Below are 57671 nucleotides of genomic sequence, written 5' to 3' on the forward strand. Positions count from 1 at the left end.
TATTATGTTCATTATGATTCTATTTTTAATTATAATTTTAAATAATAAATCAAGTATAAAAGTAAAAAGTGATAATGGAATCAATAAAATATTATAAACTAAAATAATATCTTGTTGAGTTCCTTTCTTTTCATAGAAAAAGTAAATCTTAAAAAAAATGAAAACTAATATAATTCCTAAAACACTAAAAACTGAAATATTCCTTTTTATAAATTCGATTACTTTCATATTATTATGAGATCTAGTTTCACTGAACTAACGTTTCTCCTTACGTCGAAATGACAACTTTGTGATTAACTAATCACTTAATTACTTTTCACTAATCACTAAAAATTACTCTCTCTTTCTCAAATAATGAAAATCCAATTGTTTCTTCACTAAATCGGCATTTTTTACTTTAACGTAAATTTCGTCTCCTAATTGTAAAATATTTTTAGAAACTTCACCCACTAAAGCATATTGTTTGTCATCAAAAGTGTAATAATCATCTCTAATTTCACGAATTCTAACCATTCCTTCACATTTATTTTCGATGATTTCTACATAAATTCCCCATTCGGTTACACCAGAAATGACACCTAAAAACTCTTCGTCTTTATGATCTTGCATGTATTTTACTTGCATGTATTTCACAGAATCGCGTTCGGCTTGAGCCGCTAAACCTTCCATTTGTGAAGAGTGCACACATTTTTCTTCGTATTCTTCTTCACTTACACTTTTTCCGCCGTCTATGTAAAATTGTAACAAACGGTGTGCCATAACATCTGGATAACGACGAATTGGTGATGTAAAATGACTATAATAATCAAATGCTAATCCGTAATGACCAATATTTTCAGTTGAATAAGCTGCCTTACTCATACTTCTAATTGTAAGTGTATCAACCAAATTTTGTTCTTTTTTACCCACAACTTCTGAAAGTAAATTATTCAATGAACTTGAAATATCTTTTTTAGAACGGAAATTTATCGAATATCCAAACTTAGCAATCACGGTTTGAAGATTGATTAATTTATCTTCATTAGGTTCATCGTGAATTCTATAAATGAAAGTTTTCTTTTGTTTCCCAATGAATTCGGCTACTTTTCTGTTCGCTAACAACATGAATTCTTCAATCAAATGATTCGCATCTTTACTTTGTTTGAAATAAACTCCAATTGGTTCTGCTTCTTCATTCAAATTGAATTTTACTTCTACTTTATCAAACGAAATTGCGCCAGCTGCCATTCTTTTTCTTCTAAGAATTTTAGCCAAATCATCCATTTTAAGAGTAGCATCTACAATTGGTTTTGGAACAATATATTCGTTTCCAGTTAATGAAATTTCGGCTGGAATAACGTCTGATTTTGTTTCTATGATACTTTGTGCTTCTTCATACGCAAAACGTTGATCAGAATACGTTACTGTTCTTCCAAACCATGCATCTAATACTTCTGCTTTATTATTCAATTGAAAAACAGCTGAAAATGTATATTTTTCTTCATGAGGACGAAGTGAACAAGCAAAGTTGGATAACACTTCAGGTAACATTGGAACCACTCTATCTACTAAATAAACCGAAGTAGCTCTTTTATAAGCTTCATCATCTAAAATAGTTCCTTCTTGAAGATAATGTGAAACATCGGCAATATGAACTCCGATTTCGTAATTTCCATTTTCTAAAACTTGAAACGATAACGCATCATCAAAATCTTTAGCATCTTTTGGATCAATCGTAAAGGTTAAAACATCACGCATATCGCGACGTTTTTTAATTTCTTCTTCAGTGATTGAAGTATCTATTTTATTTGCATACGCTTCCACTTCAATTGGAAAATCATAAGGTAAACCATATTCAGCTAAAATTGCATGAATTTCTGTATTGTGTTCGCCTGGTTTTCCTAATACTTTTATTACCGAACCAAAAGGAGAATCGGCTTTTTTAGGCCAATCTTCTAAGGTTACTAAAACAACATCACCGTGTTCTGCATCACCAATTTTATTTTTTGGAATAAAAATATCGGTATACATTTTAGCATTAGCAGTGGTTACGAAAGCAAAGTTTTTTTGCACATCGATAACACCAACAAATTCTGATTTTTTACGTTCTAAAATTTCTAAAACTTCTGCTTCTGGTTTACGAGAACTTCTTCTATTGTAAATATAAGCTTTCACTTTATCACCATCTAAAGCATGATTTAAGTTAATAAACGGAACAAAAACATCGTCTTCTAATTCGTCACAGACAAAATATCCTGTTTTACGAGAAGTCATATCAATAACTCCTTCGTAATATTCGGCTTTGGAAATAATTTGATATTTTCCAATTTCAGTTTCGTGAATTTTATCTTGTGCTTTAAGTATTTTTAAATCTCTAATTATTTCGTTTCGGCTTTTGGTATCGTTTAACTCTAAAACAGCAGCTATTTGCTTGTAATTAAAAGATTTAGAAGGTTCTCTTGAAAGTATTTTAAATATTTGTGCAGTAAAATCTTTTGGTTTATTTCCTAATTTTTTTGGTTTCTTACTCATTGTATCATTTTCAATTATTGCTGAAAGTTACGAAATTGTTATAAGTAATTGGTAAGAGAGGCTCAGTTTTAATGAAAAAATAACTTTTCGTATATTTGTTACTTAACGAAAAATGTAAAAGATATGAATGATTTTGTAGTAGTTGCTATTTTTAACAACCAGAAAGAAACCATGAAATTAAGAAGTGTATTGGAACGAAAAAAAATTCCATACATTATTCAAGATGAAACTGTAGTATCGGTTGATCCATTGCAAAGTATTGGTTTTGGAAACATTACTTTGAAAGTTGAAGAACAAAATGTTGATAAAGTAAAAAAGATACTTATCGATAATAAAAAAGAAAAATTAATTATTTAATAAAAAACTAGGATTTACTTATTGTGAATCCTTTTTTATTTCATCACATGGAAAACTTTATAACCGTTGCTATTTTTAACTACCAACATGAAACTTTAATTATTAAAAATTTATTAGAGCAAGAAGGAATTGCTTACTTTTTTGAAAACGAAACTATCGTTGGAATAGATCCATTAGCTACAATTGCTTACGGTGGAATCAAATTAAAAGTACATCCAAACGATGAAGCAACGGTAAAAGAAATTCTAAAAAAACTAAATGAAGACGATCATTTAAAAATTGTTTAATTTTTTAAAAGCTGAAAGTTTTCAACATTTATTAAATACAACAAAAAATATTTTTAATTAAATTTAAATTTATGATGGTTATTATAGCGTGTTAATATGTGGAATAAGTTTTTTTACAGAAGTAGTTTTTAAAAGTTATCGTTACTTATACAACGTAATTAACAATTCTTAAATTTAGTAAAGAACTGAAAATAAGACCTTCTAAATTCTTTCTTTTGTAGTTATCAACAGTTGTTGAAATTTGATTTTATATTAGTTTTGTAAATAACTTCAATTATTGATTTCTGTTGAAAACTGATTTTTTTCTATTGATAACTTTTCTAAAAAATCGTGAAACTAAATTAGGAATTTTGATAATGGTTTTGGATTACAATTTTTTAATCAACATCAAAAAAAAACTTCTTATTTTCTATTCAAAGTTGTTAACATAAGTTGTTAATTTAAAGTTAACTGATTATCAAGGATTTGTAAAAAAGAATTAACAAAGTTTAATTTTTAGTTTACTTTCTTATATAATTCATTGATTTTAAAGGATTTGTTTAAAAAAATATCAAAATCAAAACCATATTATTATTAGTCCTTTATCTTTAGTATTTTTGCATATACAAAACACACAACAACTTATGAAAATTTCAATTGGAAACGACCACGCTGGTCCAGATTATAAAAAAGCTATTGTTCAATATTTAGAAGAAAAAGGACACACCATTTTTAATCACGGAACCGATACTTTTGATAGTGTAGATTATCCTGATTTTGGTCATCCAGTAGCCTACGATGTAGAAAGTAAAAAAGCAGATTTAGGAATTGTAATCTGCGGTTCAGGAAACGGAATTGCCATGACTGCTAACAAACACCAAGATATTCGTGCGGCTTTATGTTGGACAAAAGAAATTGCCGCTTTAGCGCGTCAGCATAATGATGCGAACATTATTAGTATTCCAGCTCGTTATACTTCAATCCAGCAAGCTATAGAAATGGTAGATACTTTTTTAAATACTCCTTTTGAAGGCGGAAGACATGGTAATCGCGTAAATAAAATCGCTTGTAAATAATTTTAAATGAACCACAACCATGTTCACATAGAAAAGCATGAAGTAAAAGGTAAAAATTTAGTGTATTCTATTTTACTTAATTTACTTATTACGATTGCTCAAATTGTGGGCGGAATAGTTTCTGGAAGTTTAGCATTAATTTCTGATGCTTTACATAATTTTTCTGATGTACTTTCATTGATTTTTAGTTTAGTGGCTCATAAGTTATCCAGAAGAAAAGCGTCAATTGATCAAACTTTTGGTTTAAAAAGAGCTGAACTTATTGCTGCTTTTGTAAATGCTGCTACTCTAATTATCGTTGCTTTTATTCTTATCTATGGAGCAGTTGAACGATTTTTTCATCCTCATGAAATTCAATCAAATCTTGTAATTTGGTTAGCTGCTCTTGGTATTGCTGTAAATGGGTTATCGGTACTTTTATTAAAAAAAGATGCCGACCATAATTTGAATATGAAATCTGCTTATTTACATTTGTTAACTGATATGATGGCTTCTGTTGCTGTTTTGGTAGGTGGTTTATTAATGAAATTTTACGGCTGGTTTTGGGTAGATAGTGTAATGACTATTTTAATTGCTATTTATTTAATTGCGGTAGGTTATGATTTACTAAAAAAAGCAACAAAAATGTTAATGCTTTTTACTCCAGAACATATTGATATTAAAGAAATTGTTAGAGAAGTTCATAAAGTTTCAGGAGCTGGAAAATTACATCATATACATGTATGGCATTTGAACGAAGAAGAAATTCATTTAGAAGCGCATTTAGATTGCCCAAAAGATTTTACTCTAACACAATTTGATGATATTTTACAACGAATTGAATTGGTTTTATTTGAAAAATTTGGCATCAATCATATCACTATTCAACCCGAATTTAAAAAAGAAGACCCAAAAGATTTTATCGTTCAAGATTAATCAACTGACGGAATTTGTATTAATTCAGTCAGTTGATTGACGGAATTTATATTAATTCAGTCAGTTGATTGACGGAATTTACATTTTTTTATTATATTTGTACTTCAATTCAAATACAAAAGTATCATGAATTATTACAAAAGAGCTGTTTTAGATGATTTTCATTCCAAACTCAAACCTAATAAAGTATTAATTTTATTAGGCGCAAGACGTGTGGGAAAAACACAATTAATTAAAAAATATTTGCAAGCCACTAACGAAAAGGTATTGCAGTTAAATGGAGAAGATAGTAACGATGCGCGATTGCTAGAAGAAAGAAGCATTGCTAATTATTCTAAATTACTTCAAGATATTTCAATTTTAGTGATTGATGAAGCGCAAAATATTCCCGAAATTGGTCAAATATTAAAATTAATTGTCGATTCTATCGAAGGAATAAAAGTGATAGCAACTGGTTCGTCTATGTTTGATTTAGCTAATAAATTAGGTGAACCTTTAGTGGGAAGAAAAAACACGTTATTTTTGTTTCCACTTGCTCAAATAGAATTTTCACAGTTTGAAAATTATAAACAAACTACAGAAAATTTAGAGGAACGCTTGATTTATGGCGGTTATCCAGAGTTAACACATCACGAATCCTGGTACGAAAAAAAGGATTATTTAAAAGAAATCGTTAATTCGTATTTATTAAAAGATATTTTAATTTTCGATGGAATTAAAAACTCGGACAAAATTTATGATTTACTTCGTTTGATTGCGTTTCAAGTTGGTAAAGAGGTTTCGTTACAGGAGTTAGGAAATCAATTAAACATGTCGAAAAATACAGTAGAACGCTATTTAGATTTACTTTCTAAAGTATTTATTGTGTTTAAAATTGAAGGATTTTCGAGAAATCTACGTAAAGAAATTACAAAATCTTCGCGATGGTATTTTTACGATAACGGAATTAGAAATGCGATTATCAATAATTTCAATAACTTACAAAATCGAACCGATGTTGGTGATTTATGGGAAAATTATATTGCTTCGGAACGAATGAAAAAACAAGAATATCATAAAATGTTCAAACAGAATTATTTTTGGAGAACCTATGACCAACAAGAATTAGATTGGTTAGAAACCGAAGCTGATGAAATTGCAGGATACGAATTCAAATGGAACGAAAATAAAAAATCAAAAATTCCTACTGCCTTTGCAAAAGCTTATCCAGAAGCTACTTTTGAAGTAATTAACAAACAAAACTATTTAGATTTTATTACATAATGACCCACATTCAATTCATACAAAACCAAACCAATATTGCTCCAAAAAGCATTGAAGCTACTTTACAATTACTTTCAGAAGATTGTACGATTCCATTTATTTCGCGATACCGAAAAGATCAAACCGGCAATTTAGATGAGGTACAAATTGAAGCCATTTCGAAATTAAACAAGCAATTTGACGAAATCATCAAGCGAAAAGAAAGCATTCTAAAATCGATTGAAGAACAAAATGCACTTACACCTGAATTGAAATCAAAAATTGAAAACAGTTTTTATTTACAAGAATTGGAGGATTTCTATTTGCCTTACAAAAAGAAGAAAAAAACCAAAGCTGATGTAGCTCGTGAAAACGGATTAGAGCCTTTAGCAAAAATAATAATGTCTCAAAAAAATGATGATATTGAGTTTTTAGCTTCGAAATATTTGAATGCAAACGTTAAAAACGAAGACGAAGCCTTACAAGGCGCACGCGATATTATTGCCGAATGGATTAACGAAAACATCTTTATTCGTAAAAATTTACGTCGCCTATTTCAACGAAAAGCCGAAATCACAACCAAAGTCGTTAAAACTAAAAAGGATGACGAAGCGGCTCAAAAATTTTCCCAATATTTTGATTGGAACGAACCGATTTCAAAAGCACCATCACATCGTTTATTAGCTATGTTGCGTGCTGAAGCGGAAGGTTTTGTCAAACTAAATGTAGCGATTGAAAAAGAAGAAGCCTTAGATTTTATCGAAGAAAATATCATTAAAAATAAAAATTCTGATGCAACTTCTCATTTAGAATTGGCCATTAAAGACAGTTATAAACGTTTGTTAGAACCAGCTATTTCAAACGAAACCTTGCAAGAAGCCAAAGCAAAAGCGGATATTAAAGCGATTGATGTATTTTCCGAAAATTTACGTCAGTTGTTGTTAGCTCCACCATTAGGTGAAAAACGAATTTTAGCTATCGATCCAGGTTATAGAACGGGTTGTAAAGTCGTGTGTTTGGATGAAAAAGGAGATTTACTAAATAACGAAACCATTTATCCACACGCACCTCAAAACGATACCGCGATGGCGATGAAGAAAATTCGTTCGATGGTGAATGCGTATAATATTGAAGCCATTTCTATTGGAAACGGAACCGCTTCTCGTGAAACGGAATTTTTCATTAAAAAAATTGCTTTTGACAAACCTGTTCAGGTTTTTGTGGTTTCAGAAGCGGGCGCATCGGTGTATTCTGCAAGTAAAATTGCACGTGAAGAATTTTCAAATTATGATGTAACGGTTCGTGGTTCGGTTTCGATAGGAAGACGACTTTCCGATCCATTGGCAGAATTGGTAAAAATCGATCCAAAATCGATCGGTGTTGGACAATATCAACACGATGTAGATCAAACGAAATTGCAATCTGCATTGGATAGCACTGTAATGAGTTGTGTGAATTCAGTGGGGATTAACATCAATACCGCAAGTAAATCGTTATTGAGTTATGTTTCTGGAATTGGTGAAAAAATGGCAGAAAACATCGTTACTTATCGTTCAGAAAACGGACCTTTTGAAGATAGAAAACAATTGAAAAAAGTACCGCGTTTAGGCGAAAAAGCGTACCAACAAGCCGCAGCTTTCATTAGAATTCGCGATGGGAAAAATCCATTAGATAATTCGGCAGTACATCCAGAAGCGTATCCTATTGTGGAAAAAATGGCAAAAGATTTAGGCATTCAAACCAATGAATTAATCGCCAATAAAGAAAAAATCGCTCAAATAAAGCCAGAGAATTATATCACAGCTGAAATCGGAATTTTAACGTTGAAAGACATTTTAAAAGAGTTAGAAAAACCAGGTTTAGACCCAAGAAAAGGGGCTAAAATTTTTGAATTCGATCCAAATGTAAAAACGATAAAAGATTTACGTGTTGGTATGATTTTACCTGGAATCGTAAATAACATTACCGCTTTTGGTTGTTTTGTTGATGTGGGAATCAAAGAAAGTGGTTTAGTGCACATTTCCCAACTTAAAGAAGGTTATGTTTCCGATGTAAACGAAGTCGTAAAAATGCATCAACATGTGCAAGTAAAAGTTGTTGAGGTAGACGAAGCTAGAAAGAGGATTCAACTGACGATGATATTATAAAAGCAAAAATTCCAAATTCTAAATTAGAATTTGGAATTTATTTTTAATTCTTTAATAAACTCTTTAAGGAAAGATTTTTGAAAAAGTTTAATCTTTATAATTAATTCTATTTAAGTCTAAAATATTTATAAGCAAAAAATGCAATTATTAATGATTGTAATAAAGTTAATATGGTTACCATTTCAATAGAAGGCATATCTAAAATAAAAGGGGCAACCGTTTCAATTTTGTCTCCATTTACACCAATAAATAGCATACCAAATAAATTGTTATTCCAATGTAACCCAATCGACATCCATAATGAACCTGTTTTATATGCAACCCATCCGTATAATAATCCAGATATAAAATAAGGTAAAAGAGTGGTTATTTTCCCTCCAAATTGCTCAATATTGGTTAAATGTGGTATCGAAAACATAACAGCTGTAATAGTTATATAAACGATAGGATGTTTAGTAATTCTTCTAAGAAATTGTGTTAAATATCCTCTAAAAAGTAATTCTTCTGCAGAAGTTTGAACAAATAATCCAATGCTACCAACAATTAAAAGAGGTAAAAATGATTCCACATTAATCCCAACATAATTCACATTTAATACACCAAATAGTTGAAAAATATAAGTAACAACAATACCTACAATAGTTGAAATAAAAAATCCCCAAAATAAATTTTTAAAGTCAAAATGCAGTTTTGGCATTGCCACAGACCAAGAAGGTCTTTTGTGAATCCATTGTGTGATTAATGGAATAAATAAAAAAGATAAAATAAAACAAGATAACAAAACCAAATTTCTTGAAACAATTGAATCATTGTAATTTGGATACATAATTGCAATAGGAATTATTAAAAAACCCGAAACAACAAAAAACAAAAAAAACATAAGTATTAACCCAAGTATATATCTAGGAATACCATTTTTTGCTTTATCAGACCACTCTAAATAACTTTTAATCGAAGCATCATTTGTTTGAATGTTTTCGTTTTGATTTGTGTTTTCCATATTGAATTTAAATTACTAAAGTTTTAATATCATAACAGTTATAAACCAATAAATAAACATAAAAATACTAGAAAATAACATTCCTAAAACAACAGATAAAATAGTTCTTGTGATAATACCTGCTTTAGAATACAAATTTTCATCATAAAAAAATTGATATAAAAACCAGAAAGAATAAGCAATTATTCCATAATCTACAATTTGGTTAATTACTTTTAAAAAACTAATATTTGAAGTTATAATAGAAAATAAAACAATTAATTTACTAATTATTAATAAAGCAGATGCTTTGTAAATATTTAAGATTAGGTGTTCCGAATAATTAAATTTGCTTTTTTTATAAAATTGAAAGGTAAAAAATGCAATAATTGGTATTGTGATAAAAATAAATGTTTTAGGATTATCTCTAACAAAATTAAAATAATTACTTATTAAACTTTGCTCTTCTTTATTAGTTGAAATAATAGTTGCGAGAGAAACCTTAGAATAACCATCTAATAAAATACCTAATCCTGATAATAAAACAAAAAGACTCATATAATTCATATGGCTTGCTCTTTTACCAAGAAGGTATTCTTTTATTGAATGTCCAGGTCTTGTTGCTAATTCTTTTAAAGTAAAAAAGATACCATTATTCATAAAAGAATAATATTTACTAGCGATATCATTTTTAAAAATTTGTTTAAAAGAAAACCGAGTTGTACTTGTTTTTTGACCACAATTTTGACAAAAACTACCAGAGGTTTCAAAATCACAATTAAGACATTTCATAAGATATTAATTAGAATATAAAGGGTTAAACATAATTATCAAAATAGTTATAAAACACTAATTTTATTTAAAAGTAATTAAATATTTCACAAAAATCTACATTTATAGGTGTAAAATTAAAAAAAGCCTCAAGAAAGTATTAATTCTTGAGGCTTTTTAAATATTTATTCGGTAATAAAACAGCAATTATTCTTTGGTCTCTTCTTCTTTTTTAGAATTTGCTGGTTGATCATCTTTGGCTGCGTTTTTAAATTCTTTAATTCCGCTTCCAATTCCTTTCATTAATTCTGGAATTTTTTTTCCTCCAAAAAGTAATAAAACGATTACCGCAATTAAGATTATTTGTGGAACTCCAACAATCCCCAAAGATATAGCTAATGTATTCATGATTTTAATATTTTAAAGTACAAAGATATAAAGAAATTACCAATTCATTATTTTTTAACGATTTATTATCAGCTTTCAATTTACAAACACGTTGTATTTAGTATATTTGTGATATAAATTAATGCAATAAATGGCTAACAAAAAGCTAAAACGACAATTACTTCTTAAAAAGTTATACAACAAAAGAAGATTAGTTATTCTTAACGAAGATACTTTTGAAGAAACTTTTTCATTAAAATTAAACTTAATGAATGTCTTTGTTGTGGGAACAATTGGCGCTATTTTAATCATTTTTGTAACTACTTATATTATTGCATTTACACCTTTACGCGAATATATTCCGGGTTATGCTTCTTCAAAATTAAAACAAGATGCTTTGGAAATGGCTATAAAATCAGACTCTCTTGAAAAATCAGTAAAAATCAACAATGTTTATATCGCTTCCATAAAAAAAGTACTAACTGGTGATTTAGAATATGCAAAGTTGAACAAAGATTCTATTAAAGCTTTAAATATTTCTGATATAGATGTTTCTGGACTTTCACCAACAGAAAAAGAGCAAGAATTAAGAGATCAAGTTATTAAAGAAGATAAATACAATGTATTTGAAACTTCAAAACCTAAAGTTAGTTTTGTATTATTTCCTCCTGCTCAAGGTGCTATTTTACAAAAATATAATGTAGCCAATAAACATTTAGCAGTTAAAATTGCTTTAACTAACAATACACCAATAAAAGCCGTTGGAGCAGGAACCATCATTTTTTCCGATTGGACGCCAAGTTCAGGATATGTAGTAATTATTCGCCATAAAGATGATATTTTATCGGTCTATAAAAATGCGGCTTCGCTAACAAAATCGCAAGGAAATATAGTACGATCGGGTGAAGTTATTGCTCTTGCTGGAAATGCAAATAATGTACAAAATTCGGGTGCAACACTTCATTTTGAATTATGGAAAGATGGTTTCCCAATAGACCCAACGCAGTTTATCAATTTCAATTAACATGTCAGTAAAAGCTTTTGCAGCAAAATTATTTGCAAAAAGAATTCACGCTAAAACTCAAAAATGGGCCAATAATCCTATTGAAACCCAACAACAAGTTTTTGAAGCCTTAATTAAAGAAGCGGCACAAACGCAATTTGGAAAAGACCACGATTTTGGTTCGATAAAAAGTTATTCCGATTTTGCTCAAAAAGTCCCAGTTCGCGATTACGAAGGATTAAAACACTATGTTGATAAAGTAGTAAAAGGCGAAGAAAATGTACTTTGGAAAGGAAAACCGCTTTATTTTGCTAAAACTTCTGGAACTACTTCGGGTGCGAAGTATATCCCATTGACAAAAGAATCAATGCCGTTTCATATTCAAGCAGCTCGGAATGCAATTTTAAGTTACATTCACGAAACTGGAAAAGCAGAATTTGTAAAAGGTAAAATGATTTTCTTGCAAGGAAGTCCACTTTTGGAAGAAAAAAACGGCATAAAATTGGGAAGATTATCAGGAATTGTGGCGCATTTTGTTCCGAAATATTTACAAAAAAATCGCATGCCAAGTTGGGAAACCAATTGCATCGAAGATTGGGAAACCAAAGTCAATGCTATTGTTGAAGAAACCATCAATGAAGACATGTCGGTGATTTCAGGCATTCCGTCTTGGGTGCAAATGTATTTTGAGAAATTGGCAGCAAAAGCAGGAAAACCTGTTGGCGAAATCTTCAAAAACTTCAATTTGTTCATTTATGGCGGTGTAAATTACGAACCTTATCGTGCGAAATTCGAAAATTTAATTGGAAGAAAAGTCGATTCAATTGAATTATTTCCAGCTTCTGAAGGATTTTTTGCCTACCAAGATTCGCAGAAAGACAAAGGAATGCTATTGCTATTAAATTCTGGAATTTTCTACGAATTCATAAAAGCAGAGGAATTTTTTACCGAAAATCCAAAGCGTTATACCATTGGCGAAGTAGAATTAGGCGTTAATTACGTTTTAATCATTTCAACGAACGCTGGACTTTGGGCTTACAATATTGGCGATACGATTCAGTTTACAAGTTTAAAACCGTATCGTGTAATCGTTTCGGGAAGAATCAAACATTACATCTCTGCTTTTGGCGAACACGTTATTGGAAAAGAAGTAGAATCGGCGCTAAAAGAAGCAATGGAAGAAACTGATGTTCGTGTAAACGAATTCACAGTCGCCCCACAAATAAATCCAACCGAAGGATTGCCTTATCACGAATGGTTTATCGAATTCGAAAATGAACCCGATAATTTAGAAGAATTTGCGCTAAAAATTGATGCCGCCATGCGCAAGCAAAACGTGTATTACGATGATTTGATTGTAGGACATGTGTTGCGGACGTTAGTCATTAAAAGTGTTCCAAAAAAGGGTTTCCAAGAGTACATGAAATCGATAGGCAAATTAGGTGGACAAAATAAATTACCAAGATTAAGCAACGATAGAAAAATTGCTCAGTTTTTTGAGAACAATTAAATAACTGTTTTGTCATTCTGAACTCGTTTCAGAATCTAAGATAAGAAGCTGAAACAAGTTCAGCTTGACAAAGTTTCAAATATTATATTTTAATGTACAAGTTTGTAGTTTTATTTTTTATTTCTTTTTCCCTTTCAGCACAAATTCGCGGTGTAGTCAATGACAGTATTTCGGGCGAACCGATTCCGTTTGTGAATATTTGGGTGGAGAATGAAACGATTGGAACTACTTCGGAAGCGGATGGAACGTTTTTTTTAGAGGCTTCAAAAGGAAAAAACATTGTGGTTTCGGTTTTGGGTTATGAAAGAAAAATACTAAAAGGCTCTGAAATTTCCGTTGTTCATTTGAAACCTATGGCTTATGACTTAAAAGAAGTGGTCATATTGAATAAAAAGCAAACAAAAAAAGTTGAAATTGGGGACGTTGAAAACGCGATTTTTCAATCATTTGATAATGGACCAAAAATCGAAGCGAAGTTTTTTCCTTATCAATCTTCGTACAGTAAAACAAAGTTTATAAAAGAGGTCACTATTTTTACCGATAGTAGAATAGACAACACCACTATAAAACTTCACTTTTACAGCGTTGATGAAAACGGATTTCCTGGAGAAGAATTATTGAACAAAGATTACATCGTAACGCTAAAAAAAGGCGTTATCAAACACCGTTTTAACATTTCGCAATTTGATTTGGTTTTTCCGGAAAAAGGCATGTTTGTAGCGTATGAAAAGTTATTAATCGAAAGCAATAAAACAGGCATAAAATACCAACCGTATGTATTGTATAATTATGTTGAAAGAGACTTTTTTTATACCTATGCTTACGGAAAATGGAGCAAACAATTGGGAAATAATTCTGAGAAAATCAGTATAAATGAACCCTCAATAAATCTGATATTATCTAACTAAAATAAAAATCGTAACTTTGCAGGTTAGAAAAACAAAATATTAATGAAGGACATTAAAAACATTTCGCGCTCAAGAGCGCAAGAGTCGTCAGCAGCTATTGAACGACTGTACATTACCATGAGACATTTATTTAACAGAGGTTTTTATAAACCAATGGGTGTTTCAGGAGAAACTTTAAGAGAAGCTTTATTAGCGCTTCGACCAGAAATTTACGGTTCTATTGCCGAAGAAAAGGTAGAATTAAACGGACTTTTATACGTAATTGAACGTTTACCAATTGGAATTGAAGAATGCCGTTACATCAATTTAACTTCAGATGAAGGCTATTCGAATTCGCACTTTAAAGCCATTGTTCCACCAAAAAGAAGAAGAAATTGTTATCGTATCGACGACGAACAAATGAATGTGGAAATCACACGCGGTCGTTCAGACATCTACGATATTTTAACACATTTGACCTTTATTTTCATCGAATCACACAAAATTAAAGATAGAGTTTTAATTGATGATGAAGGTTCGGTTTCTCGCGATTGGCAAAAATTAGAATTAGCGGTAAAACAAACTAAAAAATTAAGCTTGATTGACCGCGAAAAAGCGATTTCTCACGCAGCTAATGTTTTAGGAAGAACTTTTGCCGAAGTACAAGATATTTATGATGATTTCGCTACAGCTGAAGCGCCAGATAGATTCTTACACGTAGTATATTGGTTAGGAAAATTAGCGATCGAAGAAGTAGTCGATAATAACAAAAGAACGATTACGTTTAGTCCAATTTTGAGAGAAAGATTAGGGCACCATATTTATGGGGATATTTGGGCAACTACTATTAAAGATGTTTTGCTTAAAAACGACTTAATTGAAAGACCTATCCACATCATAAGTGCGAATATGCACAGTGTAATGAATTCAATTTTTGCGGAACCTGTTTTAGGAAAAAAATATAAAAACACACCTGAATTTCAGATATTTGAAGATTTAAGTAGTTCGGCAAGTAAAGAATTACGCAAGAAAGTAGAAGAATTAGCGTTACAACAAGGAATGATTTCGTTGCCAGATGCATCAGGAACCAATATCGACGTTCAAATTTTTGATACCGCTAAAATTGATTTTAAGAAAACCATTTTTGCTGAAGCGAAGTTAGCCAAAGAAAAACCAGTTATTATTGTAATGGATTATGCGTTTGGTGAGCAAGCTTTTGAAACCATTGACGAATTGTTGAAACCCTATAAAACAGACAAGAAAAGTAAAATTTTCTTAAACGTGGAATCGGTTTCTATAATGGGTAAAGCCGGAATTTTAGAAGGTGGAAAAGGCGATATTATGATTCCAACAGCGCACGTAAATGAAGGAACAGCCGATAATTATCCGTTTGAAAACGAGTTAACCAAAGCTATGTTTGATGGAAATGAAATACCAGTTTTTGAAGGTCCAATGATTACGGTTTTAGGAACGTCACTTCAAAATAGAGATTTATTAAAGTTTTTCCACGAATCTACTTGGGAAGCAATTGGTTTAGAAATGGAAGGTGCTTATTATCAAAAAGCGATTCAATCGGCATCTAAAATTAGAAAAAGTATAAATCCTGATGTAAAAGTTAGATATGCTTATTATGCTTCGGATAACCCATTAGAAACAGGAAGCACGTTAGCATCGGGTGGATTAGGAACCACAGGAGTAAAACCTACGTATTTAATTACGATAAAAATATTAGAACAAATCTTTAACGTAAAATAAGTGTAAATGAGTACAAATTCTCAAGACCAAGAAATCGATTTAGGACAAATCGGAACCGGAATTAAAAACCTTTTGAATGGAATAATTAATTCTTTCTTCGATTTTATATTCTTTGTAAAAAAGAAGCTAGTAATTATTGGCGGCCTTTTTGTTTTAGGTATAGTATTAGGTTTTTTCTTAGACAAAGATCTTTCTTATAATCAAGAGATTTCGGTGATTCCTAACTTTGGGAGTAATGATTATTTGTATACCAAAACCGCATTTTTACAATCGCGTTTAAAAGAAAATGATGCGGCTTTTTTTAAATCAATTGGTGTAAAGAACCACCAAAAAATTTCCAATATTAAAGCGGAAGCTATCAATGGGGTTTTTAGTTTTATTGGTTCTAACGAACAAAATTTCGAATTACTAAAATTAATGGCTGAAGATGGAAATTTAACAGAAATTATAAAAGACGATTTAACTAGTAAAAACTATTATTCGCATAATATCACTGTGGCTACTTCTGAAAAAATAAATCAAAAAGAAATCATCGACCCTATTTTAAAATATTATCAAGAAAATACATTCTATCAAAAGCAACAAGTAATTCATCAAGAGAATATAGATGAAAAAATCAAATTTAATGATTCATTAGTCAATCAAATAGACGGCTTAATTGTTAAATTATCTGATGCTAAAAGCTCAAGTAATGTAACTATTTCTGAAAATAGTAGTATTACAACATTGATTAACAAGAAAGATGAATTAATTAAAGAGTCTCAAAATTTAAAACTGAATAAAGGAGAATACGAACAAATTATTAAAGTAATTAATGTTTCTTTGAACAATCTTAATACAAAAGGATTTAATAATAAAATGAAGCTTCTTTTACCTTTCTTATTTGTGTTTTTATATTTTGTAGCTTTTACATTTAATAATTTGTACAAAAAACAATTAGCAAGAATTAAAGGGTAATGAAATATATATTAGTTACAGGCGGTGCTGGATTTATAGGAGCTAATTTTGTTCCCTACTTCATCGATAATAATACAGAATATCATTTAGTAAATTTAGATTTACTTACCTATGCTGGAAATTTAGAAAATGTTTCAGAAGTTGAAAATCATCCAAGATATACGTTTGTACAAGGCGATATTTGCGATAGAAATTTTGTTGAAGATTTGTTCCAAAAATATCAATTTCACGATGTGATTCACTTTGCGGCAGAAAGCCATGTGGATAACTCAATTTCAGGTCCAGAAGCGTTTATTAAAACCAATGTTTTAGGAACATTTAATTTATTAGACACAGCCAGAAAATTTTGGATGTCAGCACCTAATCTATACAATGTTGGATTTGAAAATTCCCGTTTTCACCACGTTTCAACCGATGAGGTATATGGAACATTGGGTGAAACCGGTTTATTCGAAGAAACCACTCCTTACGCACCAAACAGTCCTTATTCAGCCTCAAAAGCAGGTTCGGATATGATTGTGAGAAGTTATTTTCATACCTATGGAATGAATGTGGTAACGACCAATTGTTCTAATAATTACGGTCCAAAACAACATGACGAAAAGTTAATTCCAACCATCATTCGTAAAGCGATACAAGGCGAAAATATTCCGATTTATGGTGATGGAAAAAACGTACGCGATTGGTTATACGTTTTAGATCATTGTAAAGGAATTGAGTTAGCGTTCAAAATTGGAAAAGCAGGTGAAACCTATAATATTGGTGGAAGAAACGAACGCAATAATTTATATATCGTAGATATGGTTTGTTCGATTTTGAATGAATTACAACCAAAGTCAGAAGGAAAATATCAAGATCAAATTACATTTGTAAAAGACAGACCAGGACACGATTTGCGTTACGCCATTGATGCAACAAAAATCGAGAATGAATTAGGCTGGAAAGCCGATGAAAATTTTGAATCAGGAATCAAGAAAACCATTGAATGGTATTTGAAAAAGTTTCAAGTTTAAAGTTATTTTTGTTTCAAGCTCACCCAACCTGAAACTTTAAACAAAACAAACAAAAAAGTATGAAAGGAATTATATTAGCTGGAGGTTCAGGCACACGTTTGCATCCGTTAACATTAGCGGTAAGCAAACAATTAATGCCTATTTATGATAAACCGATGATTTACTATCCATTATCTACTTTGATGTGGGCAGGAATCAGTGAAATTTTGATTATTTCAACACCGCACGATTTACCTTTATTTCGTCAATTATTAGGCGATGGAAAATCATTAGGTTGTAAATTTGAATACGCAGTTCAAGAACATCCAAATGGTTTAGCCGAAGCTTTTATTATCGGAAAAGAATTTATTGGAAACGATAAAGTAGCTTTAATACTTGGAGATAATATTTTCTACGGTACAGGTTTAGCTGAATTATTACAAGAAAACAGCAATCCAAACGGAGGAATTGTTTACGCTTATCATGTTCACGATCCTGAACGTTATGGTGTAGTTGAATTTGATGGCGCTGGAAAAGTTTTATCTATTGAAGAAAAACCAGCGCAACCAAAATCAAATTTTGCGGTTCCGGGAATTTATTTTTACGATAATCAAGTAGTTGAAATAGCAGCAAATATTAAACCAAGTCCGCGCGGAGAATTAGAAATCACTGATATCAACAAAGCCTATTTAGAGCAAGGAAATTTAAAAGTTTCCATTTTAGATAGAGGAACTGCGTGGTTAGACACTGGAACATTTCAATCGTTAATGCAGGCCGGACAGTTTGTACAAGTGATAGAAGAACGTCAAGGATTAAAAATTGGAGCTATTGAAGAAGCGGCTTACAAAATGGGTTTCATCAATGCTGATCAATTAAAAAAATTAGCAGAACCGCTATTGAAAAGTGGTTACGGAAAACATTTAATGAGCTTAGTTTAAAAATATTTGTTTAATGTTTCAAGTTTAATGTTTAACTTCGTTCTGTTCGGCATAGCCTCGGGTCAAGTTATTGAAGTTGAATTTTGAAATTGAAATTGAAATTGAAATTGAAATTTACAGAAACCAAACTTAAAGGATGTTTTATCCTGGAACCAAAAATAATAAAAGACGAACGCGGTTACTTCATGGAAAGTTTCAACGAAAAGACTTTTCAAGAAGGTGTTGGGCAAAAAGTAACTTTTGTACAAGACAATCAATCGTTTTCAACTAAAGGCGTTTTGCGCGGATTGCATTATCAATGTAATGAACATGCGCAAGCAAAGTTAGTTCGTGTTCTTGATGGTGAAGTTTTAGATGTTGCAGTAGATTTACGACCTGAATCAGCAACATTTGGTCAATATGAAGCTGTTTTGCTTTCGGCAGAAAATCGAACACAGTTTTTTATACCAAGGGGTTTTGCTCATGGTTTTTTAGTTTTAAGTGAATCAGCAACTTTTTTTTACAAATGTGATAATTTTTACAATAAGGAAAGCGAAGGTGGATTGCTATATAATGACGAAACAATAAATATCGATTGGAATTTTTCTGTCCAAGATTTGATAATTTCAGATAAAGACAAAGTATTACCGAATCTACAAAATGCTAAAAAAGTATGGTAGTATTGGTAACAGGAGCAAACGGACAATTAGGACAAGCCATTCAATCTATTTCTAAAAACTACAAAGAAATAGATTTTGTGTTTTGTTCTTCGTCTGAATTAGATATTACTAATTTAGAAAATTGTCAAGCTGTTTTTTCAAACTATCAACCACATTTTTGCATTAATACAGCGGCTTATACAGCAGTTGACAAAGCTGAAAGTGAACCAGCAAAAGCTTTTGATATCAATGCAAATGGAGCAGAAAACTTAGCGATTACCAGCAAGAAGTTCAATACAATTTTAATTCATATTTCTACTGATTTTGTATTTGATGCTTATTTTTCAGATGGAATTGCCTATTATGATAGAGAACTTAGATTGCCTTTAAAAAGTAATTTAGGACTTACAGAAACCGATGTACCTTTTCCAAGTGGTGTGTATGGTTTAACAAAATTGCAAGGAGAACAAGCGATTAAGGCGAATTGGGAAAAACATTTTATCATTAGAACTTCTTGGGTATATTCTCAATTTGGAAACAACTTTATGAAAACCATGCTACGATTGGCATCGGAACGTGATAGTCTTTCTGTTGTTGCAGACCAAATTGGAACGCCAACAAATGCTATTGATTTAGCTGAGGTTTTGATAGTTATCATAGTTTCAAGTTTCAAGTTTCAAGTTTCAAGTTTTGGAATTTATAATTTCAGTAACGAAGGGCAATGTTCCTGGTATGATTTTGCTAATGAAATATTTCGCCAAAAAGGAGTTTCAATAGATTTAAAACCTATTCCAACTTCAGCCTATCCTACGCCAGCCAAAAGACCAGCGTATAGTGTTTTGGATAAAACAAAAATTAAAAACACATTTGATATTGAAATCAACGAATGGCAAACTAGTTTAGCAAATTGTATAAATCAATTGTAAATTCATGAAAAAAATAATTTTACTCTTTTGCTTTACCTTCTTTTTATCCTTTTCACAAGAAAAAGCATCAACTTATTTTGATGTGCAACTTTTTAGAGGGAATATTTATAAACACACGGATGATGTTGGTCATTTAATCACTGGTCATCCCGACGGATTTTTACTGAGTTACAACTGGAAAACTTTTGGAAAAAAAGAATGGCAACAAGTATACAATTATCCTGATTATGGAGTTTCGTATCATTATTTAGACTTCAAAAACCAATATTTAGGTGTTAATCATGCGGTTGGAGTGCATTATAATTTTTATTTTTTTAAGCGTCAGTTAATGTTTCGAATTTCGCAAGGAATTGGTATGACTTCAAATCCTTATGACAAAGAAACTAACAATAAAAACAACGCTTTTGGAACTAAGATAATGGACAATAATTACTTTTTATTGGAATATAAGAAGGAAAACATTATTGATAAAATTGGTTTTCAAGCCGGATTTATGCTGACTCATTTTTCTAACGGAAGATTCAAAGCACCAAACAGTGGAATCAACACAATAGCTTTTAATGTAGGATTGAATTATAATTTTAACGACAAGCAAGAATTTATAGTTGATTCGTTACCATCAAAATACACTTACAAAGAAAGAATAAAATACAATATCGCTTTTAGAACGGGAATTTCTGAAGGACCAGTTCCTCATTTGGGACAACGTCAATTTTATCATATTGGTTTGTATGCCGATAAACGAATTGGAAGAAAAAGCGCTCTACAGCTGGGAACAGATGTTTTTTTTTCCCGATATTTACAAGATTATATAAAATTTGTATCGGTGGCTTTTCCAGAGAATCATGATTCTTATGCCGATCCAGATACCGATTATAAACGAATCGGATTGTTTGTTGGACATGAGTTGTTTATTAACAAACTGTCTATCGAAACACAATTTGGATATTATGTTTACAAGCCTTTTGATTATGAAATTGATATCTATCAAAGAGTTGGGATAAAATATTATCTTTATAAAAATATTTTTACTGGTGTAGGTTTAAAAACCCATGGAGGAAGAGCTGAAGCTATTGAAGCTACACTTGGTGTACGATTATAATATGAGAAAATTTGTTTTACATATAGTTACTTTTTGCTGCCTTGTTTTGGTAACCAGTTGTGGCATTTCTGAAGATTGTTTCAAAGGAAATGGGAATCAAATTACACAAACGTTTCCGATAGAGGACTTTACTAAAATTAAAGTTTATGATGGTGTTGGATTAGTTGTAAAAGAAGGCCCAAATTATGAAGTAAAAGTAAAAACTTCTGAAAATATTATTGATGAGATAGAAGTTAAATTAGTGGGCAACATGCTTGTTGTTAGAGATAATTCAACGTGTAATATTACTAGAGATTACGGACAAACAGTGGTTTATGTTACGGTACCAGATGGTTCGATTTTACCACTAATACAAGAATTAGAATTGTATTGTAAAACGGAACAAAAAATACAGTCAGAAGGTATATTACACTCGCCAATTATTCGTTTATTTTCAATAGGTGATGATGGTGATAGTGCAGGAATTGGTAATTTTTATATCGATGTTGACAATGGACAATTAGTAGTTGAAAGCAACAACATTTCTAACTTTTATATCAATGGACATTGCGAGGAAATGTTATTGAATTTTTACTTTGGAGATGGTCGTTTTTATGGTGAAAACTTACAAGCCGAGAACATAAAAGTGTATCATAGAGGCTCTAATGATATGATGGTTTTCCCAATTCAAAAAATTGAGGGAACTATTTTTGCCACAGGAAATGTGATTTTAGAAAACATACCACCACTTGTTAATGTTGAAGAAGTGTTTAGAGGAAGAGTAATATACTAAAAATGAATTTAAAGAAAAACATTTATTGCTTAACACCCATTTATAACGATTGGGAAAGCTTTGCTATTTTGATTCAAGAGATTCATCAACTGAAACAAAATCTAAGTACTTACAATTTTTTTGTGTTAGCAGTAAATGATGGTTCTACCGAAGATTTACCTGAAGATTTTGATTACAAGAACATCTCTGCAACAGTTTTAAATTTAAAAATTAACATTGGACATCAAAGAGCTATTGCAGTTGGGTTGCAATATATTTACAATGAAGTGTCCGATTATGATTTTGTTGTGGTAATGGATAGTGACGGAGAAGACAAACCTCAAGACATTAAGGATTTAATCAACAAAGCAGAACAAGAACAAGAAAAGAAAATCATTTTCGCCCAACGTAAAAAACGTCAAGAATCTACATTTTTTAAAGTGGGTTATTTCTTTTATAAATACTTATTCTATTTCCTAACGGGACAAAAGATAAGCTTTGGAAATTTCAGTGTAATTCCAAAAAAATTACTTTCAAAAGTAGTCCATCAAAACAACATTTGGAACCATTATTCAGGTGGAATCATTCAATCTAAAATTCCTTTTGAAAAAGTTTTACTAGACAGAGGTAAACGCTATAAAGGTGTTTCTAAAATGAATTTTAATAGTTTAATAGTTTACGGATTAAGTTCAATTTCGGTTTATTTTGATTTTTTATCTATTCGTATTTTAAGATTTTCATTGTATGGAATTGGAATTTGTTCCATTTCTGTTTTATATATTTTATACCAAAAATTATTTACCGATAATGCGATTCCTGGTTGGGCATCAAGTTTGACATTGATCATTTTGGGAATTATTTTACAATTGTTTTCAGTAACACTTGTTGTTTTGTTATTGCAATTGAGTTCTAGGAAGAATATTAGCACTCCAAATGCCAAACAATATTTCGATTTTATTGAAAATAAATTCAGAAATAGTTTTCTTAATATTTGATTGAATATCAATATATTAAATTTAACTTTGTATTGTCAAGTAAAATTCATCTTGTTGCTAAACCATAATTATGAAACAATTTTTATTTACAATTATTTTTTTGAGTACTTTTTTTAAGTTAAATGCTCAAAATTTTTCAGCAGATGTTTCATTTGGAAATAATGGCGTTGTCATAAATACAGCTATTTCAAAAAATCCTATAGAGATTTTTTTTCAAGATGACAAGTATTTTTTTGTGTTGAGTGAGAATATAGTTTGTAGTTACAATTACAATGGCACAAGTAATATTGGATTTGGTTTAAATGGCGTTTTAACTTTTAATAATACAAGCGAAAATTATAAAATTAAAGGAGCCAAATTACATAATGGTTCTATTTATGTATATGGCCAGTTAATAATTAATTCAAATTCTAATAAGAATGGATTTATTGTAAAATTATCTACAACAGGTGTTCTTGATTCAACATTTGGTTCTAATGGAAAAGTTGTTTTTGATTTTGGTCATAATGAAGAGTCAATTAATGATATAGTTTTTACACCATCAAGTGAAATATATGCTATTGGAACAAGAAATTACTCAATTTTTTTATCTAAAATGAATGTAGTGGGGAATTTAGATATCATGTTTGATAGCAATGGGTATAAAACATATCCTTTGAGTGCTAATGATTATTCAAATGGTATAAATATTTTTTCACAAAATAATGAATTGCTATTGACAGGAAGTTCTGTAATTGGTGCAAAATATTTAGCTTTATTGAAAGTTAACTTAAATGGTGATTTAATTCAAAGTTTTGGAATTAATGGGGTAAAAAAAATAGAAGTTGTAAGTTCTACTGACTCTTCTACTTTTGGTTTAATTAAAACATTAATTAAAAATGGTGTTTTATATTTTTCTTATACAAAGGCATACTCTTTTTCAACAATTTATAATTGGCTAGGGAAGTTTAATTTGAATGACGAGAGTTTAGAAATAGCGTATTCGTCATTACCTTTTTCGCTGCCATATTATTTTGTTGACGAAAACAATAAGCTCTATTATACTGGTAGCGTAAGATGTTCTCCTACAACAGCCACAAATTGTAAGAGAGATTTTTTTATTACAAAAAAGAATTTTGATGGTACAAATGATTTGTCTTTCAGTTCGACAGGAACTTATGTATATGATTTTTTTCCAAACGATTTCGTTTCTGATGACCAATCTTCAGTTTTTTATTTGCATGATGATGGTAAAATTTTGATTGCAGGGTATTCATTTAATCCAATGACCACGAATGGTTCAGGTTTGTCAATTTTAAGATTAGGGGAAACCAATTTAAATTCTAGTGGTTTTAATTTTGAGAAAAGTATTTCAATCTATCCCAATCCAACAACCAACAAAATTTACATAGAAAACAACAGTCAAAAAACAATCAAAAAGATTTTAATATTTGATACATCAGGTAAAATTCTTTTAGAAAAAGATTCTTTTGATCAAAATATTGACATAAGTGGTTTTCAAAATGGGATTTATTTTATTCAACTCAAAATGGATGATGCACATTTTTTTAAAAAAATTATGAAAATATAAAGAATACAATAAAAATTATTTTTCGAATTGTAAAAAACTATATATTTGCACAAAAATAAAATCAAAAAATGAAAGCATTTATTTTATCAGGATTATTACTTAGTGTTTTATTTACATCTTGTAAAGAAGATAAAGCTGTAGGAGCAGAAACTATTGTTAAAGAAGAAACAAGTCCGTTTACAATTACCGTTAATGCAGTTGTAGATAAGGATGCGGAATTTCAAATTTATTATAACGAAGACGGTTCTGAAAATTATCCAGCTGAACAATATATTAATGTGGCTATTAAAGCAAGTCAAGAGGCTCAAGATTTGGTTTTCAAATTACCAAACGATGTTAGCCCAATGAATTTAAGATTTGATTTAGGTTCTACTAAAGAACTTAAAGAGGTTAAATTCAATAGTGTTAAAATAGACTTCAATGGTAAAAATTTAAGCATCCCTAAAGAAGCGATTTTTAGAAATTTTTATCCAAATATGCAGGTTGCAGTTGATACAATAAATGCAACAGCAAAAATTAATGTTAAAGAAGGAGAGCTTTATGATCCAATTGTTGGAGCAACTCCAGAGTTAAAGAAACAAATCGAAACTTTATATGCTAAAAAAGCAGAATAACGTTTTAAATATTATATAAAAATAGGGAGCTAAATTTTAGCTCCCTATTTTTTTAGTATTAGTTTTATGTAGCATTTTAATAAGGAAAAATAAAAATCAAAATAGGATATGAACCTTGAATTGTATCCATATTTTAATTTAACCACTAACGCTTCTTTAAGGGCTTTGTAAATCTGATTACTCACACCGCCATTTTGCATTTTTGCGGTTATTTCATTAAAAAATGCAGGTTCAATCGTTTCTTTACATCTTATGTAAAAATCTAAATCCCCGACAATTTTGTATGCTGTACTGAAGTTGCCAACTTTCTCAAATAATTCTTTTTTATGAAAGGATCCCACTTGCGCAATATTCATATTTCTAACTACATTTACCCATTTAAATGGTTTGCCAATGACTCTTATGAACTGATGTTTCTCATCAATAATCTCAACTTGTGAAGAGATATAATTTGTTTTACTACCGCTTTTGTTTATTTCGTTTGAATAATTAATTAGAGCATCTTCAATATACATATCATCCGATCCCAAAAAACTAATCCATTGACCCGAACTTAATTGTATTCCTTTGTTCCATGCATCGTAAATTCCTTTATCCTTTTCGGAGATGAATTTATATGGAATTCCTTTTGCTTCAAATTTAGGCACAAATGATTGTATAATTTTCAGAGTGCTATCAGATGAATTACCATCTATTATGATGTATTCAAAATCTTGAAAATCCAAATTTAGTACGGAATCTATCGTATCTGATATGGTTTTCTCGCTATTGTAGGAAGCGGTAACTATACTAAAAAAAGGGGTTGTACTCATTTATTTTTTTGTAAATAATTGCATTACTTTTCCTGTTACACTTTTCAAATGTTGGTTCTTAAAAAATGAAAGAACAAAAAAGATAAGACATAAAACAAAAATACAGATAAATAAATAATTTAGAGAAGCATTAAACCAACTAATTATAGCAAAGTATCCAAAAATACCGGTACCAATAGCCGAAAGCACAAAAAACAAATCATTTTTCGAAATTAAGCTATTCCATGAAATACTATTTTCTTGTTGGTAAGAAACCAAAACCAAAAGCGAACCTATTAAAAAGGCTACATTCCATCCTAATATTACACCATAACCGCCAAAATGAACGCCTAAAAAATAACCTAAAATGGGATTGATGATTGTAATGGCTATATACGAATAAATTAACCAATTCAATTTGCCTTCTCCTAAGTAACTAAAATATGCCGGATTGCTACAAATATTAACAAAGGCCACAATGCTGTTTAAAATTACTGCAAATAAGAAAAACGGAACGATTTCTCCAATCCATAAGAAGGAAACTATTGGAGCCGATATAATAATGCCGGTAATCAAAACAATATCAAAAAGCAGAACTATTGAAAATGTTTTGATGTATAATTCTTTAACATAACTTTCATTTGTTTCTTTAGCTTCAGCTACTACTGGAATAATCACTTGGTTAGCGCTTACTATTAAACCTCTTAATTGTGTAACTAAACGACTCGCCATTTCATAGTAACCCACCATAGCTAACCCACCATATTTACTCAAAAGTGCTTTAGTTACGGGTTCAAACGACATTTGCATGAACGATAATGCTTGCATTTTTAAGCCATAATCAATAATTTCTTTGAATAAGTTTTTAGACCAATTCCATTGAAAGGTAAAAATCCCTTTTATGTATTTCGATAAAAAGTATATAGAAGTTAGTAACACTACTGCAGCTTGAACAATTTGGGCAAAAATTAATCCTTTCAAACCAAATTTTGGTGTGAGTAAAACACTTAAACCAAAAAGTAAAATAGAAGTAAAGCTAACAATGTAACTTTTGATATAATTTTTCTGAATTCCATCTAAACAGCTACTGATTACACCGCCCAATGCATTGATGACTAAGCTGATTAGTGAAAATGGTAATATTTCTAATGCAATTGGAAGGTATTTGGCTTCAATAAAATGAGGTAAAATATAAGTGCCCGCTATTAAAATGATAACCGAAATAATTGAATAGGTAACAATAATAAAAATAGAAGCTGTAAAAATGAGTTTTTTTAAACTTTCAAAATCATTTCGGGTGTGATAGGTAGCTACAAATTTGACGATACTTGTACTGATACCAAAATTAGCTATTAAAGCTAATGAAGTAGAGGCAATGATTAAAGACCAAACGCCAAGCAATTCAATTCCTAAAGTAACCAATAAGTAACGGTACAAAAGCAAATATACAATTCCTACGACCAGAACTTGTCCTATCGCAGCGATTGAATTGAAAAGAAGTTTTGATTTTTGCAAACGTTTCTTTATTTGGAATTAAGAATAAAATTTTCAATTTGAGTCACTCTATTGTCCCAATTGTGGAAGTTTTTCACTACATCATAATTTTTTTCAATTAGCGGAATGTGAGTATCAAAGTTAGCTAAAATAGTTTCAATTTGTGCCACAGGATTTTCTTCATCAATTTCTATAATAGGATTATAATCAAACAGATGGAGCATATCATGTGGTAGTTTACCTAAAATTAAACATTTAGACGCCATCGATTGCAGATAGCGATTTGTTATGGTAGAAATTTTGCCAGTTCTTTCAGGATGTGTTATGTCTGAAGGAACACAAATAGATATTTTTGAATTGGCTAAACCAAATAAAAAGTCTTCGCGTGAAGGAAAAATAATTTGTCCCGCTTTTTTTTCGTATTGATAAACCAAATGATTTTCAATTGATTTGATTTTTTCGTGATACTCATTCCATTTTCTACCTAATTGTAAAACGTCTGTTGTTCTTTCTTGATAAGGTATAAATTGATATTGGGTAACATCAATTCCTTCTGGAATCCAATGCGATTGAAAATTTGGAATATTTAAAGTGTTGAAATAATCTGCCGATTGCTTACTTGCTGTGAAAACTAAATTGATTTTATAAGCACGTATCGTTTTTTCAATCTCATCAAACAAAGGTTCCCAGGCATCATACATCCAAAGCACTTTTAAATCGGCATTGAAATGAAAATAAGGAAAAAACTTTTCTTTTTGATATCCAATTACCACATAGTTTTTATGCTTTTTAATTGGTAGTTGAAACGGCGAAATGAATTTAAGGAGTTGGCGAAGCACTCGCGCTTGAATGCTTCCCACCCCGTTTATTATTTCCCAATTGGGTTTGTTTATAATTCTAGCTTCAAACTCATAATACAAATCCATGGAAACATGGTGATTGAAATTGGTTTTAACCAAATTAAATTGTTTCATGAGTAAAAATTTTAATTACAACTAAGTTAATACTCGATGTAAATGCTTAATTTCTTCCGTTAAATCAATTTGGTGATTCCCAACAAAGAAACCTTTTTTGTCTAAGTATTGTGCGTTTTTCATTTCGCCAAAAATTTCACAATCGAAGTATTTCAAAACTTCATTTTTAGTAAAATCTCCAGTAACAATAGGACGACAATCGATGTGATTTTCTTCTAATTTTTTTACGATATCCAAACGGTTTAAATTAGATTCGGGTTTAATGATAAAACTAAATCCAAACCAACTGCTGTTATCGATATCTTTTTGAATGTAGAAATCGTTACTATCTTTAAATAGAGAAATAAACAATTCTGCATTTTTTCTTCTTTGGTCTAAGAAAGAAGGTAATTTTTTTAATTGTTCAACCCCAATAACACCACTCATTTCAACAGGTCGCACATTGTAACCTGGTAATAAGAAGCGGAACGATTCTTCGAACCAATTATCACTTTTGTTAGAAATTTTATTCTCTTTAGGTAAATGACGTGTCCATCCATGCGCTCTTAAGCAAACCATTACGTGATACATTTCCTCATCATCTGTTACAATTAAACCACCTTCCATGGTTGCCATGTGATGCGAAAAGAAAGTAGAAAAAGTTCCCACTAAACCAAAAGTTCCGGTTTGTTTCCCTTTGAATTCAGCCCCCATTGATTCGCAGTTATCTTCCATTAAGATGATGTCTTTAGAACCGATGATGTCTTTTATAGCATCAAAATTATTTGGGTTACCCAAAAGGTTTACCGCTAAAATCATTTTAGTGCTGTCTGTAACGGCTAATTTCAATTGATCTAAATCAAAATTTAACGTGTGTAAATCCACATCTACAAACTTCAATTTTAAACCATATTGGTATAAAGGGTAATAAGTGGTTGACCATGAAACAGCTGGAACAATTACTTCATCTCCTCTTTTTAATTTTGGATTTTTAGTATAAAACATAGCGGCAACTGCAATTAAATTAGCAGATGAGCCCGAGTTTACCATAACCGCGTATTTTGAATTAACAAATTTTGCAAAATCGTCTTCAAATTGTTTTACGCCTTCGCCCATAGTGTACATATCTTTTGCGATAACACCATTGATGGCTTCTATTTCTTTTTCATCCCAAGTTGAGGATGCTAATGGATATTTAATCATGTAAAACCGATGTTTTAAAGTATTCAACTGTTTTTTTAATTCCTTCTTCTAAGGAGGTTTGATGTTGCCAACCAAATTGCTTCAGTTTCAAATCATCAATTAATTTTTGTTTCATTCCGATAGGTTTAGACAAATCGTGAACAAATTTTCCTTCAAAACCAATTACGTTGGCAATGGTTTGATAGTATTCGTTAATAGTATAATCAAATCCTAATCCCACATTGATGTTTTGTGGCATTTGGTCAAATTTTTCTAAGGCATAAAATACAAAGTCAGCTAAATCACCTGTGTACATGAATTCTCTTCTGGCTAAACCATCACCCCAAATATCGATTTCGGTAGCGTTGTTTTGTTTGGCTTCGTAAATTTTCTTTATTACCGCCGGAACCATGTGTGAATGCTCGGGCGAAAATTTATCGTATTTCCCATATAAATTACATGGAATAACGGTTTTGTATTGCAATGTTGGATTTTCTTTTACTATGTATTCGCACAAACGCGTAGCTACTACTTTTGCAATGGCATAGCCTTCGTTTGTAGGTTCTAATTCACCTTTTAAAATTAATTCTTCTTGCAATGGATTTTGCGCTTCACGCGGATACATGCATGAACTAGCCATATTCATAAACCCTTTGATTCCGTTTTCTTTAGCTGCCATGATGATGTTTCTTCCCATGTCTAAATTGAAAACTAGGAAATCCACAGGTCTTGCCATGTTAGCTTGAATTCCTCCTACTAAACCAGCAGAATGAATAATAAAATCAGGCTGGTGTTCTTTTATATAGGCATCCACTGCATTATAATCACGCAAGTTCAATTCAGTGCTTGAAGGAGCTAGTAAGATATGTTGAGCTGCTTTTGGATGTTCCAAAATATTACTTCCCACCATACCATTGCCGCCTGTAACTAATATTTTCATAAGGAAATTTTAGTTATTCGTATCTTTTTAATGAATCCCTGTCTTTAAAACGAACGACATAGTTTAAATCGTGTTGCATCATGATTTTTACAAGTTCTTCGATAGAAGTACGACTTGGATTCCACCCTAATTGGGTTTTAGCTTTTGTAGGATCACCTAATAAACTTTCTACTTCCGCAGGTCTGTAATAGTTACGATCTACTTCAATAATTACTTTTCCTGTAGCTTTACAAATTCCTTTTTCGTTTTCATTTTCTCCTTGCCATACTAATTCGATACCCGCTTCTTTAAATGCTAATTCGCAGAAGTAACGCACTGAATATTGAATTCCAGTTGCAATTACATAATCTTCTGGTTGTTCTTGTTGAAGCATTAACCACATACATTCTACATAATCTTTAGCATAACCCCAATCGCGCATAGCGTTTAAGTTTCCTAAATATAATTTTTCTTGTAATCCGTGTTTAATTCTTGAAGCCGAAAGAGTGATTTTTCTGGTAACAAAAGTTTCACCTCTTCTTTCTGATTCATGGTTGAATAAGATTCCGTTTACAGCGAACATGCCGTAAGACTCACGATAATTTTTGGTAATCCAAAACGCATAAATTTTAGCTACGCCATAAGGAGAGCGCGGATAAAAAGGAGTGGTTTCTTTTTGAGGTACTTCTTGTACTTTTCCGTACAATTCAGAAGTAGACGCTTGGTAAATTTTTGTTGTTTCTGTCAACCCACAAATTCTGATAGCTTCTAACAAACGTAATGTTCCAACCGCATCAGTTTCTGCCGTATATTCTGGCATATCAAAAGACACTTTCACATGCGATTGCGCTGCTAAATTGTAAATTTCGTCTGGTTTAATTTGTTGCACTAAGCGAATTAGACTCGTAGAATCTGTCATATCCCCATAATGCAGGTTGATTTTTTTATCTTTATGTAAATCTCTAATTAAAGATTCAATATATAAATGCTCAATTCTTTCGGTATTAAAAGTAGAACTTCTTCTTATGATTCCGTGAACTTCATATCCTTTTTCTAATAATAATTCGGCCAAATACGAACCATCTTGTCCATTAATTCCGGTAATTAACGCTTTTTTCATCTCGGGTTAAAAATTTAATAGCTACAAATATATATCTTCAGTTAGTAAATGTATAATTTTTAGCAATATATTTTGTGAAATAGCTTTATATTTGGGGGCTAAATACATGGCTTTGATTGCAAAAAAACACATTCCAATAATTCTTTTTATACTTGTTTTATTGTGCGAGCTTTACTTGCCATCGTATAAATTAAATTTTGCTATTCAGTTTTCGACTTTAATTGGCGTTGTTTATAGTAGTAAGACAACTATTTCTTTGCGATTTTTTAAGACAATTTTACCTTTATTATTGCTATTTCTAATTGGTTTTTTGGGATTTTTTCTTGATTTTTATCCGTTATCTGCCACAATTAAAGACATTACTTATTTTTTAAAACCCATTATAGCACTTGTTCTTAGTTATGTGTTAATTAAGAAGCAAAATGATTTATTTCTTTTTTTAAAGATTATAGTTTATGTAGCCGTATTTACTGCTTTTATTCATTTGTTTGGAATATTTGTCTTGGGAGATTTTAGGAGCAACTCCATTCACGAATTGAGAGGTGATTTTGGATTGGATAATTTTATTGAAATTTTTGCTCTATATATATTATTATTCTCAAAACGATTTTTAGGAAAATCAATAATAAAAGATAGAAGATGGTATTATGTATTGGTAATTATTTTTCTTTTATCCATCTATTTGTATTTTTCTAGAACGATGTTGGTAACCTTTTTTTTAATAGGTTTTTCAATGTTTGGATATGCTAAAATTACAACTGGGACTTTAAAATTTATTGGATTTGTCTTCTTATTAATTGGGTTGCTTTATGCCTATTTATTTTCAGTAAAAATTGATAGAAATGCTAAAGGAGTAGAGGCGTTTTTATATAAGATAAAAATAGCTCCAGAAGAAATTTTCGAAACAAAAATAGATAGGGAAAACCATAAAGAGTTATGGGATCATTGGCGTGGGTATGAAGCCAAAAGAGCATTTTCACTGATGAAAAAAAAACCATCTAGTTATATTTTTGGAACAGGTTACGGCTCTTTAATTAACTTAAAATTTAAGGCACCGGTAGGAGAAAAAGATATGAAATTCATATCAAGAATACACAATGGTTATGTTTATGTTTTGTATAAAACAGGTTTTATAGGTTTGATTCTATACCTTCTTTTTTTACTTAATTTATACTTGAAAATTTATACAAAAAAAACATCTGAAGAAACTTATTTTGTAGATAGAATTATTGTTAGTATTAGTATTTTTTATTTTTTCAGTTCTTTAATTATTACCGGAATTTATATCCCTATAGATGCAGTAGTTTTTATTCTAGGAGGTTTATTAGCTGTTGAAAAAGCAGGAAAAGATATTAAAACGATATATTAGTTATTGTGTTAATTTTTCATATTCATCTGTAAAACTTTTTACGTATTTTTTTGTAGAAAAGTTTTCGTTTACTCGTTTAAATCCATTTTCTCCATAAATTTTAATTAATTCAGGGTTTTCTAATAAAAAAGTAATTTTTTCTGTTAAATCTAAAGCATTATTTGCTTCAAATAGTAAACCAGTTTCATTTGGCTTTACAATCTCAACCAAACCACCATGATTAGCAGCAATAACTGGTTTTTTTGAAAGCATAGCTTCTGTAGCTACTAATCCAAAGGATTCTTTTTCGGTTGAAGGAACAACAGTTATATCGATTGTATCATAATAAGGCCAAATATTTTCTTTGAAATCAACGAACGAAACTTTGCTTTGCAAAGAATTTTCTTCAATTTTTTTCAAAATATCATTGAGATATTCTTCTTTTCCTTTAACAGCTGAACCTATAAATACTAGGTGAATATTAGAGTGTTTTTTTTGTAAAATTGTAAAGGCATCCAGCATTAAATCCTGACCTTTAATCTTACTAATCCTACCGATTAATCCAATTAATATTTTATCATTAATTTCCGAAGAAATTGAACTTTTAATTTTGGTAATTTCTAGTTCATCAATTTTGTCAATTTTTCTTTCCTGACCATTATAAATAATAGTTGATTTACTCTTAATTTTTGGATAAATTGAAGTAAAATGATTTGAAGTAGCAACAGAGTTAAAAATTACTTTATCTGAAAAGAAATGAATAATTTTCGGATAAATTAAGGCAACTCTTTTTGGTTTCTCAATTATTTCGTGTACGTGCCAAAGATGAGGAATTCGAAAAAAAAAGGAATAAAAAGCACCTATGAAAATAGATGTTGCATTGGAATGAATTAGATGTATTTTTTTTCCTTTCAGCTGTCTTTTAATGGTTAAAAACGATTTTATAATTTCAATTGGTAATTTGATAAAAAAAGAGGGTTTTAAAATACCTCTTTTTACTTTTATCACAGATGAATGAATTACCTGAATTCCTTTTTTTTCAAGTAGTTGTTTTAACGGTCCTTCTTCATGTAAGACTACGATTGGTGTATAATTTTCTGGAAAATTATTTATGAGTTCCAAAATTGCTTTATCAGCACCATATAATTCAGCCGACTGATTGACAATTAAAACATTTTTCATCTTAATTACTGATTTTTAGCGGTACCGCTTCCAAAGAATTTATTCTTGGTTTGAACTAAAAAATTAAAGTTTTTTGCTAATAATTTTTTAAATACTGACGCATCCTCTTTGGGAAACCAATCAGTAGTTCTTGGAATTTCTAAATGTCTGTTGTGAATTTGATATGCATAGGTAGCTATAGATGTTCTGTAATTTCCTTCTGGGAAATTAGTCATATCATAGCCATGAAGCGTATAAGGCGCACATTGCTGAATGATTAATCTGTTAAAAGGAACATCTAATTCTGCTTCTTCATCTGTTCTTAAATCTCTAATTTTTAAACCACCTTTATATTCAGGTTTCCAATCTTTGTTTAAATAAAGCAATAAGTTTAATTCTCGGTACCAATTTTTATTAATAGGATGATAGTTAAAATCAAGATGCATATCTAAAAAGCTATTCTTTTTACCTTGATGTAAACCACCTCCATGATTTTTAGGATCAACAAATACTTTTTTAGCCGTAATAAATGATAAAATTTTATTGAAACGTTCAGAAGATAAGTCATTATAAAGTTCTTCTAATTCAGGAGATAAAACTTTGTAATTAGATTTTTCGAATTTATTATTAGCAAAAGCATAATCTCTACTTTTGTTTTCTAATTCTGGAATGGAAGCATAAGCTCTATTTAATTTTTCTTCATCGCAAAATCCGTCAATTATTAAATGCGGAAATGGTTGAGCGGTTAAATATTTTGTTCTAAGTGCTTCTTGATTGCTTTCTAAAAACTCGAAATTTATCATAATAATGTTCTTGTATTGTAGCAAAAATAGAAAATAAAATTAGATAAATTAGATGACATTTGTCATAAACCTCAAAAAAATGGTCTTAAATGGGTAATAAACAAAAGAGAACCCTTATTTTTGCTTTTGTTAAAAAAATCTAAATGAAAATTGGAATTTTAGGAACGCGTGGAATACCCAATCACTATGGTGGTTTTGAACAATTCGCTGAATTTTTTGCTACTTATGCTACGGGTCAAGGACACGAAGTGTACGTGTACAATTCCCACAGCCATCCATACAAAGAAACAGAATTCAAAAGTGTTAAAATCATACATTGCTTCGATCCTGAAAACAAAATAGGAACCGTAGGTCAGTTTATATATGACTTAAATTGTATTAGAGACGCAAGAAAAAGAGATTTTGATATTATTCTTCAATTAGGCTATACCAGTAGTTCTGTTTGGTTTTCTTTGCATCCAAAAAGCGCTATTGTAATTACCAATATGGATGGATTAGAATGGAAACGTACTAAATATTCAAAAAAAGTTCAAAAAGCACTTCAAATAGCAGAACGTTTAGCTGTAAAAAAGAGCGATTATTTGATTGCAGATTCTATTGGAATTCAAAAATATATCAAGGAAAAGTATCAAAAAGAAAGCACTTATATTGCCTACGGCGCTCACAATTTTAACAATCCCAATCCTGAAATTTTAAAAGAATATCAAGTCGAAAAAGAAAATTTCAACATGATTATGGCCCGTTTTGAGCCTGAAAACAATTTGGATATGGTGCTTGAAGGAGTTGCTATGGCGGAAGATAAAACACCAATTTTAGTAATTGGAAACCACAACACTAAATACGGAACTTATTTAAAAAATAAATTTGAAGCCTATTCACATATTCAATTTTTAGGAGCGGTTTATAATTTAGACCATTTAAATAATTTACGATATTATTCCAATCTTTATTTTCATGGACATACTGTTGGAGGTACTAATCCTTCTTTGCTAGAAGCTATGGCGTCAAAAGCATTGATTGCAGCTCATAACAATGATTTTAACAAAGGTGTTCTTAAAGAAAATGCTTTTTATTTTTCGTCTGCAGAAGAGGTTAAAAAAATCTTAAATGGAATCAAAAAAAATGATAACTTGCAATTCGTTGCAAACAACTATGAAGCAATAGCCTCGGATTTTAATTGGGAGAAAATAAATGAACAATATTTACAGTTTTTTAAACAATGTTTGGAAGGAACTTCTAGAAGAAAATAAACAAAATAAAGCGTTTATTCCTATTGTATTATTGTTAATAACATTGCCGATTTCTTTGGCTGTAAATAATATTTTATTAGGTGTTTTTTTTATTTCAGCACTTCTTTATCTTGGAAAAAATAAGTTGTCATTTTCCTTAGTTTATTTAGTTCCTATTTTGTTGTTTGCATTGATGAGTACTTCTTATTTCTGGTCAATTGATGTTAAAAGAACTTTAACTGCAATTCCAAAAGAAATTACTTTGTTACTTGTTCCAATTGCTTTTATGATTATTCCTGCTTTTACAAGAGAAAAGAAAGATAAGATTTTAAAATATTACGGTTATGCAATGTTGCTTTATGTAATGTTTTTTATAATTCGTGCTTTCATTCGATACATACTTACAAATGAAACTAGTGTTTTCTTTTATCACGGTCCTGATAATGATACCGATACGGGATTAGTGCCTAGATTATTGAATGCTATTCATGTTTCGGTATATGTTGCAATTGCTTTCTTTTATTTTTTTATTAAAGAACATAAAACAAAGTGGGAACAAGTTGCAAGTATCTTATTGTTTGTTTTTGTAATTCTTTTATCCTCTAAAAATATTATTTTAGTTTTAGTCTTATTAATTTTAATTCAGGTTTTTTTCTATTCAAAAATTGCCAACCGTCTTCGATTACGAAATCTTACTATTATTTTAGTTTTATTAGGGTTTATCATCTCTTTTAGCAAAATTAAAGAACGCTTTTTGGTTGAATTTAGAACCAATTCTGATAAAAGTATTTCACACAATGTCGCACTAAATAAAAGCGAAGGAATCAACAATATTAGTATTGCGGATGCTTGGACCAAAGAACAATTTCATCCATCTGACTATTTTCCCGGAACCGCGTTTCGTGTTTATCAATTTAGAATGTTTACTGAATTTTTAGAGGAAGATGCTATTTTTTGGAAAGGGTTTGGATTGAATGCTTCTTTAAATAAATTATTAGAAAAAGAAAAGCAGTATAATTTATATCCTGGTTATGGAAGTTTTAATTTTCATAATCAATATGTTCAAAATTTTGCAGAATTAGGTGTTATTGGATTTGCGTTATTGATTCTAATCTTATTTTTAAACACAAAAAACGCTTTTAATTCTAAAGATTTTCTTCATATTGCTTTTGCAATTCTAATGATAAGCTTATTTTTGACCGAATCGTTTTTGTGGCGACAAAGAGGCGTTTTGTTTTTTATGCTTTTTTATTGCCTCTTCAACACAAAAATAGATTCTCGAATAGAAAAAAAATAAAATGAAAAGAATATTAATTACAGGTGCTGCGGGTTTTCTTGGCTCACATCTTTGCGATAGATTTATTAAAGAAGGCTATTTTGTTATCGGAATGGATAACTTAATTACTGGAGATTTAAAAAACATTGAACATCTTTTTAAACTTCAAAACTTTGAATTCTACCATCATGATATTACCAAATTTGTTCATGTTCCAGGTAAATTAGATTATATTTTGCATTTTGCTTCACCTGCAAGTCCAATAGATTATTTGAAAATTCCAATTCAAACTTTAAAGGTGGGTTCATTAGGAACACATAATTTATTAGGCTTGGCTCGTGTAAAAAAAGCTAGAATTCTCATCGCTTCTACATCGGAAGTATATGGTGATCCATTAATTCATCCACAAACAGAAGAATATTATGGAAATGTAAACACCATTGGACCTCGTGGAGTTTATGATGAAGCAAAACGTTTTCAAGAGTCTATTACTATGGCATATCATACTTTTCATGGTGTAGAAACTAGAATTGTTCGTATTTTTAACACATACGGACCAAGAATGCGATTAAACGACGGTCGTGTAATTCCAGCTTTTATTGGACAAGCACTTCGTGGAGAAGATTTAACCATTTTTGGAGATGGAAGTCAAACACGTTCGTTTTGTTACGTAGATGATCAAGTAGAAGGAATTTTCAGATTATTACATTCTGATTATCATTTGCCTGTTAATATTGGGAATCCAGATGAAATTACCATTAAAGATTTTGCCGAAGAGATTATTAAATTAACGGGAACCAATCAAAAAGTAGTGTATCATCCACTTCCTGTTAATGATCCAATGCAAAGACAACCTGATACTTCAAAAGCAAAAGAAATTTTGGGTTGGGAAGCAAAAGTGACAAGATCCGAAGGCATGAAAATTACGTATGATTACTTTAAAACACTTTCTACAGAAGAACTTCTAAAAGAAGAACATAAAGATTTTACAAAATACATTCACTAATTGAAAAATAAAACCGGAAGATACTCAGTTTACATTAGACCCATAATAATATTTTTAGATTTACTTATTGTAAACCTATTGGTATTGTTGTGTATGCGCTCTGCTATGAGTAATTTTGGTTATCACTCTATATTAACCATATTTTGGTTAATTATTTCTTATTATTCTGCTTATTATGAAGTGTATCGCTTTAGTAAAGGAATCGAAATTTTTGGAAAACTATTAAAGCAATTTTTCTTTATCAGTTTAATCACTTTTGCTTATGTAGGTTATAAATATAAATATGTAACAACTCAAGAAGTTGGGCAATACATTCTTTGGTCTTTCCTACTTGTTGGATTAGTAAAGTTTTCAATATTTATTTTACTCAAAAAGTATCGTCTTTTGTATGGGGGAAATCACAGAAATGTAATTATCGTAGGACACGGAAAAAGTGTTGATGAGCTTAAAGATTTTTTCAACAGCAATCCTGATTATGGATATAATTTAGTTCATATTTTTGATTTAAAAGGGAATAAAAAAACTGAATTAACAGATTGTAATAACTATGTTATTGAACATAAAATAGATGAAATTTATGCTTCTATAAATACCTTAACGAATAGAGAAAAAGATAATTTAATTCATTTTGCTGATAATAATTTAAAAACGATTAAGTTTTTACCCGATAGCAAAAACACTTTTTTAAGAAATTTAGCAGTAGAATATTATGACTATATTCCAATAATTTCTTTACGAACTATTCCTTTGGAAAAGGAAGTTAACAAACGCTTGAAAAGGGTTTTCGATGTATTTTTTTCTTTACTTATCATAATTTGTTTGTTATCGTGGCTAACACCTTTAATTTCGATTTTAATTTTACTCGAATCAAAAGGGCCAATATTTTTTAAACAAAAAAGAAATGGTTTAAATTATGATGAATTTTATTGTTATAAATTTCGTTCCATGCATCTAAATCCAATAGCAGATTTAGAACAAGTACAAAAAAATGACCCAAGAATTACTAAAGTGGGTAAATTTATCCGAAAAACAAGTGTAGACGAACTTCCACAATTTTTTAATGTTTTACTTGGTGATATGTCTGTTGTTGGACCAAGACCTCACATGGTAAGTCATACAGAAATGTATGCCAAAACAGTTGATAAATTCATGGTGAGACACTTCATAAAACCAGGAATTACAGGTCTTGCACAAACTAATGGTTTTAGAGGAGAGGTAGAAAATGAAAAAGACATTATTAATCGTGTTAAATACGACATTTTCTATTTAGAAAATTGGTCAATTTTATTAGATATCAAAATCATTATAGCAACTGTTATTAATGCTATAAAAGGAGAGAAAAAAGCCTACTAATGAATGCTTTAGTTTCCATAATTACACCTTCATACAATTCTGCAAAATTTATTGCAGAAACCATTCAATCTGTACAAAATCAAACTTATCAAAATTGGGAAATGATTATTGTAGATGATGGTTCTTCGGATGAAACGGAAAATGTGGTTTTATCCATAATCCAAAATGATAATCGTATTCAATTTCATAAATTAAATCAAAATTCAGGTCCAGCAGTTGCTCGAAATACAGGAATTGAAATAGCATCAGGAGATTATTTGACGTTCATTGATGCCGATGATATTTGGTATCCAGCCTTTATCGAAAACAACATCAAAACGATTAAAGAAACCGGAATTCCATTCGTTTTTTCATCTTATAAAAGAGCTAATGAAGAATTAGAATTCGTGTATTCCGATTTTATTGTTCCAAGTAAAGTTTCTTATACCGATATTCTAAAATCCAATTCTATTAGTTGTTTGACGGCTTTTGTTGATATTAAAAAGTTGGGTAAAAAATACATGCCTCTCATCCGAAAACGCCAAGACATGGGTTTGTGGTTGAATTATTTAAAAGTCATTCCATTCGCACACGGAATTCAAGAAACTCAAGCGATTTACAGAATTAGAGAAAATTCGCTTTCCAGAAAAAAATCGGATTTAATTAAGTACCAATGGCAATTTTATAGAGAAGTTGAAAAATTGAATGTACTTCAATCCGCCTATTACATGTTGCATTGGATGTATCGTGGTTTTATGAAGTATAGGAATTAGGTTTTAACGCAAAGTTTTAAAGTCTTTCGCAAAGTTCGCAAAATCTAATAAAGTTAATTAAAGAAGCTTCGCTTTGAAAGACATAAATCTCTGTGCTAATTTGTGAAATCTGTGTTTATAAATCAAAGCATCGACTGAAATTGCTTCAATTTTCCTCTTTTCGTGCGTTCTAAAACTTCTTTTCGGTTGTAAGTGAAATGCAATCCGGGTTCTAAATATTTGGCAATCGCTTTTTCAATTTCTATAATTTGCTCTGAAGTCAATTCCACCGAACTCACATAATCAATTTCAAAACTATCTAATTTGGTTTGACGTACAATAAATTCTTTTACGTTTCCATCGTCTTCGATGATGCTTTTGGTTACGTAGTAAAACGTTAATCCAGGCGATTTTTTTCCACTTGGTAAAAGTGCCACATCGCTGGTTCTTCCGATTAATTTTTTCAGAATGGGTTTTTTCAATGTACTTTTTTCGTCTAAAATCCCAACATCGCCAATTTCATAACGAATAAACGGATGTGCTTTGTTGTATAAGGAAGTAATCACCACTTTTCCTTCTTTTCCGTATGGAACAGGTTGGTTATTTTCATCCAAAATTTCCACAAATAAGGTTTCCGAATTCACTTGCCATTCGTCTTTTGGATTTTGAAAAGCAATCAAATCCAATTCCGAAGCGCCATATTCATTAACAACTGGAATTCCTAAATGTTTTTCCAATAAAATTTTATCTTCTTCAAACAACATTTCGGAAGTTACCATGCAAACTTTCAAAGTCGGACAAACATCGGTTAAAATGATATTTCTTGCTTGTAAATATTTTCCAAAAAGCACAATTGAACTCGTATAACCATTGATGTAATCAAATTTTTTAGTTTTAAAATGTTCAAAAACTCCATCTAAAACTTTGTCCGATAAATCAAAAATAGGAAAACGATATCTTTTGCTTAAAAAGTCTTTCAAACGTTCTTTTCGATATCCAATAAAATCCAACGGAATACCATAAAACCGCGCTTGATACGACGAATTAAAATCAACTCCATACCAATCAAAACGATAAATAATCGAAGCCCAAGTTATCGCATGAGCCTCTTTGTCTTTCGCGAAAACAAATGGATCACCACTTGAACCCGAAGTTTTATTAACGAAAACCGTTTTCTCGGAATAACCTTTGGAAATTCGGTCTTTTAAAGGTTTTTGCAAATCTTTTTTGGTGAGAATAGGTAAATCGTTCCAGTTTTTAAAGCTGTCTTTTCCAACTAAATTTTGATAAAATGGATTATTTCTCAAATGAAATTCCACAATTTCTCGCTTTTTAGTTTCGAGATAATCGGGAAAATCTGCTTCCGAAATTTGTAGAATTTTCTCAAAATCAGCCTGAGCTTTCGCAATAGGAAAACCGCTTAATTTTAAAGAAAGATGAAACAAGTTGAACATTCGTTGGAATTTATCCAAAAGTAATAAATCTGAAAATAATCTTTCTTCTTTTTTCTTTTTTCTTTCTTCTTAAGAAATAGTACTTTTGCCAAACAACATAACAACACACAAAATGACTATTTTACTACTTGGTTCTGGCGGTCGCGAACACGCACTGGCTTGGAAAATGCTTCAATCTTCAAAATGCACTTCTCTTTTTGTTGCGCCTGGAAATGCAGGAACAGCAACTATTGCAAAAAATGTGGATTTAAATCCTAATAATTTTGATGCCGTTAAAGCTTTTGTTTTACAAGAAAAAGTAGAAATGGTTGTGGTTGGACCAGAAGATCCATTGGTTTTAGGAATTTATGATTTCTTCAAAAACGATGCAGAAATCAATCACATTCCAGTAATCGGACCATCAAAAGTGGGAGCACAATTAGAAGGAAGTAAAGAATTTGCAAAAGAATTTTTAGTAAAACATAACATTCCAACCGCTCGTTACGAAAGTTTCACTAAAGAAACGGTAGAGCAAGGTTGCCAATTTTTAGAAACTTTAGAAGCTCCATACGTTTTAAAAGCAGATGGATTAGCTGCCGGAAAAGGCGTTTTAATCTTATCCGATTTAGAGGAAGCAAAAACAGAGTTGAGAAATATGTTGGTGGGTGCTAAGTTTGGACAAGCGAGTTCAAAAGTAGTCATCGAAGAATTTTTAGACGGAATCGAATTAAGCTGTTTTGTTTTAACCGACGGAAAATCATATAAAGTATTACCAACAGCAAAAGATTACAAACGTATTGGAGAAGGCGATACAGGATTGAATACAGGAGGAATGGGTGCGGTTTCTCCAGTTCCATTTGCGGATGCAGTTTTATTAGAAAAAATTGAAACTCGAATTGTAAAACCAACTATCGCAGGTTTACAAAAAGACGGAATCGAATATAAAGGATTTGTTTTCATCGGATTAATCAACGTAAAAGGCGAACCTATGGTTATCGAATACAACGTTCGTATGGGCGATCCAGAAACGGAAGTAGTTATGCCAAGATTAAAAAGTGATTTAGTCGAAATTTTTGAAGCTATTGGAAATCAAGAATTAGATAAAATTACCTTGGAAATCGATGAAAGAGCTGCTACAACTATCATGGTAGTTTCAGGCGGTTATCCAGAGGATTATGAAAAAGGAAAAGAGATTTTCGGATTAGAAAACATCACCGATTCTATTCCATTTCATGCGGGAACAAAATTAGAAAACGGAAAAGTAGTTACAAATGGAGGTCGCGTAATTGCGGTTACTTCGTACGGAAATGACTTTCAAGAAGCCATAAAAAAATCTTATCAAAGTATAGCTAAGCTACAATTTGATAAGATGTATTTTAGAACAGATATTGGTAAGGATTTATAATCCTTGCTAATATCTTAAGATTATTTTAAAAATGAGTGTGCAGTTGTATCTTGCTCATCTTCTTTATTTGCATTGAAGATGTTCAATTGCTTAATCCAATAAGTCATTGCTGCACAGCAGATAATAATAAAAATCCAGTTTAAGATATTTGCAGTCCACCAATTAGTTAATTCTAGTTCTCTTAACCAATCCATTGGTAAGAATAAAAAATCTACGAAAAGTGATTGTATTCCTTCAAAAAATGATTTCATTTTGATAAAGTATTATATTTACACCACAAAAATATAAAATATTCGGATGTTAGCAAGCATTTTTAGTAAAACAAGACCATTTAATTATTTAGTAGTAGGGATTCTTTCGCTTTTTTTCTTTTCTGTTAAGATAATTGCGATGGCTCAACCTAAAGCAGGATGGGTTTTTTATGCTGAAGAGTTTGGGTTATATCTGTTACTTTTTACTTCATTATTCATATTAAATTTTATTACGCTTAAGAACGGATTGACAAAAGGGAATAATTATGCGTTGTTTTTATTCTTTGTTTTTTTATTGTTTTTTTCTTCCATTTTCCAAAATAAAAATATCATTATCTCTAATTTTTTATTACTCTTGGCTTTAAGAAGATTGATTTCTTTGAAATCGTTACTTCAAACTAAAGAGAAAGTTTTTGATGCCTCTTTTTGGATATTCTTGGCGGCTTTGTTTCACTTTTGGAGTATTTTTTATATAGTTATAGTTTTTGTTGCCATCATACTTCACGTATCCAAAGATTATCGAAATTGGATTATTCCTTTTATTGCATTATTTGCAGTAACCATTTTGTTTTTCCTTGCGAATAGTTTGTTAGATAACAGCTTAATGGGAACACTTTTAAGTAAAGCTTATATTAGTTTTGATTTTTATTACTTTGATAATATTTACCAACGAATTGCCTTAGCGACTTTTACATCATTGAGTTTATTCGCATTTGTTTTACATGTTTTTGATCTTCCAAATAAAGCCTTGAACATGCAATCTTCTCACAAAACCATTTTATTTTCCTTTATTTTGGGTGTTGGAATCTACGTGCTTTCAGCCAATAAAAATAATGGAAGTTTGGCTTTTTGTTTTGGACCTTTGGCGATTATTGGGGCTAATTTTATAGAAAAAATTGAGAACAATTGGGTAAAAGAAATTGTGGTTTATGCCTTGTTAGCTTTGGGAATTTTCTTCTTTGTAATGCAATTATAATTTAATTCCGTAAGCTAAATCTCCGGCATCACCTAAACCAGGAACGATGTAATTGTGTTCGTTTAGTTTTTCGTCTAAAGCCGCTACCCACAAGTGACAGTTTTCAGGAACATTTTTCTCTAAGTATTCAATTCCTTCAGGAGTTGCGATAACCACTGCAATGTGAATTTCTTTTGGTTTTTGTTCCAAATGTAATTTATGTAAAACAGCTACTAATGATTGTCCAGTAGCCAACATAGGATCAATTAAAATTAAATTTTTTCCTTCGAATGATGGCGCTGCTTGATATTCCACTAAAATTTCAAATTTATCATCGTTGTCGTAATGATGACGATAAGCTGATACAAATCCGTTTTCTGCATTGTCAAAAAAGCTCATGAAACCTTGATGTAAAGCCAAACCAGCACGTAAAATCGAACATAAAACTACAGGTTCGGCAATGGTTGTCGTGTGTTTAATACCAAGTGGTGTTTGCACATCTATATTTTTGTATTCAAGCGTTTTACTTAATTCATAAGCCATTATTTCTCCAATACGCTCAATATTTTTTCTAAAACGCATGCTATCGTTTTGGATGTTCACATCACGAATTTGCGCCAAGAAATGATTAAGAATACTGTTTTGTTCAGAGATATAATGAATGTGCATTGGATTTTATTTTTGATTTTCAGGATAAAAGTACAAAAAATCGCTATTTTTGTATCAATTTTAAAGCTATAATTATGTTTGCTGAATTTGCATTTCCCATTTTTGAACAAAGTATCAAAACATATCACATTGTTGACGATGTGTATCAACCAGTTGTAAATCCTTTCGAAAAAGGAACTATTGAATTTTTGTTGTTTGCAAAAAACTGGGTAGACACTGTGCAATGGCATTATGAGGATATCGTTCGTGACCCAAATATTGACCCAGTTGCAGCTCTAGATTTAAAACGTAAAATTGATGCTTCGAACCAAGTTCGTACGGATATGGTGGAATACATCGATAGTTATTTCTTAGATAAATACAAAGATGTTCAAGTAAAACCAAATGCAAAAATCAACACAGAAAGTCCAGCTTGGGCAATTGACCGTTTGTCGATTTTAGCATTGAAAATTTACCACATGAACGAAGAGGCAACTCGTGCAGAAGCAACTGCTGAACACAGAGCAAAATGTCAAGAAAAATTGAATGTTTTGTTAGACCAAAAAAACGATATGTTTACTTCAATCAGTCAATTAATTGAAGACATTGAAGCGGGTGACAAATACATGAAAGTGTACAAACAAATGAAAATGTACAACGATGAGGAGTTAAATCCGGTGTTGTATCAGAATAAAAAGTAATTATGGATAAAAGATCGTACTTCGCAAGTGAAAACATCTTTTTTAAAATAATATTTATTTTAGCTTTTATTTTGTTTTTCATTGCGATGTATGAATATATTTTTTTACCGAGATTTGAAAGAACAAAATATTTAAGCTTAGTTGTAATGATTTTGTTTTCTTTGTTATTTTTCAGAAGAAAATTTAGAAATAGGTGGTAAACAAAAATCATATATTGGTAATAAGGCTCTCAGCCATGGGCGATGTCGCGATGACAGTTCCTGTGTTGAGAGCCTTAGTTTTGCTATATCCAGAAGTAAAAATTACGGTAGTTTCCCGACCCTTTTTTCAACCTTTTTTTGATGGTATTCCGAATGTGAATTTCTTCGGTGTGGATTTGAATAAACGTCACAAAGGTTTCTTAGGTTTACTCCGTTTATTTTCCGATTTACGGAAATTGAACATTGATTTGGTTGCCGATTTGCATAATGTGCTTCGTTCTAAAGTTGTCAGAACCTTATTTGCTTTAAGTGGGAAAAAAGTCGCCGCAACGAATAAAGGAAGAGCCGAAAAAAAAGCATTAACCAGTTTAACTAACAAAGTCTTTGCTCCAGTAAAATCAATGGTTGAAAGACATGTGGATACTTTCAAGCAGCTTGGATTTTTAGTTGATTTATCATCCCGAAGTGTCGGGACACAATTTCCGGAAAAAGCTAATTTATCAGAAAAAATTCTTTCCATCACAGGAACTAAAAATCAAAATTGGATAGGAATTGCGCCTTTTGCGCAATATGAAAGTAAGGTGTATCCGTTTGATTTAATGCAAGAAGTAATTGATGGTTTAGCCGAAAATAGAGACCAAAAAATCTTTCTTTTTGGTGGAGGAGAAAAAGAAATACAATTGTTGAATCAATTGCAAAACCAACATGATAACGTAATCGTTTTGGCTGGAAAACTAAAATTCAAACAAGAGTTAGAAGTGATTTCCAATTTAGATGCCATGCTTTCCATGGATTCAGGTAATGCACATATGGCAGCAATGTTAGGCGTGAAAGTTATTACGCTTTGGGGAGCAACGCATCCTTTTGCAGGTTTTAAACCATTTAACCAACCCGATGATTTTTGTTTGACTTCAGATAGAGTACAATATCCATTATTACCAACTTCCATTTATGGAAATAAAAAGGTTGAGGGGTATGAAGATGTGATGCGAACGATTTTGCCAGAAAAAATAGTGTTCAGTATTCAGTCGCAGTTAGCAGATAAAACTGAACACTAAAAACTGAACACTGTTTACTGATTATACATCATCAAAATCAATCTTAATCGAAGCTGTTGTTGGATGCGCCTGACAAGCCAATGTTAATCCTTCTGCTAGTTCTGCATCGGTTAAAATTTGGTTCTTTTTCAAGACGGCTTCTCCTTCGGTAATTCTACAAATACAACTGCTGCAAATGCCTCCTTGGCAAGAATATGGAACATCTAAACCTTGTTTTAATGCCGCTTCTAATAAGGTTTGCTTTTGACTCATTTCGAAAGTTGTTTCTTCATCATCAACTAAAATCGAAATTTTAGTATGACCATCAGCGCTAGCAACGGTTTCTCCTTCGCTTGATGAAGTAGAAAACAATTCGAATTTAATATCAGAACTTGAAACGTTATTTTCTTTCAATGTATCCGAAACCAAATTAATCATTTCTTCTGGGCCACATAAATAGAATTTTGAGAATTCCATTTCAGCATGTTTGTTTTTCAAGATGAAATTTACGGTTGATTTATCAATTCTACCAAACAAAGCATTATCTGCAGTTGATTGACTGTACACATATTGTACAAACAAACGGCCTACATATTGCAATTGCAAATCGTGTAATTGGTTGTGGAAAATGGTATTTTTTTCTGATTTATTTCCATAAACCAAAACAAAAGTACTATTTGGTTCTTCTTCTAAAACCGATTTTAAAATCGAGTAAACAGGTGTAATTCCGCTTCCAGCCACGAAAGCTGCATAGTTTTTCTGACGTTCTGCTTTAGGTTCGAAAGTGAATTTTCCTTCTGGAGTTCCTACTTCGATTACATTTCCAACAGCTAATTTTTCATTGGCAAACTTAGAGAAGAATCCAGTTTTGATGGCTTTAACAGCAATTCGTAATTCGCCACTTTTTGGAGAAGAACAAATCGAATACGCTCTTCTAATTTCTTGTCCGTCAAGTGTAACTTTTAAGTTTACATATTGTCCGGCAACAAAAGTGTAATATGATTTTAATTCGTCTGGTACATTAAAAAGAATGGAAACCGCATCAGCAGTTTCTTTGATGATTTCTTTAATGCTTAATTTATAAAATGATGACATGTGATTTAATTTTCTACAAAAATAACTAATCTTATTTTTTAATTTATGATAATTATCAGAAAATAGATTTTCGGATTTTATTTTAACCACAAGGACCACAAGGAAGGTACAAAGTTCAATAAGATTTCAGATTTTCGGATGTTAGATTTTCAGGTTTTTTAGAACACAGATTAATAAAATTATTGAAATAATTATAATCTTTTATGAACTTATTAAAGTAAACTAAGTTTCGCTTTTTATATTCTTCTATGACTTTTATTTTTTTTAACTTGATTTTTGAATTTGTTCTTGTTCTTGAATTTGAAAAAACATACTTAAGAATGTTATGCATAAGAAAATTATGTATATATTTGTTTTCAAATTTTAGATTTATGAAAAATTCACAATTATATAAAGGCAGTTTAAACACCATCATCATGAAGCTCTTAGAAGAGCAAGGCAGAATGTACGGCTATGAAATTACGCAAAAAGTAAAAGAAATTACTAAAGGCGAATTGAACATCACCGAAGGCGCTTTATATCCAGCTTTGCATAAATTAGAAGCCGATGGTTTATTAGATGTTGAAGTAGAAAAAGTAGACAATCGCTTAAGAAAATACTACAAACTTACCGAAAAAGGAACCACAGAAACCGTAAATCGTTTAGTTGAATTAGAAGAATTCATTAAAAACATGCAAGCAATTGTAAATCCTAAATTGAGTTATTAAGATGAAGTTGACATCACAAAACATCCAATTCATAGACAATTACCTAAAAAACAGCGAAGTCATTTATTATGACATTCGCATGGAAATGCTCGACCACGTAGCAACGGCAGTGGAACAAAAAATGGAGGTAGAAAATATAGATTTCTACGATGCTTTCAAAAGTTATATGATGGTGAATAAAAAAGAAATTTTGAAAGGGAATAAATTTTGGTCTATCTATTCAAAAGATACAATTTTAAATTTCTTGAAGTTTTTAATTCATCCATTAATTATTTTAATAGGTGTTTCTTTTTATTTTTTCTATGAGAATGTATCGATTTCTAATTATTTTTCGGAAGCGTTTACTATTAGACATTTATTCTATGTTATAATTTTAATTCTTGCTTTTTTTCAATTCATCTATTTTCATTTGATCTTGAAGAAAAGGTTTTTTGTTTTAGAAAAACTTGCAGGTTTATTGATGATTATTTATTATTTGCAAATGTTTTTTGTGAATCAATATAATGATGAAAAACCTTCTGTATTTACATTAACACTGTTTAGTTACATAATTATTGCTTATCTTTTATATTTTGCAAAAGAGGTTTATAAATTCAATACGAATCAAAAAAATCTTATGTTATGAAACTAATTGCTGAACAAATAGAATGCTTATACCAATTCACGCGTAAACATTACGTGGAATGGTATGATTTACAAACCGAATTAGTAGATCATTTAGCGAATTCAATTGAAGCGCAATGGCAAGAAAATCCAAAAATCTCATTTGAAGATGCGCTGCAAGTGGAATTCAAAAAATTTGGAGTATTTGGGTTTATGGAGGTTGTGGAACAAAGACAATTAGTTTTAAATAAAAAATACAATTCAATTATTTGGAAGCATTTCAAAGCATTTTTTACAATTCCTAAAATCATTGTAACATTAGGAGCAATAATAGCAACATTTTTGTCATTAAGCTATCTGTCAAATCGAACAGATGTGGTACTTATCGTTTTTGTGATAATCGTTTTAAGTTTCTATTTTTCTATTATTTTCTTTTCAAGAAAAAACAGAAAAGCAAACAAATTAACTCACAAAAAATGGTTGTTTAAAGAAATTATATTAGGACGTTCTTCTCTTGTGGGAATGACCTATTTACCCATTCAAATTTTTATTCATTCTGAAAAAGTTATGGATAGTGCTTTTGGTATTTTTATTATAAGTTTTTTAATAGTTGCAATGGCATTAATAGAATACATTATTTTAATTGAAGTTCCTAGGAAAGCAGAAGACTACTTAAAAGAAACCTATCCTGAATATACATTAGAAAATGCTAATTAAACAAAAAGCCTACTCATAAAGTAGGCTTTCGTTTGTTATTCCATAAACAACGCTTTTAATTCTGTTGCTTCGCTTGGTTTCATTTTTCCGGCTAAGACTAAGCTTAGTTGTTTTCTTCTTAAAGCTGCTGCAAATCGTTCTTTTTCCAAATCGGTTTCAGGAACAATTGGTGGAACTGGAATGGGTCTTCCTGTTTCATCAACTGCTACAAAAGTATAGATGGCTTCGTTCGCTTTATTTTTAATTCCTGATTCACGGTCTTCAATCCATACATCAATAAAAATTTCCATAGAAGTGTTGAACGTTCTTGAAACTTTCGATTCAACAGTAACAACACTTCCTAAAGGAATAGCTCTGTTAAACGCCACGTGATTCACCGATGCTGTCACACAAATTCTACGTGAGTGTCTTCTAGCAGTAATACTCGCTGCTCTATCCATACGAGCAAGCAATTCACCACCAAATAAATTGTTCAATGGATTCGTTTCACCTGGTAAAACTAAGTCGGTTAAAGTAGTTACCGATTCTGAAGGAAATTTTGGTTGCATTGTTTTTTTTGCAAAGATAATGAGGTTTTCGAATATTATATGCAAAAAAAAATCCCCAAAAAGGGATTTTAATAATTATTACGCAAAGTGTTAAAAAATTATTCTATCATTAACCACGCTTCCGCATTATGTGTTTTTTGTATGTTTTTTCTATCGGTTTGCGCTTCTTCTAATGTTTTAAAACTGGCATACACTACCGGATATAAGTTGTGTTTGTTTAAAGGAAGCATTTTTGCGTTTTCAAAACCAGCTGCTTTTAATTCGGCAATAGCTTTGTTGGCATTTTCTTCACTTCTATAAGCACCAGCTACTAAATGATAAGGCATTTTTTCTTCAACCGGAGCTGCCACACTTAATTCAACCGCTTCAACAGGAGCGCTAATTACAAAAGTCGCTTGTTGAATTTGGTGTTGTACTTTCTCTTGTACGTTTTTCTGAACCGCTAAAGTTTTAGTCTCAATTTGTTGATCGTAATACGTTTTATAACCAAAACCACCAACACCCAACATCACCACAAAAACAGCGGCATATTTTAAATACGAGTAATCTCTTTTTCTTTCAGGAGTAAAAATAATTGGTGCTTTTTCTTCTAAATCTTCTACTTCTTGTTTTAAAACTTCTCTTGTAATTTCAGGAGAAACAAAACTGCTCAAACCAAACGAATCCGTTAAGAAATTTACAGTATTCGATGGTTCAAAAACCCAATTCATTTCATTATTTACCGAAATCTCGCCAATGTTTTTCAACACCACACGATTGCGGTTTTGTAACAAATAAGTCCATTCGTTCACCACATCACCAATTTTGATTACAGCTAATTCGTAGGACATTTTTTCTTGTAATGCCACATGATTCGCTAATAAACCATCATTATTTTTTACATTCGCATTAAACGAAACCACTTTTTTAGGTGGAAAAAACGAACCTGCGCTTCCAGTTACGTGAGCCGACACAGTTTCGGTTAAAAAAGCACCAAAGCCAGGAACAGTAACGCACTGATAACGATATAATAAGTCGGATATGTGTTTTTCTATCTGCATAACAACAAAGTTAGATAATCAATAGCAATATCAAAATTTTATCAACAAAAATTATTAACAATTGCGATTTTTGCTGTAAATTATTGGAAGCGAATGGCTTGGGCTTTCTTGGTTTCCCTATTCCTGCTGTCCGCTCTACATGGTGCCGCTCCCATCAGGGCTAATTAGGTTTCTATTTTCTTTTTTGGATTATTGCTAAAAAGAACTATTTTTGTTCTTCAATTATACGCCAAATAAATTTTTATACGCCATGACACAGTCAGAATTATACCACACGCTTGCGTTGATGCAAGTGGAAGGAGTAGGAGATGTAATCGCTAAAAAACTCATCCAACATTGCGGAAACGCTACAGAAGTATTCGCTTCAAAAAAATCCCAACTTCAAAAAATTGACGGCATTGGTTCGGTTGTAGTTAAAAATTTACAAGACAAATCAGTATTTGCAAAAGCGGAAGCCGAACTACAATTTCTTGCACAAGAAAATATTTCCACTACTTATTTTCAAGACGATAATTATCCCGAGCGTTTAAAACATTGCTACGACAGTCCCGTACTTTTATTCCAAGCCGGAAATATCGATTTACAAAACAAAAGAATCATTAGTATCGTCGGCACACGTCAAATTACGACGTATGGCATGGAATTTACTAAAAAATTAATTGAAGAAATTTCACCTCTAAATCCAATCATTGTTAGTGGTTTTGCTTATGGCGTGGACATTTACGCCCATCAAATGGCAATGGATTGTGGTTTGCAAACCATCGGTGTTTTAGCACATGGATTGAATCAAATTTATCCGAAAACCCACAAAAAGTACATGGCAAAAATGGAACAAAACGGCGGCTTTTTAACCGAATTTTGGAGCACCAGCAATCCTGACAAAGAAAATTTCATCAAACGAAATCGGATTGTGGCTGGTATTAGCGAAGCTACCATCGTAATTGAAAGTGCAGAAAGAGGCGGTTCGTTAGTCACGGCTAATTTAGCTAACGACTACAACCGAGACGTTTTCGCAGTTCCAGGAAGAACAACGGATAAATACAGTCAAGGCTGCAATAATTTGTTAAAAACCCAACGTGCTAATTTGCTTACTTCGGCAGCTGATTTGCTGTATATTTTAAATTGGGAATTGCAACGCGAATCTCAAAAAGCAGTTCAAAAGCAATTGTTCGTTACCTTAACTGAAGAAGAACAAATTATTTACGATTACCTTCAAAAAACAGGAAAAGAAATGATGGATATCATCGCTTTAGAATGTGATTTTCCCATTTATCGCATTTCGTCTATTTTGTTAAATATGGAGTTGAAAGGAGTAGTTAGACCTTTGCCGGGAAAAATGTTTGAAGTAGTTTAAAAGTCTACCTGTCAAGCTGAACTCGTTTCAGCTTCTCTGAATTTAAAATACATAGATCCTGAAACGAGTTCAGGATGACAGAAAGTTAAGTTTAAAAAATAATAATATACAGTTTGTCAAGCTGGACTTGTTTCAGCTTCTCAATAATTAAAAGTTAATAGATCTTGAAACAAGTTCGGGATGACAAAACTAAAAATAAACAAAAATGCCATATAGAACATATCATAATTATTGGGTTTATATTCTCACCAACAAACCAAAAGGCACACTTTATATAGGTGTAACTGGAGGATTAGATGATAGAATGGAGCGACATATAAATGAAGAAGGAAGTAAATTTACTTCGAAATATAATCTGAAAAATTTAGTTTATTTTGAAGAATTTCAGTTTATAAATGATGCAATAGCAAGAGAAAAACAGCTAAAAAATTGGCATCGACAATGGAAAATTAATTTGATTGAAGCGTCTAACCCTAATTGGGAGAATCTTTGGAAATCATTAGATCCTGAAACGAGTTCAGGATGACAGAAGTTAAATTTATAAAATAATAACACATAGTTTGTCAAGCTGAACTCGTTTCAGCTTCTCATCTTGTAAATACTTTAGAATCGAAAACAAGTTCAGGATGACAAGTAATACATTTTAATTTTAAACTCGTAAATTAGTACAAATTTAAAAATCATGTATACGCTTCCAAAAATTGAGCGATTTAATCAAAGTGTCGCATCCAAATACAACATTTATAACAGTGTTTTTATCACTTTACCTTTTGACGAAATTAACAATACCGGAGTTCTGTTACCATTGTTTGCAGAGGTTTGCGAAAGTGGTTTTAAAAACCATAATAGTCCAGAGGAGATTTTTGACACTTTTGTTTCTAAATATTTAGACAATCCAACGCAACAAGAAAAAGAATCGTTAATGTTTCGATTTATTCAATATATTGAACGTCAAGTGGTGCTTTTTGATGCCATAGAAGATGCCGCTTTTTCAGTTGTTAATAATTTGGAAGGCAGAGGTTCGTTACGTGACATGAAAGAAAATGCCGAACAAAAAAACAAACAAGAAGAACTAAAAGAGTTTTTGGAAAATTTTAAAATAAGAACTGTTTTAACTGCACATCCAACACAATTTTACCCAGGTTCGGTTTTAGGAATTATAACTGATTTGACAGAAGCAATAAGAGAAAACAATTTAAATTCTATAAAAGAATTATTAGCACAATTAGGCAAAACGCCTTTTATAAAACACGAAAAACCAACACCATATGACGAAGCAGTTAGTCTTATATGGTATTTGGAAAACGTATTTTATGAAACCGCTGGAGCGATGATGCAATACATTCAAAAAAACATTTTAAAGGGCGAAATGCCGAAAAATGATATTTTAAATTTAGGTTTTTGGCCTGGTGGCGATAGAGATGGAAATCCGTACGTAACCACTGAAATCACTTTAAAAGTGGCAGATAGATTAAGAACGTCTATTTTAAAAAGTTACTACAATGATATTCGAAAATTAAAAAGAAAACTAACTTTTGCAGGAGTTGATATCATAATTGCCGATATTGAAAGTAAGTTATATCGTTCTGTTTTTTATTCTCAAGGAGAAATTTTCATCACTTTAGAAGATTTAAAAGATAAATTATTGCAGGTTAAAATGTTGGTTACAACCAAACACCAATCACTTTATATAGATGAAATTGATTTGTTATTGAATAAACTAAATTTATTTGGATTCCATTTTGCAACACTAGATATTCGCCAAAACAGTAAAATTCATGCTCGTGTTTTTGATGCAATTATAGCAAATAAAAAAACCAACTTCCCGGAGAATTATAAAACACTTTCTGAAGACGATAAATTTCATTTTTTATCAAATGTTTTTTCTGATTTAGACGTTACTGATTTTGAAGATGAAATCGTAAAATCAACAATTGGATCTATTAAAGCCATGAAAACAATTCAGCAAAATAATGGTGAAAAAGCTTCCAACAGATATATAATAAGCAATAATGAAAGTGCTTTACATGTTTTTGAAACCTTAAGTATGTTTCATTTATGTGGATGGAAAAATCCTACGGTTGATATTGTACCGCTTTTTGAATCGGTAGAAGATTTGGAAAAAGCAGATCGTGTTATGGAGCAATTATACACGAATGAAACTTACGCAAATCATTTAAAGATGCGTGGAAATGAGCAAACTATTATGCTTGGTTTTTCTGACGGGACAAAAGATGGTGGTTATTTAATGGCGAATTGGGGAATTTACAAAGCAAAAGAAGCGCTAACCGCTATTTCAAGAAAATACGATATTAAAGTGGTATTTTTTGATGGTCGTGGCGGACCACCAGCTCGTGGCGGAGGAAAAACCAATAAATTTTATGCTTCATTAGGACCAACAATCGAAAACCAGCAAATTCAATTAACCGTGCAAGGGCAAACCATTAGTTCTAATTTTGGCACAATAGATTCTTGTCGTTACAATTTAGAAAATTTATTAAGTGCAGGAGCAAAGAATCAGGTGTTTACTAAAAACGAAAACGAATTAACTTCTGAAGAAAAAGAAGTGTTGCAAAACCTTTCGGAAATTAGTTATCAAAAATATGTTGATTTTAAAAATCACGAAATGTTTGTGCCTTATTTGGAACGAATGAGTACGTTGAATTATTACGCAAAAACCAATATTGGAAGTCGCCCATCTAAAAGAAATGCTTCTGACAAATTGAATTTTGCAGATTTAAGAGCGATACCTTTTGTGGGTTCGTGGAGTCAATTGAAACAAAATGTTCCTGGGTTTTTTGGAGTGGGAACCGCATTGAAAAATTACGAAGACAACAACGAATGGCAAAAAGTTTCCGATTTATACCACAACTCGTTATTCTTTAAAACGCTTATCGAAAACAGTATGATGGCATTGAGCAAATCGTTCTTTCCATTAACTGCTTACATGAAAAATGATAAAGAATTTGGCGAATTTTGGCAATTGATTTACACCGAATTTTTAGAAACCAAACGTTTGTTATTGAAGCTTTCGGGCTACTCAGCATTAATGGAAAACTATCCAGACGGAAAAGCATCCGTTGAACTTCGTGAGAAAATTGTTTTGCCACTTTTAACTATTCAGCAATATGCGTTATTAAAAATTAAAGAATTAAAAGAGAGCGAAACTCCAAATGAAAAGCAAATTGCTATTTATGAAAAAATAGTAACGCGTTCGTTGTTTGGAAATATTAATGCGAGTAGAAATTCGGCTTAGTTTTTGTATTTGATTTTATAAATTCAAAATGATGCAAAAATTAATTCTACTTACATTTTTTTCTTTATTTATATTTTCTTGTACCGAGAAAGAAAAAACCTATGAAGAATTAGAAGCGGAAGTTTTGTGTGATGTGTTGCCGGAAATTGCAAAATATGAATTAAATCAAAGTCAAAACAATTTTCTTCCTCCTCCTTTAGAAATGGATAGTTTGAAATTTTCAAAAGAAGAGATTCAACAATTAAATAAGAAACGTGATGAAGATTGGATGACTTTTAAGTTAGAATTAAAACAAAATATTGAAATTGCAATCAAAAAAACAGATCAATTTAAAAAATATAAATACGTAGTTATTGACACTTTACTTTCAGTAAATAAACCAACCACGGAAGAATTCAAATATGAATATGATTCATTACCCGAGCGTAAATTAAGTGTTAATGAATTTGAAAAATCAAATCTTAATGTTGTTTTAGTTTCTTATTCAGATACTTTTGAAGGTGGTGTAAGAAATGATGAACATCTTCCACTTTCTGGATTGAGTAGGGTTTTAATTCACAAAAATGGAAAAGCTTTTTTCCAATGTAATAAAATGTATTATCATTATAACGTATTTTGTAATTTCTCACAAAAGCAGAAAAAATGGAAAATTGAAAAAATCATTAAAGAATAAAAAAACCTCAAAATTCAGACTTCTAAACTTTGAGGTTTTACATTAATTCATTTATTAATATTCTGAAACGTTATTTACAATTAATTGTCTTGATGCTTCACCTTCTACAAGATTGTATTCAATTTGTCTCGTTTTTCCTGATGGTTTTCCATCAGTATTGAAAATTGGGAATCTTCTTGCTAAAGTATTTTCAACAACTGTAAATTGATCTTGACCATTATACCCGTTATTAATTTCTTTATTTTCGCTTGTTTTTGGATAATTTACATCACTAACCGATTTTTTATTATTAACAGAAAATGCAATTACATTACCAAATTTATTTTCACCATCTGAAGTATAGATAAATAAATCAGGAGAACCATCAGAATTTAAATCTTCTATTTCTGCACC

The 57671-nt window shown here is 30.8% G+C and carries 56 protein-coding genes (1 of these 56 running past the window's edge); 37 read left to right on the forward strand and 19 right to left on the reverse strand.

The genetic code is table 11. The features are described from left to right. Window positions 1-333: 333 nt before the first annotated feature. Entirely contained in the window at window positions 334-2511 is a 2178-nt protein-coding gene (rnr, locus tag GFJ94_RS07845; protein ID WP_153201002.1) for a ribonuclease R, read from the reverse strand. Window positions 2512-2634: 123 nt separating this feature from the next. On the opposite strand from rnr, the gene GFJ94_RS07850 reads away from it, so the two are divergent. The 6 genes from GFJ94_RS07850 to GFJ94_RS07875 all read left to right on the forward strand — a co-directional run bounded on the left by GFJ94_RS07850 (window position 2635) and on the right by GFJ94_RS07875 (window position 8514). Beyond that, the gene (locus GFJ94_RS07850; RefSeq protein ID WP_153201003.1) at window positions 2635-2868 is read left to right on the forward strand and encodes a DUF2007 domain-containing protein; all 234 of its coding nucleotides are present in this window, start codon (window positions 2635-2637) and stop codon (window positions 2866-2868) included. A 47-nt stretch (window positions 2869-2915) separates the two neighbouring features. Beyond that, window positions 2916-3155 (forward strand): DUF2007 domain-containing protein, encoded by a 240-nt coding sequence (locus tag GFJ94_RS07855; RefSeq protein ID WP_153201004.1) that lies wholly within the window; start codon window positions 2916-2918, stop codon window positions 3153-3155. A gap of 623 nt (window positions 3156-3778) precedes the next feature. After that, a complete protein-coding gene (gene rpiB / locus GFJ94_RS07860; protein WP_153201005.1) occupies window positions 3779-4210 on the forward strand; it encodes a ribose 5-phosphate isomerase B in 432 nt (143 codons plus the stop codon). Between the two features lie 6 nt (window positions 4211-4216). Further along, complete coding sequence (locus tag GFJ94_RS07865) at window positions 4217-5125, forward strand: cation diffusion facilitator family transporter (RefSeq protein WP_153201006.1); 909 nt, start codon at window positions 4217-4219, stop codon at window positions 5123-5125. A 126-nt stretch (window positions 5126-5251) separates the two neighbouring features. Then, window positions 5252-6388, forward strand: a complete 1137-nt coding sequence (locus GFJ94_RS07870) for an ATP-binding protein (RefSeq protein WP_153201007.1) — start codon at window positions 5252-5254, stop codon at window positions 6386-6388. Further along, window positions 6388-8514: a Tex family protein gene (locus tag GFJ94_RS07875; protein WP_153201008.1), complete on the forward strand. Its 2127-nt coding sequence runs from the start codon at window positions 6388-6390 to the stop codon at window positions 8512-8514. Before GFJ94_RS07870 ends, GFJ94_RS07875 begins: the two co-directional genes overlap by 1 nt. Window positions 8515-8620: 106 nt before the next feature. On the opposite strand, the gene GFJ94_RS07880 is transcribed toward GFJ94_RS07875, so the two are convergent. The 3 genes from GFJ94_RS07880 to GFJ94_RS07890 form a co-directional block, all read right to left on the reverse strand. Further along, the gene (locus tag GFJ94_RS07880) at window positions 8621-9514 is read right to left on the reverse strand and encodes a CPBP family intramembrane glutamic endopeptidase (protein WP_153201009.1); all 894 of its coding nucleotides are present in this window, start codon (window positions 9512-9514) and stop codon (window positions 8621-8623) included. Between the two features lie 15 nt (window positions 9515-9529). Next, a complete protein-coding gene (locus GFJ94_RS07885) occupies window positions 9530-10153 on the reverse strand; it encodes a DUF3667 domain-containing protein (RefSeq protein WP_162523826.1) in 624 nt (207 codons plus the stop codon). Window positions 10154-10471: 318 nt separating this feature from the next. Beyond that, the gene (locus tag GFJ94_RS07890; protein WP_153201011.1) at window positions 10472-10672 is read right to left on the reverse strand and encodes a twin-arginine translocase TatA/TatE family subunit; all 201 of its coding nucleotides are present in this window, start codon (window positions 10670-10672) and stop codon (window positions 10472-10474) included. Between the two features lie 130 nt (window positions 10673-10802). Between GFJ94_RS07890 and GFJ94_RS07895 the strand changes: the two genes are divergently transcribed. The 14 genes from GFJ94_RS07895 (at window position 10803) to GFJ94_RS07960 (ending at window position 25289) form a co-directional block, all read left to right on the forward strand. After that, complete coding sequence (locus GFJ94_RS07895; RefSeq protein WP_153201012.1) at window positions 10803-11675, forward strand: murein hydrolase activator EnvC; 873 nt, start codon at window positions 10803-10805, stop codon at window positions 11673-11675. A 1-nt stretch (window position 11676) separates the two neighbouring features. Next, window positions 11677-13164 carry a GH3 auxin-responsive promoter family protein gene (locus tag GFJ94_RS07900; RefSeq protein ID WP_153201013.1) on the forward strand — a complete coding sequence of 496 codons (1488 nt, stop codon included), beginning with the start codon at window positions 11677-11679 and terminating at the stop codon, window positions 13162-13164. Window positions 13165-13256: 92 nt separating this feature from the next. Next, window positions 13257-14072, forward strand: a complete 816-nt coding sequence (locus GFJ94_RS07905; RefSeq protein WP_153201014.1) for a carboxypeptidase-like regulatory domain-containing protein — start codon at window positions 13257-13259, stop codon at window positions 14070-14072. A gap of 42 nt (window positions 14073-14114) precedes the next feature. Then, the gene (locus GFJ94_RS07910; protein ID WP_153201015.1) at window positions 14115-15806 is read left to right on the forward strand and encodes a hypothetical protein; all 1692 of its coding nucleotides are present in this window, start codon (window positions 14115-14117) and stop codon (window positions 15804-15806) included. Between the two features lie 6 nt (window positions 15807-15812). After that, on the forward strand, window positions 15813-16763 hold the full coding sequence (locus GFJ94_RS07915) for a hypothetical protein (RefSeq protein ID WP_153201016.1): 951 nt from the start codon (window positions 15813-15815) through the stop codon (window positions 16761-16763). Then, window positions 16763-17776 carry a dTDP-glucose 4,6-dehydratase gene (gene rfbB / locus GFJ94_RS07920; RefSeq protein ID WP_153201017.1) on the forward strand — a complete coding sequence of 338 codons (1014 nt, stop codon included), beginning with the start codon at window positions 16763-16765 and terminating at the stop codon, window positions 17774-17776. The genes GFJ94_RS07915 and rfbB overlap by 1 nt, the downstream gene beginning before the upstream one ends. Window positions 17777-17835: 59 nt before the next feature. Beyond that, a complete protein-coding gene (rfbA, locus tag GFJ94_RS07925; RefSeq protein WP_153201018.1) occupies window positions 17836-18693 on the forward strand; it encodes a glucose-1-phosphate thymidylyltransferase RfbA in 858 nt (285 codons plus the stop codon). 107 nt (window positions 18694-18800) lie between these two features. Continuing rightward, a complete protein-coding gene (rfbC, locus tag GFJ94_RS07930) occupies window positions 18801-19352 on the forward strand; it encodes a dTDP-4-dehydrorhamnose 3,5-epimerase (protein WP_153201019.1) in 552 nt (183 codons plus the stop codon). Continuing rightward, entirely contained in the window at window positions 19346-20257 is a 912-nt protein-coding gene (gene rfbD / locus GFJ94_RS07935; protein WP_153201020.1) for a dTDP-4-dehydrorhamnose reductase, read from the forward strand. The genes rfbC and rfbD overlap by 7 nt, the downstream gene beginning before the upstream one ends. A 4-nt stretch (window positions 20258-20261) precedes the next feature. Then, complete coding sequence (locus GFJ94_RS07940) at window positions 20262-21359, forward strand: acyloxyacyl hydrolase (protein ID WP_153201021.1); 1098 nt, start codon at window positions 20262-20264, stop codon at window positions 21357-21359. 1 nt (window position 21360) lies between these two features. Further along, the gene (locus GFJ94_RS07945) at window positions 21361-22131 is read left to right on the forward strand and encodes a head GIN domain-containing protein (protein WP_162523827.1); all 771 of its coding nucleotides are present in this window, start codon (window positions 21361-21363) and stop codon (window positions 22129-22131) included. 2 nt (window positions 22132-22133) lie between these two features. After that, window positions 22134-23105, forward strand: coding sequence for a glycosyltransferase (locus GFJ94_RS07950; protein WP_153201023.1), 972 nt, complete (start codon window positions 22134-22136; stop codon window positions 23103-23105). 70 nt (window positions 23106-23175) lie between these two features. After that, window positions 23176-24675: a T9SS type A sorting domain-containing protein gene (locus tag GFJ94_RS07955; RefSeq protein WP_153201024.1), complete on the forward strand. Its 1500-nt coding sequence runs from the start codon at window positions 23176-23178 to the stop codon at window positions 24673-24675. Between the two features lie 68 nt (window positions 24676-24743). Beyond that, window positions 24744-25289 carry a hypothetical protein gene (locus GFJ94_RS07960; protein ID WP_153201025.1) on the forward strand — a complete coding sequence of 182 codons (546 nt, stop codon included), beginning with the start codon at window positions 24744-24746 and terminating at the stop codon, window positions 25287-25289. 44 nt (window positions 25290-25333) lie between these two features. Here GFJ94_RS07960 and GFJ94_RS07965 read toward each other — a convergent pair whose 3' ends face one another. Genes GFJ94_RS07965 through gmd form a run of 6 tightly spaced genes read right to left on the reverse strand, consistent with a single transcriptional unit; the run spans window position 25334 to window position 31748 of the window. Beyond that, the gene (locus GFJ94_RS07965; protein ID WP_153201026.1) at window positions 25334-26101 is read right to left on the reverse strand and encodes a glycosyltransferase family 2 protein; all 768 of its coding nucleotides are present in this window, start codon (window positions 26099-26101) and stop codon (window positions 25334-25336) included. Further along, window positions 26102-27595: an oligosaccharide flippase family protein gene (locus GFJ94_RS07970; protein WP_153201027.1), complete on the reverse strand. Its 1494-nt coding sequence runs from the start codon at window positions 27593-27595 to the stop codon at window positions 26102-26104. It abuts the gene before it with no gap. 8 nt (window positions 27596-27603) lie between these two features. Next, complete coding sequence (locus tag GFJ94_RS07975) at window positions 27604-28548, reverse strand: hypothetical protein (RefSeq protein ID WP_153201028.1); 945 nt, start codon at window positions 28546-28548, stop codon at window positions 27604-27606. A gap of 21 nt (window positions 28549-28569) precedes the next feature. Then, window positions 28570-29730, reverse strand: a complete 1161-nt coding sequence (locus GFJ94_RS07980) for a DegT/DnrJ/EryC1/StrS aminotransferase family protein (RefSeq protein ID WP_153201029.1) — start codon at window positions 29728-29730, stop codon at window positions 28570-28572. After that, window positions 29723-30649: a GDP-L-fucose synthase gene (locus GFJ94_RS07985; RefSeq protein WP_153201030.1), complete on the reverse strand. Its 927-nt coding sequence runs from the start codon at window positions 30647-30649 to the stop codon at window positions 29723-29725. The genes GFJ94_RS07980 and GFJ94_RS07985 overlap by 8 nt, the downstream gene beginning before the upstream one ends. 13 nt (window positions 30650-30662) lie before the next feature. After that, window positions 30663-31748: a GDP-mannose 4,6-dehydratase gene (gmd, locus tag GFJ94_RS07990; RefSeq protein WP_153201031.1), complete on the reverse strand. Its 1086-nt coding sequence runs from the start codon at window positions 31746-31748 to the stop codon at window positions 30663-30665. Between the two features lie 106 nt (window positions 31749-31854). On the opposite strand from gmd, the gene GFJ94_RS07995 reads away from it, so the two are divergent. Then, window positions 31855-33117 carry an O-antigen ligase family protein gene (locus GFJ94_RS07995; RefSeq protein WP_153201032.1) on the forward strand — a complete coding sequence of 421 codons (1263 nt, stop codon included), beginning with the start codon at window positions 31855-31857 and terminating at the stop codon, window positions 33115-33117. Here GFJ94_RS07995 and GFJ94_RS08000 read toward each other — a convergent pair whose 3' ends face one another. Then, on the reverse strand, window positions 33118-34278 hold the full coding sequence (locus tag GFJ94_RS08000; protein ID WP_153201033.1) for a glycosyltransferase family 4 protein: 1161 nt from the start codon (window positions 34276-34278) through the stop codon (window positions 33118-33120). It lies immediately after the preceding gene. A 5-nt stretch (window positions 34279-34283) separates the two neighbouring features. Further along, window positions 34284-35060 carry a 2OG-Fe(II) oxygenase gene (locus GFJ94_RS08005; RefSeq protein ID WP_153201034.1) on the reverse strand — a complete coding sequence of 259 codons (777 nt, stop codon included), beginning with the start codon at window positions 35058-35060 and terminating at the stop codon, window positions 34284-34286. A gap of 143 nt (window positions 35061-35203) precedes the next feature. Here GFJ94_RS08005 and GFJ94_RS08010 point away from each other — a divergent pair, with 143 nt between their 5' ends. Genes GFJ94_RS08010 through GFJ94_RS08030 form a run of 5 tightly spaced genes read left to right on the forward strand, consistent with a single transcriptional unit; the run spans window position 35204 to window position 40676 of the window. Continuing rightward, on the forward strand, window positions 35204-36310 hold the full coding sequence (locus GFJ94_RS08010; protein ID WP_153201035.1) for a DUF1972 domain-containing protein: 1107 nt from the start codon (window positions 35204-35206) through the stop codon (window positions 36308-36310). Next, window positions 36252-37586, forward strand: a complete 1335-nt coding sequence (locus tag GFJ94_RS08015; RefSeq protein WP_153201036.1) for an O-antigen ligase family protein — start codon at window positions 36252-36254, stop codon at window positions 37584-37586. The genes GFJ94_RS08010 and GFJ94_RS08015 overlap by 59 nt, the downstream gene beginning before the upstream one ends. 1 nt (window position 37587) lies before the next feature. Continuing rightward, entirely contained in the window at window positions 37588-38571 is a 984-nt protein-coding gene (locus GFJ94_RS08020) for a UDP-glucuronic acid decarboxylase family protein (RefSeq protein WP_153201037.1), read from the forward strand. Next, window positions 38572-39924, forward strand: coding sequence for an exopolysaccharide biosynthesis polyprenyl glycosylphosphotransferase (locus GFJ94_RS08025; RefSeq protein WP_153201038.1), 1353 nt, complete (start codon window positions 38572-38574; stop codon window positions 39922-39924). After that, window positions 39924-40676, forward strand: coding sequence for a glycosyltransferase family 2 protein (locus GFJ94_RS08030; protein WP_153201039.1), 753 nt, complete (start codon window positions 39924-39926; stop codon window positions 40674-40676). Before GFJ94_RS08025 ends, GFJ94_RS08030 begins: the two co-directional genes overlap by 1 nt. Before the next feature lie 122 nt (window positions 40677-40798). Here the strand turns inward: GFJ94_RS08030 and GFJ94_RS08035 are convergent, their stop codons facing one another. Then, window positions 40799-42109 (reverse strand): phenylacetate--CoA ligase family protein, encoded by a 1311-nt coding sequence (locus GFJ94_RS08035; protein ID WP_153201040.1) that lies wholly within the window; start codon window positions 42107-42109, stop codon window positions 40799-40801. A 112-nt stretch (window positions 42110-42221) separates the two neighbouring features. Between GFJ94_RS08035 and purD the strand changes: the two genes are divergently transcribed. Continuing rightward, window positions 42222-43493 (forward strand): phosphoribosylamine--glycine ligase, encoded by a 1272-nt coding sequence (gene purD / locus GFJ94_RS08040; RefSeq protein WP_153201041.1) that lies wholly within the window; start codon window positions 42222-42224, stop codon window positions 43491-43493. 20 nt (window positions 43494-43513) lie between these two features. Here the strand turns inward: purD and GFJ94_RS08045 are convergent, their stop codons facing one another. Further along, window positions 43514-43744: a uracil phosphoribosyltransferase gene (locus GFJ94_RS08045; protein WP_153201042.1), complete on the reverse strand. Its 231-nt coding sequence runs from the start codon at window positions 43742-43744 to the stop codon at window positions 43514-43516. Between the two features lie 46 nt (window positions 43745-43790). On the opposite strand from GFJ94_RS08045, the gene GFJ94_RS08050 reads away from it, so the two are divergent. Further along, complete coding sequence (locus GFJ94_RS08050) at window positions 43791-44720, forward strand: DUF6427 family protein (RefSeq protein ID WP_153201043.1); 930 nt, start codon at window positions 43791-43793, stop codon at window positions 44718-44720. On the opposite strand, the gene upp is transcribed toward GFJ94_RS08050, so the two are convergent. After that, entirely contained in the window at window positions 44715-45368 is a 654-nt protein-coding gene (upp, locus tag GFJ94_RS08055; RefSeq protein WP_153201044.1) for a uracil phosphoribosyltransferase, read from the reverse strand. The genes GFJ94_RS08050 and upp overlap by 6 nt on opposite strands. A 74-nt stretch (window positions 45369-45442) precedes the next feature. On the opposite strand from upp, the gene GFJ94_RS08060 reads away from it, so the two are divergent. Together GFJ94_RS08060 and GFJ94_RS08065 are read left to right on the forward strand one after the other, a co-directional pair. Beyond that, complete coding sequence (locus GFJ94_RS08060) at window positions 45443-46048, forward strand: DUF4254 domain-containing protein (RefSeq protein ID WP_153201045.1); 606 nt, start codon at window positions 45443-45445, stop codon at window positions 46046-46048. A 235-nt stretch (window positions 46049-46283) separates the two neighbouring features. Continuing rightward, entirely contained in the window at window positions 46284-47306 is a 1023-nt protein-coding gene (locus GFJ94_RS08065; RefSeq protein ID WP_153201643.1) for a glycosyltransferase family 9 protein, read from the forward strand. A 21-nt stretch (window positions 47307-47327) separates the two neighbouring features. Here GFJ94_RS08065 and GFJ94_RS08070 read toward each other — a convergent pair whose 3' ends face one another. Further along, on the reverse strand, window positions 47328-48380 hold the full coding sequence (locus tag GFJ94_RS08070) for a ferredoxin--NADP reductase (protein WP_153201046.1): 1053 nt from the start codon (window positions 48378-48380) through the stop codon (window positions 47328-47330). A gap of 371 nt (window positions 48381-48751) precedes the next feature. Here GFJ94_RS08070 and GFJ94_RS08075 point away from each other — a divergent pair, with 371 nt between their 5' ends. The 3 genes from GFJ94_RS08075 to GFJ94_RS08085 are packed head-to-tail and all read left to right on the forward strand — an operon-like array spanning window position 48752 to window position 50407. Next, window positions 48752-49087 carry a PadR family transcriptional regulator gene (locus GFJ94_RS08075; protein ID WP_153201047.1) on the forward strand — a complete coding sequence of 112 codons (336 nt, stop codon included), beginning with the start codon at window positions 48752-48754 and terminating at the stop codon, window positions 49085-49087. A 1-nt stretch (window position 49088) separates the two neighbouring features. Further along, window positions 49089-49712, forward strand: coding sequence for a hypothetical protein (locus tag GFJ94_RS08080; RefSeq protein ID WP_153201048.1), 624 nt, complete (start codon window positions 49089-49091; stop codon window positions 49710-49712). Then, entirely contained in the window at window positions 49709-50407 is a 699-nt protein-coding gene (locus GFJ94_RS08085) for a hypothetical protein (protein WP_153201049.1), read from the forward strand. The genes GFJ94_RS08080 and GFJ94_RS08085 overlap by 4 nt, the downstream gene beginning before the upstream one ends. Window positions 50408-50442: 35 nt before the next feature. Here GFJ94_RS08085 and GFJ94_RS08090 read toward each other — a convergent pair whose 3' ends face one another. Continuing rightward, a complete protein-coding gene (locus tag GFJ94_RS08090; protein WP_153201050.1) occupies window positions 50443-50955 on the reverse strand; it encodes an acyl-CoA thioesterase in 513 nt (170 codons plus the stop codon). 98 nt (window positions 50956-51053) lie between these two features. Continuing rightward, window positions 51054-51995, reverse strand: a complete 942-nt coding sequence (locus GFJ94_RS08095) for an SPOR domain-containing protein (protein ID WP_153201051.1) — start codon at window positions 51993-51995, stop codon at window positions 51054-51056. A 250-nt stretch (window positions 51996-52245) separates the two neighbouring features. On the opposite strand from GFJ94_RS08095, the gene dprA reads away from it, so the two are divergent. From dprA to GFJ94_RS08115, 4 genes are all read left to right on the forward strand, one after another. Further along, complete coding sequence (dprA, locus tag GFJ94_RS08100) at window positions 52246-53349, forward strand: DNA-processing protein DprA (RefSeq protein ID WP_153201052.1); 1104 nt, start codon at window positions 52246-52248, stop codon at window positions 53347-53349. A gap of 205 nt (window positions 53350-53554) precedes the next feature. Then, the gene (locus GFJ94_RS08105; RefSeq protein WP_153201053.1) at window positions 53555-53875 is read left to right on the forward strand and encodes a GIY-YIG nuclease family protein; all 321 of its coding nucleotides are present in this window, start codon (window positions 53555-53557) and stop codon (window positions 53873-53875) included. A 156-nt stretch (window positions 53876-54031) separates the two neighbouring features. Next, on the forward strand, window positions 54032-56605 hold the full coding sequence (locus GFJ94_RS08110) for a phosphoenolpyruvate carboxylase (RefSeq protein WP_153201054.1): 2574 nt from the start codon (window positions 54032-54034) through the stop codon (window positions 56603-56605). A 28-nt stretch (window positions 56606-56633) separates the two neighbouring features. After that, window positions 56634-57278: a hypothetical protein gene (locus GFJ94_RS08115; protein ID WP_153201055.1), complete on the forward strand. Its 645-nt coding sequence runs from the start codon at window positions 56634-56636 to the stop codon at window positions 57276-57278. Window positions 57279-57332: 54 nt separating this feature from the next. On the opposite strand, the gene GFJ94_RS08120 is transcribed toward GFJ94_RS08115, so the two are convergent. Then, window positions 57333-57671, reverse strand: partial view of a hypothetical protein gene (locus GFJ94_RS08120; protein WP_153201056.1) — the 3' portion only. It continues 282 nt past the right edge of the window; only the last 339 of its 621 coding nucleotides appear in the window; its start codon lies beyond the right edge, outside the window — the gene reads right to left on this strand; its stop codon occupies window positions 57333-57335.

This window comes from Flavobacterium sp. LMO8, assembly GCF_009495755.1.
In the GTDB taxonomy this organism is placed as follows: domain Bacteria; phylum Bacteroidota; class Bacteroidia; order Flavobacteriales; family Flavobacteriaceae; genus Flavobacterium.

Bases quoted from the DNA above. Each gene is read 5' to 3' on its own strand.
- rnr (WP_153201002.1), bottom strand. From the start codon at position 2,511: ATGAGTAAGAAACCAAAAAAATTAGGAAATAAACCAAAAGATTTTACT.
- GFJ94_RS07850 (WP_153201003.1), top strand. From the start codon at position 2,635: ATGAATGATTTTGTAGTAGTTGCTATTTTTAACAACCAGAAAGAAACC.
- GFJ94_RS07855 (WP_153201004.1), top strand. From the start codon at position 2,916: ATGGAAAACTTTATAACCGTTGCTATTTTTAACTACCAACATGAAACT.
- rpiB (WP_153201005.1), top strand. From the start codon at position 3,779: ATGAAAATTTCAATTGGAAACGACCACGCTGGTCCAGATTATAAAAAA.
- GFJ94_RS07865 (WP_153201006.1), top strand. From the start codon at position 4,217: ATGAACCACAACCATGTTCACATAGAAAAGCATGAAGTAAAAGGTAAA.
- GFJ94_RS07870 (WP_153201007.1), top strand. From the start codon at position 5,252: ATGAATTATTACAAAAGAGCTGTTTTAGATGATTTTCATTCCAAACTC.
- GFJ94_RS07875 (WP_153201008.1), top strand. From the start codon at position 6,388: ATGACCCACATTCAATTCATACAAAACCAAACCAATATTGCTCCAAAA.
- GFJ94_RS07880 (WP_153201009.1), bottom strand. From the start codon at position 9,514: ATGGAAAACACAAATCAAAACGAAAACATTCAAACAAATGATGCTTCG.
- GFJ94_RS07885 (WP_162523826.1), bottom strand. From the start codon at position 10,153: ATGAATAATGGTATCTTTTTTACTTTAAAAGAATTAGCAACAAGACCT.
- GFJ94_RS07890 (WP_153201011.1), bottom strand. From the start codon at position 10,672: ATGAATACATTAGCTATATCTTTGGGGATTGTTGGAGTTCCACAAATA.
- GFJ94_RS07895 (WP_153201012.1), top strand. From the start codon at position 10,803: ATGGCTAACAAAAAGCTAAAACGACAATTACTTCTTAAAAAGTTATAC.
- GFJ94_RS07900 (WP_153201013.1), top strand. From the start codon at position 11,677: ATGTCAGTAAAAGCTTTTGCAGCAAAATTATTTGCAAAAAGAATTCAC.
- GFJ94_RS07905 (WP_153201014.1), top strand. From the start codon at position 13,257: ATGTACAAGTTTGTAGTTTTATTTTTTATTTCTTTTTCCCTTTCAGCA.
- GFJ94_RS07910 (WP_153201015.1), top strand. From the start codon at position 14,115: ATGAAGGACATTAAAAACATTTCGCGCTCAAGAGCGCAAGAGTCGTCA.
- GFJ94_RS07915 (WP_153201016.1), top strand. From the start codon at position 15,813: ATGAGTACAAATTCTCAAGACCAAGAAATCGATTTAGGACAAATCGGA.
- rfbB (WP_153201017.1), top strand. From the start codon at position 16,763: ATGAAATATATATTAGTTACAGGCGGTGCTGGATTTATAGGAGCTAAT.
- rfbA (WP_153201018.1), top strand. From the start codon at position 17,836: ATGAAAGGAATTATATTAGCTGGAGGTTCAGGCACACGTTTGCATCCG.
- rfbD (WP_153201020.1), top strand. From the start codon at position 19,346: ATGGTAGTATTGGTAACAGGAGCAAACGGACAATTAGGACAAGCCATT.
- GFJ94_RS07940 (WP_153201021.1), top strand. From the start codon at position 20,262: ATGAAAAAAATAATTTTACTCTTTTGCTTTACCTTCTTTTTATCCTTT.
- GFJ94_RS07945 (WP_162523827.1), top strand. From the start codon at position 21,361: ATGAGAAAATTTGTTTTACATATAGTTACTTTTTGCTGCCTTGTTTTG.
- GFJ94_RS07950 (WP_153201023.1), top strand. From the start codon at position 22,134: ATGAATTTAAAGAAAAACATTTATTGCTTAACACCCATTTATAACGAT.
- GFJ94_RS07955 (WP_153201024.1), top strand. From the start codon at position 23,176: ATGAAACAATTTTTATTTACAATTATTTTTTTGAGTACTTTTTTTAAG.
- GFJ94_RS07960 (WP_153201025.1), top strand. From the start codon at position 24,744: ATGAAAGCATTTATTTTATCAGGATTATTACTTAGTGTTTTATTTACA.
- GFJ94_RS07965 (WP_153201026.1), bottom strand. From the start codon at position 26,101: ATGAGTACAACCCCTTTTTTTAGTATAGTTACCGCTTCCTACAATAGC.
- GFJ94_RS07975 (WP_153201028.1), bottom strand. From the start codon at position 28,548: ATGAAACAATTTAATTTGGTTAAAACCAATTTCAATCACCATGTTTCC.
- GFJ94_RS07980 (WP_153201029.1), bottom strand. From the start codon at position 29,730: ATGATTAAATATCCATTAGCATCCTCAACTTGGGATGAAAAAGAAATA.
- GFJ94_RS07985 (WP_153201030.1), bottom strand. From the start codon at position 30,649: ATGAAAATATTAGTTACAGGCGGCAATGGTATGGTGGGAAGTAATATT.
- gmd (WP_153201031.1), bottom strand. From the start codon at position 31,748: ATGAAAAAAGCGTTAATTACCGGAATTAATGGACAAGATGGTTCGTAT.
- GFJ94_RS07995 (WP_153201032.1), top strand. From the start codon at position 31,855: ATGGCTTTGATTGCAAAAAAACACATTCCAATAATTCTTTTTATACTT.
- GFJ94_RS08000 (WP_153201033.1), bottom strand. From the start codon at position 34,278: ATGAAAAATGTTTTAATTGTCAATCAGTCGGCTGAATTATATGGTGCT.
- GFJ94_RS08005 (WP_153201034.1), bottom strand. From the start codon at position 35,060: ATGATAAATTTCGAGTTTTTAGAAAGCAATCAAGAAGCACTTAGAACA.
- GFJ94_RS08010 (WP_153201035.1), top strand. From the start codon at position 35,204: ATGAAAATTGGAATTTTAGGAACGCGTGGAATACCCAATCACTATGGT.
- GFJ94_RS08015 (WP_153201036.1), top strand. From the start codon at position 36,252: ATGAACAATATTTACAGTTTTTTAAACAATGTTTGGAAGGAACTTCTA.
- GFJ94_RS08020 (WP_153201037.1), top strand. From the start codon at position 37,588: ATGAAAAGAATATTAATTACAGGTGCTGCGGGTTTTCTTGGCTCACAT.
- GFJ94_RS08030 (WP_153201039.1), top strand. From the start codon at position 39,924: ATGAATGCTTTAGTTTCCATAATTACACCTTCATACAATTCTGCAAAA.
- GFJ94_RS08035 (WP_153201040.1), bottom strand. From the start codon at position 42,109: ATGTTCAACTTGTTTCATCTTTCTTTAAAATTAAGCGGTTTTCCTATT.
- purD (WP_153201041.1), top strand. From the start codon at position 42,222: ATGACTATTTTACTACTTGGTTCTGGCGGTCGCGAACACGCACTGGCT.
- GFJ94_RS08045 (WP_153201042.1), bottom strand. From the start codon at position 43,744: ATGAAATCATTTTTTGAAGGAATACAATCACTTTTCGTAGATTTTTTA.
- GFJ94_RS08050 (WP_153201043.1), top strand. From the start codon at position 43,791: ATGTTAGCAAGCATTTTTAGTAAAACAAGACCATTTAATTATTTAGTA.
- upp (WP_153201044.1), bottom strand. From the start codon at position 45,368: ATGCACATTCATTATATCTCTGAACAAAACAGTATTCTTAATCATTTC.
- GFJ94_RS08060 (WP_153201045.1), top strand. From the start codon at position 45,443: ATGTTTGCTGAATTTGCATTTCCCATTTTTGAACAAAGTATCAAAACA.
- GFJ94_RS08065 (WP_153201643.1), top strand. From the start codon at position 46,284: ATGGGCGATGTCGCGATGACAGTTCCTGTGTTGAGAGCCTTAGTTTTG.
- GFJ94_RS08070 (WP_153201046.1), bottom strand. From the start codon at position 48,380: ATGTCATCATTTTATAAATTAAGCATTAAAGAAATCATCAAAGAAACT.
- GFJ94_RS08075 (WP_153201047.1), top strand. From the start codon at position 48,752: ATGAAAAATTCACAATTATATAAAGGCAGTTTAAACACCATCATCATG.
- GFJ94_RS08080 (WP_153201048.1), top strand. From the start codon at position 49,089: ATGAAGTTGACATCACAAAACATCCAATTCATAGACAATTACCTAAAA.
- GFJ94_RS08085 (WP_153201049.1), top strand. From the start codon at position 49,709: ATGAAACTAATTGCTGAACAAATAGAATGCTTATACCAATTCACGCGT.
- GFJ94_RS08090 (WP_153201050.1), bottom strand. From the start codon at position 50,955: ATGCAACCAAAATTTCCTTCAGAATCGGTAACTACTTTAACCGACTTA.
- GFJ94_RS08095 (WP_153201051.1), bottom strand. From the start codon at position 51,995: ATGCAGATAGAAAAACACATATCCGACTTATTATATCGTTATCAGTGC.
- dprA (WP_153201052.1), top strand. From the start codon at position 52,246: ATGACACAGTCAGAATTATACCACACGCTTGCGTTGATGCAAGTGGAA.
- GFJ94_RS08105 (WP_153201053.1), top strand. From the start codon at position 53,555: ATGCCATATAGAACATATCATAATTATTGGGTTTATATTCTCACCAAC.
- GFJ94_RS08110 (WP_153201054.1), top strand. From the start codon at position 54,032: ATGTATACGCTTCCAAAAATTGAGCGATTTAATCAAAGTGTCGCATCC.
- GFJ94_RS08115 (WP_153201055.1), top strand. From the start codon at position 56,634: ATGATGCAAAAATTAATTCTACTTACATTTTTTTCTTTATTTATATTT.